Source organism: Paenibacillus ilasis, from assembly GCF_043195395.1.
Lineage (GTDB): Bacteria > Bacillota > Bacilli > Paenibacillales > Paenibacillaceae > Paenibacillus_AQ > Paenibacillus_AQ lautus.
In genome coordinates this window covers 1485234-1542904 of record NZ_JBHDJG010000001.1, presented here as the reverse complement: position 1 = coordinate 1542904, position 57671 = coordinate 1485234, and the positions used below count along the sequence as shown (strand labels likewise).

Annotated in this window: 59 protein-coding genes (2 of these 59 cut by a window edge); 19 read left to right on the top strand and 40 right to left on the bottom strand. The window is 49.4% G+C overall.

The features are described 5' to 3' along the window. Positions 1-378, top strand: partial view of a TraR/DksA C4-type zinc finger protein gene (locus ACETK5_RS07465; protein ID WP_100537963.1) — the 3' portion only. Its footprint begins 186 nt before the window's first position; only the last 378 of its 564 coding nucleotides appear in the window; its start codon lies off the left edge, out of view; it ends in the stop codon at positions 376-378. 66 nt (positions 379-444) lie between these two features. On the opposite strand, the gene ACETK5_RS07460 is transcribed toward ACETK5_RS07465, so the two are convergent. The 7 genes from ACETK5_RS07460 to hrpB all read right to left on the bottom strand — a co-directional run bounded on the left by ACETK5_RS07460 (position 445) and on the right by hrpB (position 8830). Next, the gene (locus ACETK5_RS07460) at positions 445-1005 is read right to left on the bottom strand and encodes a winged helix-turn-helix domain-containing protein (protein ID WP_100537964.1); all 561 of its coding nucleotides are present in this window, start codon (positions 1003-1005) and stop codon (positions 445-447) included. 81 nt (positions 1006-1086) lie between these two features. Further along, the gene (locus ACETK5_RS07455; protein WP_326113048.1) at positions 1087-2358 is read right to left on the bottom strand and encodes an MFS transporter; all 1272 of its coding nucleotides are present in this window, start codon (positions 2356-2358) and stop codon (positions 1087-1089) included. Positions 2359-2554: 196 nt separating this feature from the next. Continuing rightward, entirely contained in the window at positions 2555-3559 is a 1005-nt protein-coding gene (locus tag ACETK5_RS07450; RefSeq protein WP_100537966.1) for a Gfo/Idh/MocA family protein, read from the bottom strand. 42 nt (positions 3560-3601) lie between these two features. Further along, entirely contained in the window at positions 3602-3961 is a 360-nt protein-coding gene (locus tag ACETK5_RS07445) for a helix-turn-helix transcriptional regulator (RefSeq protein WP_071220214.1), read from the bottom strand. 301 nt (positions 3962-4262) lie between these two features. Next, positions 4263-5459, bottom strand: a complete 1197-nt coding sequence (locus tag ACETK5_RS07440; RefSeq protein WP_394054871.1) for an acyltransferase — start codon at positions 5457-5459, stop codon at positions 4263-4265. Between the two features lie 230 nt (positions 5460-5689). Next, complete coding sequence (locus tag ACETK5_RS07435; protein ID WP_100537968.1) at positions 5690-6241, bottom strand: general stress protein; 552 nt, start codon at positions 6239-6241, stop codon at positions 5690-5692. Positions 6242-6319: 78 nt separating this feature from the next. Then, the gene (hrpB, locus tag ACETK5_RS07430; protein WP_394054869.1) at positions 6320-8830 is read right to left on the bottom strand and encodes an ATP-dependent helicase HrpB; all 2511 of its coding nucleotides are present in this window, start codon (positions 8828-8830) and stop codon (positions 6320-6322) included. A gap of 185 nt (positions 8831-9015) precedes the next feature. Between hrpB and gluQRS the strand changes: the two genes are divergently transcribed. Beyond that, entirely contained in the window at positions 9016-9993 is a 978-nt protein-coding gene (gluQRS, locus tag ACETK5_RS07425; RefSeq protein WP_394054867.1) for a tRNA glutamyl-Q(34) synthetase GluQRS, read from the top strand. Between the two features lie 123 nt (positions 9994-10116). On the opposite strand, the gene ACETK5_RS07420 is transcribed toward gluQRS, so the two are convergent. The 10 genes from ACETK5_RS07420 to ACETK5_RS07375 form a co-directional block, all read right to left on the bottom strand. Beyond that, entirely contained in the window at positions 10117-10497 is a 381-nt protein-coding gene (locus ACETK5_RS07420) for a DnaJ family domain-containing protein (RefSeq protein WP_100537971.1), read from the bottom strand. Between the two features lie 110 nt (positions 10498-10607). Then, positions 10608-11405 (bottom strand): SDR family oxidoreductase, encoded by a 798-nt coding sequence (locus ACETK5_RS07415; protein WP_394054864.1) that lies wholly within the window; start codon positions 11403-11405, stop codon positions 10608-10610. A gap of 160 nt (positions 11406-11565) precedes the next feature. Continuing rightward, positions 11566-12408, bottom strand: coding sequence for a hypothetical protein (locus ACETK5_RS07410; protein WP_100537973.1), 843 nt, complete (start codon positions 12406-12408; stop codon positions 11566-11568). A 10-nt stretch (positions 12409-12418) separates the two neighbouring features. Continuing rightward, a complete protein-coding gene (locus ACETK5_RS07405; protein ID WP_100539444.1) occupies positions 12419-13171 on the bottom strand; it encodes a vWA domain-containing protein in 753 nt (250 codons plus the stop codon). 42 nt (positions 13172-13213) lie between these two features. Further along, positions 13214-15283 carry a hypothetical protein gene (locus tag ACETK5_RS07400; RefSeq protein WP_394054862.1) on the bottom strand — a complete coding sequence of 690 codons (2070 nt, stop codon included), beginning with the start codon at positions 15281-15283 and terminating at the stop codon, positions 13214-13216. A gap of 158 nt (positions 15284-15441) precedes the next feature. Next, positions 15442-15717: a WXG100 family type VII secretion target gene (locus ACETK5_RS07395; RefSeq protein WP_006211202.1), complete on the bottom strand. Its 276-nt coding sequence runs from the start codon at positions 15715-15717 to the stop codon at positions 15442-15444. A gap of 157 nt (positions 15718-15874) precedes the next feature. Then, positions 15875-16387, bottom strand: coding sequence for a WXG100 family type VII secretion target (locus ACETK5_RS07390; protein ID WP_100537974.1), 513 nt, complete (start codon positions 16385-16387; stop codon positions 15875-15877). A gap of 27 nt (positions 16388-16414) precedes the next feature. Continuing rightward, positions 16415-17221, bottom strand: a complete 807-nt coding sequence (locus ACETK5_RS07385) for a hypothetical protein (protein WP_100537975.1) — start codon at positions 17219-17221, stop codon at positions 16415-16417. A 16-nt stretch (positions 17222-17237) separates the two neighbouring features. Next, positions 17238-21221: a type VII secretion protein EssC gene (gene essC / locus ACETK5_RS07380; protein WP_394054859.1), complete on the bottom strand. Its 3984-nt coding sequence runs from the start codon at positions 21219-21221 to the stop codon at positions 17238-17240. 89 nt (positions 21222-21310) lie between these two features. Next, positions 21311-21622, bottom strand: a complete 312-nt coding sequence (locus tag ACETK5_RS07375; protein ID WP_100537977.1) for a hypothetical protein — start codon at positions 21620-21622, stop codon at positions 21311-21313. A 366-nt stretch (positions 21623-21988) separates the two neighbouring features. Here ACETK5_RS07375 and ACETK5_RS07370 point away from each other — a divergent pair, with 366 nt between their 5' ends. From ACETK5_RS07370 to ACETK5_RS07350, 5 genes are all read left to right on the top strand, one after another. Further along, entirely contained in the window at positions 21989-22228 is a 240-nt protein-coding gene (locus ACETK5_RS07370; protein ID WP_006211206.1) for a hypothetical protein, read from the top strand. A gap of 438 nt (positions 22229-22666) precedes the next feature. Continuing rightward, positions 22667-22996 carry a PadR family transcriptional regulator gene (locus ACETK5_RS07365; protein ID WP_100537978.1) on the top strand — a complete coding sequence of 110 codons (330 nt, stop codon included), beginning with the start codon at positions 22667-22669 and terminating at the stop codon, positions 22994-22996. After that, on the top strand, positions 22989-23549 hold the full coding sequence (locus ACETK5_RS07360) for a DUF1700 domain-containing protein (RefSeq protein ID WP_100537979.1): 561 nt from the start codon (positions 22989-22991) through the stop codon (positions 23547-23549). Before ACETK5_RS07365 ends, ACETK5_RS07360 begins: the two co-directional genes overlap by 8 nt. Then, entirely contained in the window at positions 23546-24394 is an 849-nt protein-coding gene (locus ACETK5_RS07355; protein WP_394054855.1) for a DUF4097 family beta strand repeat-containing protein, read from the top strand. Before ACETK5_RS07360 ends, ACETK5_RS07355 begins: the two co-directional genes overlap by 4 nt. Before the next feature lie 78 nt (positions 24395-24472). Continuing rightward, positions 24473-25099: an FMN-dependent NADH-azoreductase gene (locus ACETK5_RS07350; protein ID WP_394054853.1), complete on the top strand. Its 627-nt coding sequence runs from the start codon at positions 24473-24475 to the stop codon at positions 25097-25099. A 96-nt stretch (positions 25100-25195) separates the two neighbouring features. Here ACETK5_RS07350 and ACETK5_RS07345 read toward each other — a convergent pair whose 3' ends face one another. Then, entirely contained in the window at positions 25196-25504 is a 309-nt protein-coding gene (locus ACETK5_RS07345) for a DUF2087 domain-containing protein (protein WP_326113034.1), read from the bottom strand. A gap of 213 nt (positions 25505-25717) precedes the next feature. Here ACETK5_RS07345 and ACETK5_RS07340 point away from each other — a divergent pair, with 213 nt between their 5' ends. The 7 genes from ACETK5_RS07340 to ACETK5_RS07310 all read left to right on the top strand — a co-directional run bounded on the left by ACETK5_RS07340 (position 25718) and on the right by ACETK5_RS07310 (position 31048). Continuing rightward, positions 25718-26695, top strand: a complete 978-nt coding sequence (locus ACETK5_RS07340; protein ID WP_100537981.1) for a YpdA family putative bacillithiol disulfide reductase — start codon at positions 25718-25720, stop codon at positions 26693-26695. Positions 26696-26825: 130 nt separating this feature from the next. Further along, entirely contained in the window at positions 26826-27269 is a 444-nt protein-coding gene (locus ACETK5_RS07335; protein WP_015736251.1) for a DUF441 domain-containing protein, read from the top strand. Positions 27270-27487: 218 nt separating this feature from the next. Then, positions 27488-28393, top strand: a complete 906-nt coding sequence (locus ACETK5_RS07330) for a decaprenyl-phosphate phosphoribosyltransferase (protein ID WP_394054850.1) — start codon at positions 27488-27490, stop codon at positions 28391-28393. Between the two features lie 29 nt (positions 28394-28422). Then, a complete protein-coding gene (locus ACETK5_RS07325) occupies positions 28423-29055 on the top strand; it encodes an HAD family hydrolase (protein ID WP_394054848.1) in 633 nt (210 codons plus the stop codon). Beyond that, a complete protein-coding gene (locus tag ACETK5_RS07320; RefSeq protein ID WP_100537984.1) occupies positions 29043-29384 on the top strand; it encodes an EamA family transporter in 342 nt (113 codons plus the stop codon). Before ACETK5_RS07325 ends, ACETK5_RS07320 begins: the two co-directional genes overlap by 13 nt. Beyond that, on the top strand, positions 29374-29694 hold the full coding sequence (locus tag ACETK5_RS07315; protein ID WP_127592436.1) for an EamA family transporter: 321 nt from the start codon (positions 29374-29376) through the stop codon (positions 29692-29694). The genes ACETK5_RS07320 and ACETK5_RS07315 overlap by 11 nt, the downstream gene beginning before the upstream one ends. A 61-nt stretch (positions 29695-29755) precedes the next feature. Further along, positions 29756-31048, top strand: a complete 1293-nt coding sequence (locus ACETK5_RS07310) for a DUF6080 domain-containing protein (protein ID WP_326113028.1) — start codon at positions 29756-29758, stop codon at positions 31046-31048. Positions 31049-31125: 77 nt separating this feature from the next. Here the strand turns inward: ACETK5_RS07310 and ACETK5_RS07305 are convergent, their stop codons facing one another. Next, the gene (locus ACETK5_RS07305; protein ID WP_394054845.1) at positions 31126-32871 is read right to left on the bottom strand and encodes an ABC transporter ATP-binding protein; all 1746 of its coding nucleotides are present in this window, start codon (positions 32869-32871) and stop codon (positions 31126-31128) included. A gap of 133 nt (positions 32872-33004) precedes the next feature. Between ACETK5_RS07305 and ACETK5_RS07300 the strand changes: the two genes are divergently transcribed. Further along, positions 33005-33517, top strand: coding sequence for an ADP-heptose synthase (locus ACETK5_RS07300; protein ID WP_394054843.1), 513 nt, complete (start codon positions 33005-33007; stop codon positions 33515-33517). A gap of 143 nt (positions 33518-33660) precedes the next feature. Here the strand turns inward: ACETK5_RS07300 and ACETK5_RS07295 are convergent, their stop codons facing one another. After that, positions 33661-34110: an NUDIX domain-containing protein gene (locus ACETK5_RS07295; protein ID WP_100537989.1), complete on the bottom strand. Its 450-nt coding sequence runs from the start codon at positions 34108-34110 to the stop codon at positions 33661-33663. Positions 34111-34156: 46 nt separating this feature from the next. Continuing rightward, the gene (locus tag ACETK5_RS07290) at positions 34157-34462 is read right to left on the bottom strand and encodes a HesB/YadR/YfhF family protein (protein WP_100537990.1); all 306 of its coding nucleotides are present in this window, start codon (positions 34460-34462) and stop codon (positions 34157-34159) included. A 576-nt stretch (positions 34463-35038) separates the two neighbouring features. Between ACETK5_RS07290 and ACETK5_RS07285 the strand changes: the two genes are divergently transcribed. Then, the gene (locus tag ACETK5_RS07285) at positions 35039-36796 is read left to right on the top strand and encodes an ABC transporter ATP-binding protein (RefSeq protein ID WP_394054841.1); all 1758 of its coding nucleotides are present in this window, start codon (positions 35039-35041) and stop codon (positions 36794-36796) included. Next, positions 36797-38902, top strand: coding sequence for an ABC transporter ATP-binding protein (locus ACETK5_RS07280; RefSeq protein ID WP_326120162.1), 2106 nt, complete (start codon positions 36797-36799; stop codon positions 38900-38902). Positions 38903-39124: 222 nt separating this feature from the next. On the opposite strand, the gene ACETK5_RS07275 is transcribed toward ACETK5_RS07280, so the two are convergent. The 8 genes from ACETK5_RS07275 to ACETK5_RS07240 form a co-directional block, all read right to left on the bottom strand. After that, the gene (locus ACETK5_RS07275) at positions 39125-40051 is read right to left on the bottom strand and encodes an S-layer homology domain-containing protein (RefSeq protein WP_394054838.1); all 927 of its coding nucleotides are present in this window, start codon (positions 40049-40051) and stop codon (positions 39125-39127) included. A gap of 67 nt (positions 40052-40118) precedes the next feature. Then, positions 40119-40583, bottom strand: coding sequence for a hypothetical protein (locus ACETK5_RS07270; RefSeq protein ID WP_100537993.1), 465 nt, complete (start codon positions 40581-40583; stop codon positions 40119-40121). Positions 40584-40662: 79 nt separating this feature from the next. After that, positions 40663-41391 (bottom strand): hypothetical protein, encoded by a 729-nt coding sequence (locus tag ACETK5_RS07265; protein WP_243390762.1) that lies wholly within the window; start codon positions 41389-41391, stop codon positions 40663-40665. Further along, a complete protein-coding gene (locus ACETK5_RS07260; protein ID WP_394054836.1) occupies positions 41391-42281 on the bottom strand; it encodes an ABC transporter ATP-binding protein in 891 nt (296 codons plus the stop codon). Before ACETK5_RS07260 ends, ACETK5_RS07265 begins: the two co-directional genes overlap by 1 nt. Positions 42282-42463: 182 nt before the next feature. Continuing rightward, positions 42464-42715: a hypothetical protein gene (locus tag ACETK5_RS07255; RefSeq protein ID WP_394054834.1), complete on the bottom strand. Its 252-nt coding sequence runs from the start codon at positions 42713-42715 to the stop codon at positions 42464-42466. A gap of 195 nt (positions 42716-42910) precedes the next feature. Beyond that, positions 42911-44131 carry an ROK family protein gene (locus ACETK5_RS07250; RefSeq protein WP_326113016.1) on the bottom strand — a complete coding sequence of 407 codons (1221 nt, stop codon included), beginning with the start codon at positions 44129-44131 and terminating at the stop codon, positions 42911-42913. Between the two features lie 164 nt (positions 44132-44295). Further along, positions 44296-44634, bottom strand: coding sequence for a four-helix bundle copper-binding protein (locus ACETK5_RS07245; protein WP_394054832.1), 339 nt, complete (start codon positions 44632-44634; stop codon positions 44296-44298). 126 nt (positions 44635-44760) lie between these two features. Further along, positions 44761-45831 carry a CobW family GTP-binding protein gene (locus ACETK5_RS07240; RefSeq protein ID WP_394054830.1) on the bottom strand — a complete coding sequence of 357 codons (1071 nt, stop codon included), beginning with the start codon at positions 45829-45831 and terminating at the stop codon, positions 44761-44763. Between the two features lie 109 nt (positions 45832-45940). Between ACETK5_RS07240 and ACETK5_RS07235 the strand changes: the two genes are divergently transcribed. Next, positions 45941-46459: a MogA/MoaB family molybdenum cofactor biosynthesis protein gene (locus tag ACETK5_RS07235; protein ID WP_394054828.1), complete on the top strand. Its 519-nt coding sequence runs from the start codon at positions 45941-45943 to the stop codon at positions 46457-46459. Positions 46460-46519: 60 nt separating this feature from the next. Here ACETK5_RS07235 and ACETK5_RS07230 read toward each other — a convergent pair whose 3' ends face one another. Together ACETK5_RS07230 and ACETK5_RS07225 are read right to left on the bottom strand one after the other, a co-directional pair. Then, a complete protein-coding gene (locus ACETK5_RS07230; protein ID WP_100538001.1) occupies positions 46520-47047 on the bottom strand; it encodes a hypothetical protein in 528 nt (175 codons plus the stop codon). 88 nt (positions 47048-47135) lie between these two features. Then, positions 47136-48134 (bottom strand): NADPH:quinone oxidoreductase family protein, encoded by a 999-nt coding sequence (locus ACETK5_RS07225; protein WP_326120154.1) that lies wholly within the window; start codon positions 48132-48134, stop codon positions 47136-47138. Positions 48135-48349: 215 nt separating this feature from the next. Here ACETK5_RS07225 and ACETK5_RS07220 point away from each other — a divergent pair, with 215 nt between their 5' ends. Next, positions 48350-49150, top strand: coding sequence for a hypothetical protein (locus ACETK5_RS07220; RefSeq protein WP_100538003.1), 801 nt, complete (start codon positions 48350-48352; stop codon positions 49148-49150). 78 nt (positions 49151-49228) lie between these two features. On the opposite strand, the gene ACETK5_RS07215 is transcribed toward ACETK5_RS07220, so the two are convergent. The 9 genes from ACETK5_RS07215 to ACETK5_RS07175 all read right to left on the bottom strand — a co-directional run. Next, positions 49229-50683 (bottom strand): nicotinate phosphoribosyltransferase, encoded by a 1455-nt coding sequence (locus ACETK5_RS07215; RefSeq protein ID WP_100538004.1) that lies wholly within the window; start codon positions 50681-50683, stop codon positions 49229-49231. A gap of 56 nt (positions 50684-50739) precedes the next feature. Next, a complete protein-coding gene (locus tag ACETK5_RS07210; protein ID WP_100538005.1) occupies positions 50740-51297 on the bottom strand; it encodes a cysteine hydrolase family protein in 558 nt (185 codons plus the stop codon). Between the two features lie 62 nt (positions 51298-51359). Further along, positions 51360-52145 (bottom strand): NUDIX hydrolase, encoded by a 786-nt coding sequence (locus ACETK5_RS07205; RefSeq protein ID WP_100538006.1) that lies wholly within the window; start codon positions 52143-52145, stop codon positions 51360-51362. A 162-nt stretch (positions 52146-52307) separates the two neighbouring features. After that, on the bottom strand, positions 52308-52757 hold the full coding sequence (locus tag ACETK5_RS07200) for a YlbF/YmcA family competence regulator (RefSeq protein ID WP_009590459.1): 450 nt from the start codon (positions 52755-52757) through the stop codon (positions 52308-52310). A 102-nt stretch (positions 52758-52859) separates the two neighbouring features. Beyond that, positions 52860-54419, bottom strand: coding sequence for a tRNA (N6-isopentenyl adenosine(37)-C2)-methylthiotransferase MiaB (miaB, locus tag ACETK5_RS07195; RefSeq protein WP_100538007.1), 1560 nt, complete (start codon positions 54417-54419; stop codon positions 52860-52862). Between the two features lie 494 nt (positions 54420-54913). Further along, positions 54914-55486, bottom strand: coding sequence for a phosphate propanoyltransferase (gene pduL, locus ACETK5_RS07190; protein WP_100538008.1), 573 nt, complete (start codon positions 55484-55486; stop codon positions 54914-54916). A gap of 176 nt (positions 55487-55662) precedes the next feature. After that, positions 55663-56619 carry a dipeptidase gene (locus ACETK5_RS07185; protein ID WP_100538009.1) on the bottom strand — a complete coding sequence of 319 codons (957 nt, stop codon included), beginning with the start codon at positions 56617-56619 and terminating at the stop codon, positions 55663-55665. 91 nt (positions 56620-56710) lie between these two features. After that, positions 56711-56971, bottom strand: coding sequence for a stage V sporulation protein S (locus tag ACETK5_RS07180; RefSeq protein ID WP_006211249.1), 261 nt, complete (start codon positions 56969-56971; stop codon positions 56711-56713). Positions 56972-57100: 129 nt separating this feature from the next. Further along, on the bottom strand, positions 57101-57671 hold the 3' portion of the coding sequence (locus tag ACETK5_RS07175; protein ID WP_100539449.1) for a TIGR00282 family metallophosphoesterase. The gene runs 233 nt beyond the window's last position; only the last 571 of its 804 coding nucleotides appear in the window; its start codon lies off the right edge, out of view — the gene reads right to left on this strand; the stop codon is at positions 57101-57103.

The window sequence follows — 57671 nt, the reverse complement described above, 5'->3', positions numbered from 1 at the left end:
CGCGGACGGGACCTGGCCATTCAAGAAACGCTTGATCATGAATTGGAGCAGATCGTGTCTGCCTTGCAGCGAATGGACCAGGGCGAATATGGAACCTGTGCCGAGTGCGGCCTAGAAATTCCGTACGAGCGGCTGGAAGCTTTGCCTTATACGGCCTATTGTCTCGAACATACGCCTCGGAAAGATATCAACGACAACCGGCCGGTTGAAGAAGATGTCATGACCCCGCCCCCTTCCGGAGCTGGCGTCAACCGACAGGCGGCCGACGGTAAATTTGATGACGCTGGCGCGTGGGACGCCGTTGAGGATTACGGAACGTCGACTTCGCCCGGCATGTCCATTAAACCCGGACAAGACGATTATAAGAAGAATGTATGAATTGCTTTTGCAAAATAGACGGGAAAGCTGGTACCTGACCTTGAGGTACCAGCTTTCTTTGCGTGATCAAGATTCTCTATGAGTCCGAACATTGGAAGCAAAAAACTCATATTCATCGTAACCTTCCCCGCGTTTCTTTTTATAAGGGGTCAGCATTTTATCCAGCTCAACAAAAAACTCACGCGCTTCATCTTCGCTCATATACAAGGTGGTATTGGTTAACATGGACGTTGTTTCGCCATCTTGACTCATATTTTTGAAGAAACGGTCTCTATTCTGGTCAAACAGCTCGGATAATAATTTGTTCGTTTCAGATCGAATTAATTCCTTGATGACCGGCTCGTCGGAATCTGCCCCGCGTTTGATCTTTACCGTCCCGACAAAAGGCTCATAATATTTAGCAATGATACCGTTGATCTCCTTCGTGGATACGATCTTGACCAATCCGATTCGCTCCAGCTTTTTCATATGATAATGAACTTTAGCAGGCACATCCCCGATCTTGTCCGCGACTTCCTTTACCGTTGCCGGACGGTCCATCTTATTCAATACATTCAAAATCTGGAGCCGATATGGATCTGAATATATTTTGATCTCTTCCAGTGTAGTCAGTTCCTTCGTTTCCACACCGTACACCTCAGCTTCATGTTATTTTTCGCTTCTTTCCATTATAGGCCGACAATGCCGAAATTACAAAACGCGAAGGATTTAAATGGCACGGAAACTCTTCTTCCGAATGAGGAATATCACGGGTAGCATCATGATAATTCCCATGATCGAGAAGAGCAAAGGAGGGGATTGATGCTCCGCCACAAGTCCCGTTATCAAGCTCCCCACAGGAATGGCAGCCGTGCATACTACCGACATAAGGGCGCCAATTCTGCCCAGCATGTGCCTCGGCGTTACCTCCATCAGATACGTCGAGATAGGGGCACTAAGCAAAGAGACGGCAAATCCGGCAACAAACATGCAGACCGCTGCAGACTCCACGCGCCATGCCGGCAGATGCCCTGGAATCCCTAATGCAAAATATCCGATCCCGAGCATGATCGAGCCTGACATGATCAAGGTGCTTTTTTTGAAGCTCTTGCCGTAACGTCCAATCCATAGCCCGCTGCAAATCATGCCGATCAGGAGGGCCGTTCCTAATACGCTCAAACCTCCGGCTCCGGCACCCAAGGTCTCCTTGACATAGACCGGCTGCAGTACATTCAGGGGAGCCAAACAGAAATTATTGATCATGGCGAGCATCGTTGTTATGAGGAGCAGCGTATGCTGCTTCACAAATAGCAGAGCCTCTTTAATGTCGCCCAGCACCGTTTTAGTCATCTCTGTCTGTGTGGAGGCATCCTTGGCCTCAGCCTGTTCGGCTGCCTCTGGATTCGGCATAAAAGCGATAATCGTGGCGGCAATGAGAAACGTTACGGCATCCATCAGGATCGTTCCCGAAATTCCGATCAGAGCGATAAGGGCCCCGGCGATGGATAAACCGATTAATTCTGCGCTCCGACTTACGGAAGTTGAGAAAGAATTGCCTGCAAGCAGTTTGTCCTTGGGCAGCAACCGGGGGACGATGGAGGTCTCGGCGGGTCTGGAGAAGCATTCCAGGGTTGAATTTAGAAACGTGAACAGGAACAAATGCCAGACTTCAAGGGAACCCACAGCGTACAGAAAAGCTGTTATCGAAACCACAATACCGCGGCTAAGATAGGTTAAGGCAAGCACTAGTTTCTTCGGCCAGCGGTCTACATAGGCCCCGGTAAACAAACTAAAAAGTAACCCAGGCAAAAAATTAAAGGCGAACAATGTACCCATTAATAGTTCTGAACCTGTGAGCATATAGACCATCCAGCTGTAAGCGATGGAATCCAGGGAATCCCCGAATCGGGTAATGGCCTGGGCAGATAAATAAATCAGGTAGGGGCGGATTTTCAAGAGCTGACCAAATCCTTGCTTTTCTAAAACAGCGGCATTTTGCATGGTTTCCTACTCCTCTTCGTTAAATGGATAACAACATTAAACTTTTTCAACTCATTAAAATAATATTTACGTTAAAATTATTTTATCGTTAAGTTTATTTTAATGATTTCGAAGAGGAATGCAATAGGTAAAAAAAAATAAACCGCCATGTTGGCGATTTATTGGGTCTAACGGATATTTTGACCGTGTTGCTTCTTTATTTAATGACCACTCGCGATGAGGATCTGGCTGCTTGAAGACACGCTTCAATGGCTCTGACATTGCTGATGGCATCTTCCGGACCATATGGCAGCGGCGTGCCGTCCATCACGGCTGCTGCCATAGCATCCGCTTGCAGTGCAAAGTGGTTGTATATCCCTACCTTCTCCTCACGGGATCCCTTAGCCGTATGAACGCAGATCTGGGCCATGTCCTCCATCCTCTCCCATCCAAAGGCTGAAGGTAGCTCAATCCTGCCATCGGTTCCCGCGATCTCTAAAGAGCATCGGGAATATGTCCACATCCCGCACTCAAAGGTAAGCCCCAGTCCATCTTCAAATTCCACCATCCCGTGGACCATCATGTCCACTCCGTCATGCTCCTCAGAAAAAAAGGCATGGGCCGTTACAGCCTTGGGCTCCTGCCCATAAATCATTCGCGCCGCCGAGATGGGATAGCATCCCACGTCATAGATTGAGCCTCCGCCCATATCCTTGCTGTAACGAACATTGCTTTTATCCTCCGCATTGTTGAAGGTGAACGATCCGTGAATTCCGCGAAGCTGGCCGATTTCGCCGCTTTCGATAATTTCGCGTACACGTGCGTGTTTCGGATGATATCGGTACATAAAGGCTTCGGCAAACAGCACGTTGTGTGCTTTAGCAGCCTCAGCCATTTCACGGACATCCGCTTCGGTCAGGGCTGCCGGTTTTTCGCATAGGATATGCTTGCCGGCCTGTGCCGCTTTGATGGTCCAAGGCTTATGCAGGTGATTCGGCAATGGAATATATACCGCATCGATGTCGGGGTCCTCCAGAAGCTCGTCATAGGATCCATAGTATTTCCCGATATGATATCGCTCGGCAAGCTCACTAGCTTTTTCTGCATTGCGGCTAGCGACCGCCCCGACTTCACAGCGTTCCGATTTCAATATGCCTGGTATCATTGAATTTCTTGCAATCCGAGCAGTACTCATAATTCCAAAGCGCAGTTTCTTGCTCACGAGGTCATTCCTCCTTTGGCTGCATTCCATTCCGATGGTTTTTTAAAAATTATCGTTTACCGCTTTATGAAGGATCCCCAAACATCGATCCAAATCTGTTTTGACCTGTTTTTTGTAGAGTTTAGCTTTCTCGGCACCGTCATCGGTAAAATGATAAAGAACGATTTCTTGAAAATCGACCCGCGGATCATTCCCTTTCAGCTGCTTGGTACGGTATAGTACACCCTCCTGCACCAATTCATGCAGCGCCCGGTAAATTTCGCTTTGCGGCGGTGAATACCCATGGCTCTTGAATTCTTGCCGCAGTTCTTCCAGCATCTGATATCCGTATCCGCGCTGCTGCTCCACCATGGTAATGAGATATACTTTGATAAAAGCACGCTGGGCGATCATAAATGCCATCTGGACGCCTCCTCCTTCACGAGCTACTTGTCCCATAATATACCTAATTATAACCCACAGTTTCCCAGTTTGCACAATAGGAAGCATCCCCCTCTTTTTAAACCAAGAAGGCGTAGCTTGAAACGTTGTCGGGTGTTGGGTGAATAAAAGTGATGCGATGGCGTCTATGTTTTTGTTGTTGTGAATTTTTCATATGTTGAATTTATATAATATATGATTTTTCATCTGTTGCTTTTTGGGTTGTTGGCGTGGATCGAAGGGTTGGTATCACAAAAAACCCACCCTCAAGGGTGGGTTTAATTCACATCCCGGTGGATGTACCGGTTGTGGGGTGTGATTTGCCGTATGGGCGAACACCGCCATTTTTTCTTGTTCCAGCGATTCCGACAAGCCACTTCCCGAACGGCAGCTTGGCGAGCAAGCGTGTGGCCCCGTAAGCCAAGCCCACGCTGATGATCCATGAAGAGAGTATCCGAACCAGAGGGTGCATGCTGATCAGCAAAGATTCATCGACTGCATAGCTTATACGCAGTGTCAAAAGATGCATCAGGTAGGCACCATACGAATAGAGCCCAATGGAGGCAAGAAGCGCATTCGCTCCCGCCCCGGCATGACGGCATATCCAGCCGGCCACCTCGTACATGACCAATATAGAGCTAATCAGGAAAAGTGCCATCATCGGACGAAGCAGTGATAAGGAATAGAACGTGATTGTGCCATTCGCAGCGGAACGAAGTTCATTAACGGCCTGCATGAGCATCCATCCGAACAAAAATGCGAAGATGAGCCATATAGCCGGCCGTGCCTTTTGAATCCATTTTTTCCAAGAGTCATGGTATAAACCGGCTGCCGCCCCCAGTGCAAAATAGAAGAAATAATAAAGTGCGTTCCGATCTGCGTAGGTTGTGAACAGATCACTCCATACCGGGATATTCAAGCTCCCCATCCATTGGCCAATATCGCTAATCATTCCTGTCAAACCCACGTACAATAGTCCGGATAAGACCAATATCTTAAGCTGCGTCTTCCAGCCCCATCTTTCTTTGATTCCTAGTATAGCGGAGCGGAACAGCGGGTACAGCAGATAGAATTGAAACAGCATAATGATGTACCAAAAATGCGAGCTCGATTTCCCGGTTAGCCATACTTCTCCAAGATACTTCCAGTCCTCAATGACAGCAGGATGGAACCTATGATTGATCAATAAAGTAATCAAGGTCCATACAGCAAACGGAACGTAGATGTCACCAAAACGCCTCTTGATGAACCTTCCGTAATGCAGCTGACCTTTATCGTTATAAAACAGCACCATGCCGGTAATAAAAATAAAGACGGGTACAGCAAATTTCGTCGCCATCAGAAGAACTGCCATCATCAAACCATCACCTGTCGTCATTCCCGGCGCGACCGAATAATGTGCGATGGAGTGCTGTAAGACCACGGCTAGAAAAGCAATTCCCCGTAAGCGCTCGATTTCCGGTATTCTTTCTTTGGGCATACTGCTCCCCCTTCGTCTGACTTCGTGTGAACACCCCTCATTGTAAGGGAGACTGCCCTTGATCGGGTAATCCAATTATTTACTGATCCTAATGTTATAAGCAAAACGAAGGTTGATCTATATGGTTATGTATCTTAAGAAACACATCGATCGAAGTACCTTAACAGAAGACAGAACGTGGTTGATATCTATAAAAAAACCGGCTCCATTCGGAACCGGTTGATGTTTCCTTACAGCAGCGTAGTCCCTCGCGGCGGAAGCCTGTCGTCCCGATCCAGATCTACCGCTCCGGCACGGCCCTCGTTTCTGTAATCATAATCGCGGAATATATCGTAGATGCCTGTATTTTCTTGATCAGCATCAACTAATACCAGAATCCTTCCTTGCTCGATATGAGACTCGTACTCTTTCGCCTCGTCTTCCGGAATGCCAAGGCCGATAAAACCACCGACCAACCCGCCGGCTCCCGCACCGACTGCTGCGCCGGTAAGCGTCGCTGCTATAGGTCCTGCGGCAAGAATCGGGCCGATGCCGGGAATAGCCAAAGCCCCGAGTCCTGCCAGCAAACCTGCCGTACCTCCAAGAATGCCGCCTGTTGCCGCACCTGCAGCTACCCCTTCAGGCGCCATCGTCCCCGTCTGCTCGGCAATCATATCTGCTTCGCGTTGATCCTTCGCTATAATGGAAATGGCATCGTTCGGAATCCCATGCCGTTGAAGCTGCTCGATGGCTTGAGCCGCTTCCTGTTCCGAACGGAATACTCCAACAATTTTCTTCTCCATGATAAACCCTCCTTATCGGTGGTCGTTTATATTTAACATTACCCGACGGAGGGGGAAATTAAACGTGACACTGCTGTGTTAAGCCTTGGGCCGGGTCCGATGGGTTGCAGTCGCCTCCATGGGATCATCAGGCCAATAATGTTTAGGGTATCTCCCCTTTAAGTCTTTTTTCACCTCGAAATAGCCGCTGCGCCAGAAACTGGATAGATCCGAGGTCACCTGAACGGGCCTTTGGGCGGGTGACAATAAATGCAAGGTCAGCGCAACCCGACCCTCCGCAATCCGCGGCGTATCCTGGAGTCCGAACATCTCCTGCAGGCGGACAGCCAGGAACGGTTGTTCAGGGTCACTGTAGTTAACTGGGATCAAGGACCCGCTCGGCACCCTGATATGAGTCGGCGCTTCCTTCTGAAGCTGCTGCTTTTGCTCCCAGCTAAGCATATGCTCCAAGAGCGTTCCCGGAGCAAGACGTCTTATATCATTTCGATTCCGCAGCCCTTCCAAATAAGGGAGCAGCCACTCCTCCGCTTGATTCAGCAGGCCCTCGTCCGAAACATCCGGCCAATTTCCCTCGGGATCATGCCGGAACATAAAGGCCAGCCGCTCTCTCAGCTGCAGTGCTGGCTTGCTCCACTGCAACAATCCAAGGCCCTCCTGCCTGATTCCTTGCAGCAGGGCTAGCGCTATTTCCTCCCCAGTCGGATTCGAATAGGCTTGTTCCTTGATAACGAGGGCTCCAAGCATCAGCTTCTGCCTCGCCCTGATGCTGCCGGAAGCAGAATCCCATACGACCTCTTTACGCTGTTCCATCTCGTCATAATAATACTTATCAAGCCATAAATCATCCATTTCAGAAGCAAGCTGAATATTCCCGTCTGCGCCTTGATCATCAACGGCAGCGACCACAATATACTGGGCACGGCTCATAGGCTGAACCGACACCAATTTCACACCTCTGCCGCTGCGCATCAGGAACCCGCTTCCTCCCCTGTTCTTCGCAATCCGTTCCGGGTAGGCAAACGACAGTAATAGGCCGCAGAAATTCAGGTTCCCGCTTATCGTATATGCGACATTTAGCTGTGTATGCAATTTCCTGATCTCTTGTTTCATCCGCTGGAGCACGGCTTCACTTGTCATGTCTTGCTCAGCCGATTGCTGACCTTGGCGCTCAAACAACAGAAGACGCTCCACACGCGATCGCAAATCCTGATCCCGTATGGCCTCACCTCTGCTCATGATATCACGCTCCTGAAGCAGTACAGCGATTCGGATGGCCAGTGACGCCTCACCTATTTCCTGTGCCCTTATCAGCATATGAGCCAGCCTCGGATGGAGCCCAAGCAGCGCCATCTCACGGCCATGCTGGGTGATACTTCCCGAATCATCCAGAGCCGACAGCTGCCTCAACAAAGCTTGTCCTTGCGTAAGAGCTGGTCGCGGCGGCGCATCCAGCCAGGCAAGCTGCTCCGGATCACGCGTCCCCCATACCGCCAATTCCAAGGCCAGCGGCGTCAGGTCGGATTCACGGATCGCCGGAATGGTGCTTTCCGGCAGATGGCGATGCTCTTCCTCACTCCATAAGCGATAACATACACCAGCCGATACGCGCCCGGCCCTTCCCCTTCTCTGATCCGCGGATGCCCGGGATAACCGTCTCGTAATCAATTGCGGCAGTCCCGTTCTCGGCGAGAACACCTCCGTGCGCATATAACCGCTGTCAACAACGGTCTTGATTCCCTCGATCGTAATACTGCTCTCGGAAATGCTAGTAGAGAGTACAATTTTACGCCTGCCGTTCGAATCGCGTCTGATTGCTTCATCCTGCTTCTCCGCTGGAAGCGCGCTGTATAACTCCCGAATGACGACATCTTGGCTTAAACCCGTTCTTACTAATTCGTTAGCGGTTTTCCTGATTTCACGGGCGCCCGGTAAAAATACAAGGATATCGCCTTGTTGTTCGGAGAGTGCCCGCAAGATGGCATTCGCTGCACCTTTATGCAACTCGTCGAGAGAGAATGAGCGTACATAGTGAGTAGATACTGGAAAAGCACGCCCTTCGCTAACGATGACCGGTGCATCGCCAAGAAGCCTCGCGACTGGCTCAGCCTCAAGGGTAGCGGACATGACGAGCAGCCTTAAGTCTTCCCGCAGCACCGACTGGGATTCCATCGCAAAAGCCAGGCCGGTATCGGCCTGTAAATTTCGTTCATGGAATTCGTCGAATATAATCATACCGATGCCGGTCAATTCCGGATCATCCTGCAGCATGCGCGTCAGGATGCCTTCCGTCACGACTTCGATCCGAGTGTTCTGACCGATCTTGCTGTCCATTCGGACGCGATAACCGATCGTCTCACCAACTGCCTCTCCCAAAGAGGATGCCATATAACTCGCGGCCGAGCGCGCTGCAATTCTTCTGGGCTCCAGCATGATGATCCGCTTGCCTTCCAGCCAGCTTTCATTCAAAAATGCTAAGGGCACCTGGGTCGTCTTCCCTGCACCCGGTTCAGCAATCAAAACCGCATGGGTTCCAGTAGATAAAGCCATTTTCAATTGTGGAAGTATGCGGTGAATCGGTAATTCAGTCATGGATACATCTCCGTTATCCTATCAAATATCAATATAATCCCTTAATTATATAAAACAGCCGATGTACGTCAAGGGGAGCTGCTTGTGCCACGGCTGGAAAGTATCGATATAATTGCGATACAATATGAATATCATTCCCATGTAAACATAAACATCAAGATTCATGTAGTCGGAAGGTGAAATGTATGGAGTTGCATGCCACATTTCGCGGCCGCTTTGCCCCTACGCCATCAGGAAAGATGCACATCGGCAATGCGTTGACCGCTTTACTTGGATGGCTGCAAATCAGGAGTATGGACGGACAATATATACTCCGTATAGAAGATATCGATGTGCAGCGTTCTCGCCAGGAGCTTGCGGTGGAGATGATGAGAGATCTGGAATGGCTCGGCTTGGATTGGGATGAAGGTCCCGGTCTTGCCGGGGCCTACGGACCTTATCATCAGGCGGCACGCCAAGCGTTATACGAGCGGGAAATCACAAGGCTGAAGGAATCGAATAAACTGTACCCCTGCTATTGCAGTCGGGCCGACATAACGGCTGCAGCCAGCGCACCGCACGGCATTGCCTCGGAAGGCCTCCGCTACCCGGGAACCTGTAGAGATTTATCTCGGGAGGAAGCGGCGCTTAGAGCGCTTCATAAGAAGCCTTCGCTGCGGATGAAGGTACCGCAAACCATCGTTTCCTTTGTTGATGGCATCGCCGGAGAGCAGTCCTATCGGCTATCCGATGGGGGAGACTTTGTGGTTCGCAGAGCAGACGATATCATCTCCTATCAACTCGCGGTGGTCGTTGATGATGCGTTAATGGGCATAACCCATGTACTTCGAGGAGCCGATCTACTAGACTCCACCCCACGTCAGCTTCTCTTATACCAAGCGTTAGGCTACAAGCCGCCACAGTTTGCGCATACCCCATTGATGGTAGATGCGGAAGGCAGAAGGCTCGCCAAGAGAACCCGCGGACTTAGCCTCTCATTTCTTCGCGGCCAGGGCATCATGCCCGAGCGCATCATCGGCTGGCTGGCTTGGACCGTCGGTCTCCTGGAACATCCGGAATCCGTTCGCCCTGCGGATTTAATTCCTGTTTTTGACTTATCGAAAGTATCTTCTGCCCCGATAAAAATAACGGAACATGTCAAACGTCAGCTGTTTGAATCCTGATTGCGATTCATCGAAATAAGGGATTCATGAGCAATATTCAAATTACGTTCCTTCATATCCTGATAAACAATCAGCGCCAGCACTTTCATCCTCAATAAGAGAAGAAAGGCTGGCGCTGTTCTGTTATTCCTCATGGGTTAATCGTTCCCTGACCTTGGACTCATACTGCGTAAACGCGCTATTCCCGCTAAACCCCCGCTGTTCCATCAGCAATTGCAATCTAAGATGCTTTTCATTCAGCTTGCGTTGAAGCTGCTCCTGCTCACCGTCGTTCCGGGCAGCACCGAGCAAGTCATACAGCTGAACGCATTCCTTGCGAAGCGTAACTTCTTCAGGGACATAACCCGCATTTTTCATGATGCGGTAGGACATTCTCAGATCCTCCGGAATGTGCGAAAGATCGTCGATCGGAAGTTTCTTCCCGGCAAGAGGCAAATGATCGAGCTCTCCGTTGCGGATCGCTTCTTCGATCTTCTGCTCAGCCAATCTGGAAAAGATGCTCATGATTCCCCAGCCTCCTCCTTTTTTCCTTCGTCCTCCTCATCATATAGCAGCGCCTTGTATATTCCAAGGTCTAAATGCAGGGAACCCTCAGGGTGTTGCTCCTGATCCATTTACAAGAGCGATTCGGCTCCATCTATGAAGATTTGCGCCCCGGTAATGTGTCTGGATTGATCGGAAGCGAGAAACGCCACCAAATCCGCCACCTCTTCAGGTGTACCCGGACCGTCAGACAGCGGCTGACTCCCCTCGGGATATTCCACCGGAATCACGATCTCCTCCAAATCTCCCTGTTTCTTCGTGCTTTGATCAATGTTGGTGGATATCGCGCCGGGGCAGATGACATTCACCCTGATTTTGAATTTCGCCAGCTCCAGCGCGGCCATCTTCGCAAAAGCCACCTGTCCTGCTTTAGTTGTGCTGTAGGCGCTCATCCCAAAGTTGGAGAAGGTTCGGGTGCCATTGACGGAGCTGGTAATGATAATGCTGCCCTGTCCCCGTTTCTTGAGGTGCGGAATCGCATATTTGACCGTCAGAAACGTACCGTTCAAATTCACGTTCAGCGTCTTGGTCCATTCCTCCAGCTTCATTTCATCAATTGGCGTCATCACGCCGTTAATCCCTGCATTGGCGAATACGATATCGACACCGCCAAAAATCTCCACCGTTTCGAGGACTGCCTTCTCTACCCGGTCAGGATCTGTGGTATCCACGTCAAAGGCTCTGGCGGAACCATCGCGAATCAAGTTGATCTCCGATTCCGCTTTATTCGTTCGGTCATCCAACAGATCGAATAAGGCAACATTTGCGCCTTCCTTTGCCAGCTGGATGGCCGCAGCCTTCCCAATGCCTGATCCGGCTCCGGTAATGATAGCTGTTCTCCCTTGAAAACGTCCGTGTCCTTCATTCATTATTCACACGCTCCTTTTTATCGTAATCCGTTATGCATTCATCTGTCACAAGATTACCCAAAAGGAGTTGTTTTATAATCATGATTTCTAATTTTTTGCACAAAAAAGCCGGACCTTTGGGTCCGACTCAGCGTTTATTCTAAAAAACATTCTTAGAAACCTACCAAACAATCTCCAGAAAGGAAGCATCATCTTCCAGGCCGTCGGTATGGCGAGCATTCATTAATACTTGCACTTCCTCATCGGGAATCGGCTCCTTCATGGGATCTAGGTCGTTGAGCCCATCGCTGTACAGCTGAAGCCGATATTCGGTCTCCGGGTCTAATTTGCACGAAAACACATGAGGGCTGCCTCCGATCGGACCACTTCGGGAAGACCAGCGTTCCGACGTTCGGAAACGATCTCCGAATACCGAGGTGATCTCGTCTTCCTTGCGCCACAAGCGTACCCTGGAGTCACCCTGCCAGGCGAGCCACAACCTCCCTTTGCGACGAAAACCCGAAGAAAGCTCGATGCGACCACAGATGTACATGGCTTCGCTTCCCTTGCGCTGCTTCTCTTCCAGTACTTCTCGAAGCAGCTTGGGCGTTTCGGAGCTCAGGGAATGAGTCCGCATTTCACGATCAGCTTCATGCGTAAGTTCTTTCAGTTTGCGTTCAAGCGATGCGGATGTGAGTTCCTCAACCGTTTCCAGCCAGTTCATCAACCCCTGACCTAACAGACGTGAGGCCACATCGCCTCGATAACTCAATCCGACACCATCACACAATACAAAATGGCACACATTTTCATTCATCTTTAATGCAATGAAATCCTGCCCCATCTCGGAGAGCATGACAGACTCCGCCGCTCTGCCATACGCATAACGACATGTGAACAAATCTTTAATCTTCGTAATCGGTTCTTCCACGGTCTGCTTGCTCTCATAATAAAACGATGCGGCTTGAGCCTTCCGCTTACGAATTCCCAACGATTCCATGCTTCTTGCGTATGATCGCTTCATCTGTGACCTCTTACCTTACCGGCGTGGCAGCTGACATCTGAAACCCGATGGACACCAGCTCAGAGCAAGTGCCTGGGAGCATCATCAAGGCTCCCGGGCTCAGTTGATAATCTGCCTCAAGCAGCATTTCTCGATAACTTTCGGGAAGAACCGAAGACATCATTTTAAGTTTACGCGCGTGTTCATCCTCAAGCGAAGTATCAGTCAAAATCCCTTTCCAGCGGCGCGGTTCCGATATCGGCTGATTCATCAGATGATCGGAAATGAAGATATTCTCCACAAGCACGTTGCCGTCCGGAACGCTCATGTTCATGATGCGGCGGGCAATCGGTTCCGGATCCTCTCCCGTTGCCACACCATCCGTCATGTGGCACACGAGCGGCGCAGGACAATCCTGCATATTCGGAATCTCCGATTGCAGGATTTTCTCGGCCTGAAGGAACGCTTTCGCCGAATCGGAGAACCGCTTAGGGGTCAAATCCGGAAGCGAGCCGATCGCCGCAATTTCATCAATGCCCTTAATCCCGTTTAACAAATCATAGACATCATCGCTATATGCAAGGATGGCAATCCGGTACCGGGGCGTCAGGCGATTGCCTTTGGTGGAGCGAAATACCATTTGCCGAATGGCCAAGGACAATGCTTCGTAAACTACGTCGATCCGCCTGCGGTCCTCCATCAGCATATTCATGGACGCGCTGATATCAATCAGATATATAATGAGCGCTGGCGTGCGCTGTGATGCTTGAATGGTATAGTTCATCGTGAATAACATTCACCCCTGCATTTCGTCATGTTTACTTCTTTACAGTTTTGGTATCCAGTGGCTGTCGTCACTTATGAATTGCTGCAGATTGTTAAGGCGGGTGCTCATTTTACCAACCGTCTTATAATAAGCCTTATCCTTGTTATACAGCTCTATGAATTCACGTGCGGCATTCTTAGCACGGTCTTTGTTGCCGGCTACCTGCGCATTATACGCCTTATTATATAGGGCAACCAGTTCTACAACGTTTTGGGAACGCTGCTTCTGGAGCATTGCGGCTTGGGCTTCTTGGGCAGCTCTTGCTTTCGCCTGGCGCTCTGCCTCAGCTTTGGCAGCCGCTGCTTCCTGGGCCGCTCTTTTCTTCTTCTCTTCCAGCTGAGCTAAGTACGCTTCATACTTGGCTTGATTGTCATATTTCTCTTGCAATGCCTGCTTCTTTTTCTTCTCTTCAAGCGATGCCAGATAAGCTTCATACTTCGCCTGCTTCTCATACTTCGTCTGAAGCTCGGCTTTCTCCTGTTCCTTCAGAGCCTGCTCGGCTTCTTCAGCCTTCTTGGCCTCTTCTGCCTTCAAGCGCTCCTCTTCCGCTTTCTTAGCCTCTGCTTCTTTCCGGGCAGCCTCTTCCTGCTGCTTCCGCGCTTCTTCCTCTTGCTTACGCGCAGCTTCCTCTTTCTCCTGCGCTTGCTGCTCGGCTAATCGCTGGGAATCCAACTGACGGTTCTCTGCTTTCTCCGCCAAAATCTGATTCACCGTAATCGCAGAACCTGCCAAAATGACGATAGCCGCAGCGGTCGAGAGCATGAATTTACGGGATAATAACAGTGCTTTAAAGCCTTTGTTGGATGATTCTTCAGCCGGACGAAGCTGCTCCTCTAGCCCCTGTATAGCGGCGGCAAGCTCCACTTCAAGCGGACTGTCCTTCTTTACGAAATGATACGCGGAGCGGAATATTTCCAAAGCACCGGAAAGATTACCCGCATCCTCCAGATCACGCGCCTGATGAAACAAGCGTCCAACCACATTATCGTTGACCTCCCGGGTGCCTGGCTCAATTCCGAGCGATGCCATAATTTCGGCCGGCACCTCCTGGGGAGTTTCAGAACGGACTTCATCCGAATTGTCGTCATGGGCGGCGGCAGCGGTTATAACGGCTGGGACTTCCTCCACCTCTTCTTCCTCACTTAAAGATGATAATGCAATCAGCCACTCACCAAAGGTAGGGCAGCTGCTCAAATCCTGACTGTCCCAGGTTCTGCCGAACAGATCCGAAATCCGTGTACCCCAACGCTGACCCAGCGACTTTTTCAGTAAAAAATAACGCTCGCACGGGGTCTGCATTTCATGCTGATCAAAATAGCTTTCACCCCATGCCCGATTAACGATTGCCGGATCGCTCCATCCCAGCATTTCCGCAATGATAACAGCACCTGCGAAACGATCGGCATAAGAACTCCATAACCCGCTATGCACCGTTCGATGAGCCGCATACCCAGGAGAGCCAGCAAGCAAAACATCAGGTCGATCCATTTTGGGGCTGTACATCTGCTCCACATCGACAAGCTCAACGGCGGCAGCGCCTTCCGGAAGCTTCACTTCCGAAAAAAACGGAAGCATGACATTAGGCGCAGACAGGTCACAGTGGGCTAATCCGCGCTGCTCCATGCTTGAGCCGATGGCTGCCAATGCCTTGGCAAGCATCAGACTTTCAGAACGTCCCAGATTACGCTGATCGCTTATAACGTCAAACCAAGTACATCCATGAATCCATGGCATGATGACCGCGTAGAGCAAATCCGGATATTCCGCTATCAAATCTCCGTTTCTTTCGGGAGTGAGCACCTCTCGACTGCTTACCTGCAAACCCGGTATCTCGCGATAATTCCCCATATGTTCGGATTGATACACCATAGCCGGAATTCTGAACTTAGGAAAAAAGACTTTTAGTGCTTTGGCTTCATGCAGCTCCCCATCCACAGGGATCAACTGGTAGACGATTCCCTGCCTCCCAGCTTGGGCATAGGCTACGCCTGGCGCTGCGGGATGCTGCCCTACTGTATAAGCCGTTCCATTTACAACAATCCCATCGCCCGGGTTTGGCTGAAATGTCATGAACGTCATCCTCTCTTAACTCCGTTACCTAACTCTATAACTCTATTAACCAGATTGTTATATTCTAAACATCCAAAATTGCAAGAAAACCGGGTTATCTTCCACCCGGTTTATTCTGCCTATTAAACTATTATAAAGCAAAAGTCTCCGAATGGATATTAACGGGATTCGTCAGCCATACGGAATTTCTGAGCGATCGCTTTCAGCTCATTGCTGATGCTGTCAAGCGTTTGTACGAAGGAGTTCATCAAACGACTTGCTTCCTGGAATTCCTGGAAAAAGCGCTGCTTCGTCATACCATCCCATTGACCTTCCATTCCGTTGATCGATTGAGTCAGGCTGTTAACGATTTGCTGACTTTGATCACCGCTTTGTTTAAATTGGTTCGCTACTTGCTCGACTTGCTCTGGCGTAATTAAAATACGTCCTGCCATTTATGTAACCTCCTAGAAATTCGTTTTCTGGTGACACTTGACATCTTAGCCCAAGAGCCTCAGTTTATCAAAATGTCCTCAGACCTAATTTCCAGGTACCCTATACGTCCCAATTTGAAACATTTACCATCCCGATTATCCCGAAAGGAATAGGGTTTTAGTTGGCAATTCCAAACGAAGACGGATCGGTAAAGGTCCAGCCTTGCCCGGATAATGCGGCTTGTTTAGCCGAATCCCCGTTATCTCCACTGGTCATGCCCACGGCAGCGGCCACCGAGCTCGGGTTCGATATAACCGTGGTGGAGTTTCCATATTCCGGAAGTATGGACGAGCGCCCATCCATTCCGGAAGCTGCAAACAGAGCCGTCGGTGATACGGTACTTACGATTGCATGCTCCAAAATCGTATGGTACTGATGATCCGTTTCTTGAAATTGGTCGGCTTTGCTTTGAAGATGCTTGCCCAGCTGAGCAAGAAGAGCTCCCAGATGCTCTCCAAGACTCCGGGCAGACTGCCACTCATCAATAACCGCCGCTTTGAGAGACGTCTCCCAAACGAGTGATTCCATAGCTTGGTTGAGCGTTCTCGTAATCGCTAAATATTCATCGCCACTATGCTGCAGCTGACGGCTTAACGTCCGGAGAGACTCCGGCTCGACAGAAATACGCATTGGTCCTCACCTTTCATACAGGCTCTGTTACTGTTTCAGCCACATGAGTAGCATATGACGAAACTGCTCTTTGGTCGCTGGCGCTGCGGTTAGCCAGTCCTGGTCTCCCTCCAGGCTCATACGCAGCAGCCAATTCATGGACTCGTTCACTATAAATGCTGCATTTTGACTTTCCCAGCTGATTCCGTTCCATATCGACAGCTGGAGTTCCCCCGAAGACACCTTGTTTTTCATACATTTCGCTAAAGCGATGGAACCCTCCGCATCATCCGTCAACCTGGCCAAGCGATCACCGATATCATCGCTATTCTGTTCGGAAACGGAGGTGTAAATATCCCCGAACTCCTTCCGGCTAAGCAATAAAGCCGGAATATCCCCCCAGTTTTGATCGCTTAGGGCCAGATCCTGCACCAGCTGATCGCAGGTTTGTTCAATGGTACCGAGTTCGCTAAGCATGTAACACCGGTTGTCATCGCCGCTTCTGCATACTTGTATTACCCGTTCGTCAGTAACATGCAGATATCCTTCAAACGCCGAATCCTGATTTTCATATTTCAACCAGCACGCTCGTTCCGCAAGTCCGGCAATAGCCACTCGTGAGAAGACTTCGGGTGGAATCGACAATTCCCCGCCTTCCTCTTGAATCAAATATTGCTTGCTTAGGAGCGATTGTTTGGTTTTCTCCCACTCAACCGCGATTTCTTCCGTTAAATATCCTACAAAAGGATCTTCAACACCAAGTAATCGGTCCGATCCGATAATTCCAGCCAAGAAGAAAAATTCCTTGTCATTCAGCGTGATCGTTTCTTGTTTGGAAGCATGAATTGTCAACATTATGAGCCACCTCCCCTCAAACTACAACATGCCATCGGTCGCGAATTTCTGTGACCCATCTCTGGGCGTTCCATTCATCATCAAAAGGAACTGCGCCTTTTATTCTGGAAAATTTACGTTTTACGTAGTACCCCTGTCCTGGCGGAAGTATTTTTAGTCCTCCAGGACTATTAGAAGATTCGGAAAAAGGAATCCGGAAGAACGATAAATCGTTCGAATCCAATGTTCCGAATAAAAATCCGTTTTGTGCAGCCTTGATATCGGTAAACCAATCGACGCCATACGTCGGGAAATCCGCCGGCACGCCGGCAATGACCACATGTACCCTGCGGTCCCTTCCCTGTCTGACGATGGCTGACAGCTGGTCCTTCAAGGTGAAATCCGAAAGCTGCTTGCTGAGCACGTCAGCGTCATCAATCATAAGCAGGATAGCCGGATCCTCACTGTCCTTCGATCGGGTCTGAACCCGTTCATAAAGGCCTGAAATGAGCGGAGCCAGGTCTTCCTCATTCTCCGCATGCCCACGGACATGCGGAAGATGGTTCATCCGACTCAGACCGCTGCTTCCATAGCGCGTATCTACCGTATAGATTTCCAGCTCATCCGGCGATGTATGATATGCAAGTGATAACATCCAGCTTAAGAGGAATAACGTCTTACCGCCTTCCATCGGACTCGCAACGATAAAATGCGGCCCATCCTCCAGATTGATCGCAAAAGGAGTTAAATCATCCGTAGCCACACCGACAGGAACCTGATACTTCACCGTTACTGCCGCTTCATAAGGCTTTTGCACCTTAAGCAGCTGATGGAGCGGAATCTTATCCGGCAATGATTCGATCCGCGGCGCTTCTTCGCCATGCCATGATTCCCGGTATACGCGAATCATATCGCGAAGCGCGGCCGAACGGTCCCCCTCTTCCTGACCGGAAGCCGGCAAGGCCGTCTGAAATTCAAGCGGCGGCACCTGGCCTTTGACCAGTCCTCTTCCTGGCGGAAGCTGGCTCGGGGCTCTTGTAGGACGACCCACCGCATAATAATAATCGGCCGGATCGGCAAGTTCGTACGATACCGCTTGTGAGATATTGCTCCGGACCTTTTCGAACATATCCGATATCCGGTTTGCCGTAATGATAAACGTGATCCCCAGACTGCCGCCTTCTCGCAGCAAGTATTCAAGCATATCGTTCTCATCCGGATAGGAATTCCTGAAATTCAGATAACCGTCAATAACGACAACCAGCTGCGGAACCGTCTCCGTGCTGCCACGGCGGTAGGATGCGACGGTCTTCACGCCAGCCTCGGCTATCATGTCCTTGCGAACCGCAGCCGTTTTCGTAAGAAAACGGAACAGGCGCTTGATACGGTCATCTTCCTCTGCAGTCATGACCCCACCGATGTGAGGCAATCCTGCGAAGTCCCGCATCATTCGGCCCATATCCACGATGTACCCATGCCAAAAGTCCGGGGTGTACCGGCTGGCCAGCGACATCAGCATCGTTTGAATAAAGGTGGTCTTACCGAGTCCCGGCATCCCATATACGGCCCAGTGACCTTGCTCCAGATTGAGCACCAGCGGCTTCTGGCATTGGTTTGGCAAATCGTCAACCATCCCGACATAGGACACAAGTGCCGAATCGCCGAACGACACCGGCTGTTCGATGCCGGACTGTACTCCGTCCAGATCCAGACTCTCCGGAAGCGGTGGAAGCCAAGGACCCTGCAGCCGTTCGATCCCTTGCTCCTTGGCCACTTCCGCTACATGGTCAATAAACACCTGCAGCTGTTTGGGCACTTCCAGATGTGCCCCCAGGGATGGAGTGGACGCAAGCAGCGGCTCCGTCTTCCCGTTGATCCGGACCTCGCGGATCGAGATTGCGCCAGGCGTATCCTTCTCTTCAACGTAAGGAGCGCCGCTCCAAGCAAACTGCATTTCTTCAAACACTTCATCGCTGCCCACCTGGAAGTAGCCTCGTCCGGGCTTGTTAATCCAGGCTGCATTCGGAATCTTCAGCATATCACGGCTGTCGCCCTCGCTTTGTACCCGAAGACAGATCCGGAAGCGCGAGTTACTCCAAATTTTATCGTCCACGACGCCTGCCGGTTTCTGAGTCGCAAGAATCAGATGGACACCCAGCGTTCGCCCGATTGCGGCAATGCTGATCAATTCATCCATAAATTCCGGCTGGTCTTTCTTCAGCTGTGCAAATTCATCAATGATAATCACGAGATGCGGGAGCGGTTCGCCATGCCGATTGCGCAGCAGCTTGTAATACTCGTCGATGTGCTGCAGGTTTCCCGCATCGTTCAATATTTTCTGGCGGCGGACCAGCTCGGCTTTCAGCGACACCTTCGCCCGCTCGATCAGATTGTTGTCCAAATTCGTTATGGTGCCTACGACGTGGGGAAGGTTGACAAACGTATTGGACATGCCGCCGCCCTTATAGTCGATAAGCATAAATGCCAGGTCATGAGGGTGAAACTCCGAAGCCAGGGAAGCAACGATGGATTGGATAACCTCACTTTTCCCCGAACCGGTCGTTCCCGCGATCAGACCATGCGGTCCATGACCTTGACGCTCTATTTTATCATGAAGATTCAAATTAATCTTCTTTCCGCCCGCCCGGACACCCATGGGAACGGGTAATGAATCCGGATATCGGTTCTGCTGCCAGCGTTTGGATACATCCAAATCGTTGATTTTCTGAATATCCATCATCTCGAAAAGCGCCAAAACGCTAGGGATGTCAGATGCAGAGGATCGCTTCAGCCGAATCGGCGCCATATACCGAGCCAATGCTTCGATCTGTTCCCTGCTGACGTGATGGGATTGGAAGGATTGCTTGGAGACGGTGCCGTCCGGTTTCTTAATCGTGTACGCCGCCTGCTCCCGATCAACCTCAACGATAAGCTGGCAGTGCATCGGCAAGCTTTCTTTCCGGTCGGACAAGATGATGGTGACGGCATCAGCCGCATCGGCATCTTCCATCAACAGAGGCAGCAGCGGTTCTTCCTCAATTAATTGGGCAGCGGATAGGATCACGACATAAGCCGGCGTCTCAATCGATTTTTTTCCATGTTCGGAACGATTGTTTTTACGCCGGTATAAATGGGTAAATATTTCATCAGCAAGTTGATGCGCATTGCTCCGTCGATCCGCAAGATAGCGGCTGGAACGGTCATCATCCCAAGTATGGGGCAGCCAGCGCAGCCACTGCCATTCGCTCGCTTCCTTCTCCTCGTAGAAAGCGGCGATTTTCACTTCGTCAGGCGAGTGCCTTACGGCGGTTTGGGCCATCATGACGCGAAGCATATTTAATACGCGTTCTCTTCCGCCGACGATCCCTATGACCTTGGATTCGAATAACGGCAATGCAATGGACGCATCGTCGACCGTCTGGAACTCGGCTGACAGCAATTCGGCTGCTTCGATTAACGGGTCCTTATCATACCCATCCGCACGAGGCGGCTTCACATTAATGTGAAACGGCACTTCCCCCTTGCCCACGCAAATTTCCAGAAAGTCCTTATCTTCCGGGGAACGTTCCCACAAGCTGCTGCTCCGGTTCTTCACAACGTTGTAGCAGACGTCCGGATCCCCATGGATATCAAACAGAATATGGACCTGATCCTCCTGCCGCTCCTTCAGCTCTTCCCGATGCAGATCAAGCTGAGCCCGGTACTTCTGATTGCGTTCGGCCAGGTTCTTCTGATAGGTCTTCTTGTTGCTTAAATACATGAAGAATGGCAGCGTGTAGGATGTCAGCATCATAAAGATGGAGATCATCTGGAACATCATGTAATTGGAATTCCCCATCTTACCGCTCACGTTCATATAGACATAGAAACCGATCGTCACCGCCGTCATAATAATGGGGATAATGATGGCAATCATCGAAAACGACGGTTTGCTTGGCTCGGACGGCGGTCTCAGAATCTCCAAGTCTTCATTCGGTAAAGCCGGTCTAATACGCGGCGAACGTTGGTACAACACGTTCATGTGTCACTTCCTCCTAATCCAGAGCATCTGAAATGTACAATTATGTATTTTGCTGTTTCAATCAAAACCAATCGGTTATTTACCCAATCTTAGCTTTCTTGAAACAACGATCTTCTGCCGTAGACAGGAGCTTCCTCGGTTGTTGTTGAGAATGCCCGTTGTAAACGGATATAGGAGCCTTCCCTAAGTCCTGCTTCAACCAGATTAGAATGGCCCCCCACCGTAAACCACAAGCCTTCCGGGAACTTTGCTTCTAATATATATTGAATCCCTTCACCCGAGGGTTCACGAAAAAGACGTAGCCCCAGCAGCTCATTCAACCGTTCAATGGAGCACTCATCGGGTACGTCGATATCAAACCAATCCTCTTCATTTCGCCCGCTGATCACGGTGAGTATCATCTAAGTCGACCTACTTTCCCAAAAATGGTAATCCTTATGTTTATTCCATATGCGAAGTCCAATCACCTATTTCAATAGTTACAAAAAATAGTTACATTATTGTAATAATATCATTCCAAGGTTAGTTCTGTCAATTTGTGTCATATTTCCTATTTCCTATTTTTCACGCGGGTTTGTTAGTCCGGAGGGACTATTTATGTATTGATTATAGGGTAAATCCGGGTTTTTCGTCGGTAAAATATCATCGTTCACAAAAATGTCACGCTCAGAAAAATGATGCTGATTAATTCTATGAATTTAAGGTTATTTTAAGATTGGCAATTTATAATGCAAATATCATGAAAAATCTTTCGTGAGGTGATTGATATGAAAACACTAATCATGTTCCAAAATAAGCCGGTTCCCGTATACTTTACAACGGATAGCAAGCAGCCGGTACAGAAGGTACTAAAACTGCTAACCAGCGCGCTTGACCATAAAATTCAAACCGGCAAAAAGGCGCTGCAAAAATGCCTCAATTCCCTGATCAGCATTGAAATCGAGGGATCCGAGGCAATTCTTCACAGCAAAAGCGAAAACGACTCTCTTGCGCTATCTCTCTTTTAAAAGAGGGGTAGCCCTTTTTTTGTTTAACTCCATTATAACCCGTAATGACGATCCTCGGCTATCTGCGCTCTCTGAATTCGGATTTGAAACAACTTTACGAGATTTCTCCGCGTTGTGATCTCCTGGCAACTGTTCAATTTTTTTAATATAAACCGATCGATGGACATACTGTTCATCCCTCCATTCTTATCTTGGAAAAACGACCCTATGTTCTGATAACTTCTATTAACCGTGCCTTTTGAAGATTAAACGAGACTTCCTTTCGTTTAACAAAGCTTCTTATGATTCGACGATTTTCTGGCAACAACCCATTTTATAATCAGTACCTTGCATTATTCAGTACTAAATGATATCTTATTGTAGACCACTACTGAATATTAATCACTACCTCGTGATGAACAGCATGATCAAGGACTTATGAAAGGAGGTACTTGCCGTATGAATGTCAGTATTCAATTCAAAAAAGGCGTTCTCGAACTCTGCGTTCTGGTGTTAATCCATCGCAAGGACCAATATGGGTACGAGTTGGCTCAAGCGGTATCGAGGCATATTGAAGTTGCCGAAGGGGCATTGTACCCTCTCCTTCGCCGCCTCGTAAATGAAGGCTATTGTACGACGTACCTCCAGGAATCGACCGAGGGTCCGCCCCGTAAATATTATAAGCTGACGCCCAGCGGAGTAATCTATATGAAAGCCATGGTAAAGGAATGGCAAGCTTTTGTGGGCAATGTGACCAATCTGATAGAGGAAGGGAATTTGTATGACTAAAAAACAGTTTATTTCGATTTTGGAATCGCGGCTTGCCGCGCTTCCTCCCAACGAACGACAGGAATTCATTCAAGACGTGGAGTCCCATTTTATCATTGGCATGCAGAATGGACGAACCGAAGAGGAAATCGCCCGTGAGCTGGGAGATCCTTTTGAAATGGCAAAGGAAGCGTTAGGCGACCGGTATGTGGATATGGATAGGCCTGCTCCCGCAGCGATCCGAAGACCGTCTTCTTTTGGAAAATATGCGGCAGGAGTCGGTTTGTTCTTCTGTGCATTGGTGGCAGTCCCCTTCCTTGCGGCATTATGGTCCGGAGGCGTCGCTATTGCTCTCGGAGCCCTGGCAACCTTGCTGAGCCCGGTGCTCGTTCTGCTTGACTATATCGTAAACGGAACGTTTTATCCGGCCAAATTATTCTTATCCATCTCTTTGCTCGGAATCGGCATCTTTCTCGGATATGCCACACGCTCCGCCATGGTTGGATTGTTATCGTTAACCTTGAGGTACTCCAGATGGAATACGCGTTTGTTGAAGGGACGTGACGCACAGTGAACAGAAAATGGTTGTTCAGTTTAGCAATCGCACTTATATTGGTGGGAATCGTCGGCATGGCTGCGAACAAGTTTAAATTCGGTGAAGAACTTGTCAGCTATCAGAATCGATGGGATCTGCAGGATGCCGTAAAACTGAAGAAATTAAAAATCAGCAGCAACATCGATATCAGCTTTTCTTTCGAGGATAGCGGAGATTCAAGCGGGTACATCGCTTTTGACGGCAAATTAAAGCCGGAGTATGTCGATGTTCTCAAAAGTTTTAATCCATCGGGTCCTGAGGTGGGATTGGATCTGACCACACCTTCCACTTTACAGTTGATGAGTGTGGACTTTCGTTCACCGAAAGGAAAACTGACCATCGTGCTTCCATCAAGCACGCAACTGGAGGAACTCGATTTGTCGACGCTCTCCGATAACATCCAGGTAAGCGGAGCTTCCTCCAAGGTGGTTGACATCTCCGTGAAGTCAGGCAACATTAACATGAGCGGAATACAAGCCGAGCAGTTAAGCGTTGAGAACATTTCTGGAAATATTCGCGGTTCTGACATTCGGGCATCCACCCGGCTCGTCCATCATTCGGGTAATGTCGTGCTGAAAAATATGGAAGGTCCCTTGGACATCGAGGTCACCTCCGGTAACGTAAACGCAGGATTGATTGGCGTTTCATCAGTTAATATTCTGTGCAGATCCGGCAACGTGAAAGTTCAGCCGGACCCGTCATTTCGCGGTTTCTATGACCTTAAGGCACTGTCGGGATCCGTCTCGGCGCCGGAGTCACGGAAAGAAACAACCGATACCATACAAGTGGAAACGTACTCCGGTAATATCGATATCGTACATTAAGACGTTGTTGACAAACAATAAAAATGAAATATACTATACTTTATAAAGTAAACCTAACAACAAGGAGATTTTTCATACATGTCTAATGTACTATTCATCAAAGCAAACAACAGAGCCATCGAACAATCGGTAAGCGTCAAAATGTACCATGCGTTTTTGGAGTCCTTCAAAGCAAGCCATCCGGAAGACCAAATCACGGAGCTTGACCTTTTTGCAGAGAATCTTCCTTATTACGATAGCACTGCTATCAACGGTATGTTCAAAGCTGCCCAAGGATTGGAAGCTACATCGGAAGAGCAGGCGGCTGCTTCGAATGTGAGCAAATATCTTGACCAGTTTCTTGCTGCAGACAAAATCGTGCTCGCTTTCCCATTGTGGAACATGACCGTACCTGCCGTTCTTCATACCTATATCGACTACCTGAACCAAGCAGGCAAAACGTTCAAATATACGCCTCAAGGCGTTGTTGGTCTCGTGACTGGCAAAAAAGTCGTCATCCTGAATGCGCGCGGCGGTAACTATTCCGAGGGACCTATGGCTGCGGCTGAGATGGCCGTGAACTTCGTAATGGGCAATCTTCGTCAATGGGGCGTACAGGATATCGAAACCCTGATCATCGAAGGCCACAACCAATTCCCTAATGAAGCAGAAATGATCGTTCAAAACGGTCTTGAGCTTGTTAAAAAGGCTGCTGCCAGTTTCTAATCGAACTTATACGCAATAATAACACTGAACGTTATACACAAAAGCCACCTTCCACTGTCTTAGGCAGTGAAAGGTGGCTTTTTGTGATACTCCCATTTAAACCTTTTCCCATTGGGTCCATAACTCGCGCGGGTTACGACTATAGATTTCATGATCACGGCTCATATATTGATGAATGATAAATTCCCGCCGAATGGTCGCATAATCCGCATGATAACGCTTGATAAACGCATTGATATCCTTTTCCGGATACTCCTTCCCTGCTTCAAGCTGCTCTACCAGATATTCCAATATGACGAGTTTCTTCTTGTACTGGGCCGGAATGGAACGCAGCGTTCCGTCTTTCGTTATAAAATTCCGGAGAACGGATGTTTTATAGGCTTCAGTAGCAGTCGGTTCCATCATTTTTCTTCCTCCCTTCTACCATAATTTCGCAAACATCTAATTTAATATTTATCTAATTAGATGTTAATCGAATTTGAAATGTTTGTCAAACCCTTTCTGTTTTAGGTCAAGTCAGCCGGGCTCCATACCGTCAAATCTGGATTTATCCTTTTATTTGCTGTAGGATTATTATGCTGATCGATAACGCAAGGTTAATACATAAGGAGGTTCACCATGCTCGACGTCTTAATTATCGGCGCAGGCCCATGCGGTCTCTCAGCTGCCATTGAATGCCGCAACCAGGGCCTCAGCTGCGAGATCATCGATAAACACAATGTAGTTCATTCCATTTATCTCTATCCGACGCATATGCAGTTTTTCAGTACGGCTGAAATGCTTGAAATCGGAGATGTTCCGTTCGCGATATCGAATGATAAACCGTTTCGGCACGAGGCTCTGGCCTATTATCGCAGAGTTGCCAGTCACTTTAATCTGAAAATCTCTCCATACGAAGAAGCGCTCACCATAACCAAGCAGCCTGACGGCAGCTTCCAGGTAAAAACCCAGCGCCGCGGTGGTGTAGAGTCCATGCGAGAAGCCAAACACGTAGTCATTGCTACGGGTTATTTTGATCATCCGAATTATATTGGCATTCCTGGTGAAGACTTGGAGAAAGTAACCCATTATTTCCGGGAAGCCCATCCGTATGCAGGGATGAAAACCGCGATCATCGGCGGCAGTAATTCCGCTGTGGATGCTGCCATGGAGCTTATCCGTGTCGGAGCCGAGGTGACGATGGTATACCGGGGTGAGGAAGTTTCACAGAACATCAAACCTTGGGTACGTCCTCTGTTCGACAGCATGGTGCAGAAGGGACATATCCAGCTTCACCTGAACTCGCGTGTCGTCCAAATCGCGGAGTCTTCCATTACCGTTCTGTCGAATCAAGGCCAGGAAACGATCATTGAAAATGATTTTGTACTGGCATTGACCGGATTCCGTCCTGACCGCAAACTGCTCGCCTCCTCCGGCGTCGAACTGGATGAAGACATGGAGAAGCCCCTCTATCAACCGGAGACGATGGAGACCAACGTTCCGGGACTCTATGTCGCTGGCGTCATTGCATCCGGTCGGAATGCCAATGAGGTGTTCATTGAAACAGGCAGACTACACGGGCGTTTGATTGCCAAGCATCTGGTCTCGAACGCTTAACCAAAAAGTCTATCGACCTATATTCTTAGAAGACAGACTGCGTTTAGATGAGTTTTTCTTGCGATATCAGGCAGGTTTACGCTTCGACGTTTATACTTTCTGATATCTTAAACATAAGGAGTGATTCCCCATGGACGTAACTTCACTCATCCTGCTGGCGATGGCGGGACTTGGTATTATCAGCAGCAATTCTGCAGTGACGATTGCGATGCTGGCACTGCTGCTCATCCGCGTAACCGGCTTTCAGCAAGCATTCCCATGGCTGGAGAAATACGGACTGACTCTCGGCATTATCATTCTCACCATAGGTGTCATGTCACCACTGGCCAGCGGCAAAATGAGTCTGCAAACGATCGGCGAATCATTCCTGAACTGGAAATCGCTTTTGGCCATCGCCGTCGGCATGCTTGTCGCTTATCTGGGCGGTCGTGGTGCCACACTGATGGGAAGCAATCCTACCGTGGTTGCCGGTCTTCTCGTTGGCACGGTGCTTGGGGTCGCCCTGTTCCGCGGCGTACCCGTCGGGCCGCTCATTGCTGCCGGTCTATTGTCCCTGCTCATCGGCAAATCGTAAGAAACAGATGCAGCTCTTTTTTATCCATAACATAAATAGAACAATAACCTCCCTGCCGGTTCATGAACGTTTGGGGAGGTTTATTTGTTCTATATTCAAGCCTTGTATCAGACGGCTCATTACCATATATAGTCTATTTTATGGTATGATAGCTATCGTGTTTTAGCGTTTTTTCCCGTAATCCCTTATGAAATATGATGTATCAGGAGGTAACACACTTGTCTTCAACGAATACCGAATCGGTCGCTGCTCCCCTTAGGCAGCTTCCCATGCTGCTCTTCAGGCAGCTGCGGCCGAAGCAATGGACCAAAAACCTGCTCATATTTGCAGCCCCCCTCTTCTCGTTTGAAGGGGTAAATCCCGGCGTGCTCTTCGACACCTTGATCGGTTTTTTCCTGTTATCCTTCGTATCCGGCTGCGTCTATATTGTGAACGATTATGCCGATCGCGAAGCGGATCGCAACCATCCGGTGAAAAAATACCGTCCCATGGCCTCGGGTGCGCTGCCGCCTAAGCTGGCTATTGTATTCGGCGCGTTGCTGCTGATAGCTTCGCTGGCCGTATCTTATTTACTCAATCCGCTGTTTACCGTGTTATTGGTGCTCTATTTTGCCATGAACGTTGCCTACTCCTTCAGGCTGAAGCATGTTGTCATCATTGACATCATGATTATCGCGGCCGGGTTTGTGCTGCGCGCCATCGCAGGCGGACTGGTCATCCACGTCCCGTTCACGCCATGGTTCCTTCTCTGTACGATGCTGCTATCGCTCTTCCTGGCCATCGGCAAGAGACGGCATGAGCTTCATCTGCTGCAGCATGACAAGGGCTCTCACCGCAAGGTGCTCGATCAATATTCGTTCGATCTGCTGGACCAGATGAGCAGCATTGTCACCACAGCAACGATCATCAGTTATTCGCTGTTTACCTTTACCTCCGGCAGAACCGTTCACCTCATGTGGACCATACCGTTTGTCATTTACGGAATGTTCCGCTATCTTTATCTGATTCATATCGAGAAAAAAGGCGGGGCTCCGGACCGGGTGCTCCTGGAGGACACACACATCCTGGTCACCGTGATCCTCTATGTCATCAGCGTTATCGGAATTTTGGTATACTTTGAATAATACAGAATGGGTAAATTGAGGGACATGATATGAATCAGAAATTCGCAATCTTTGACATCGACAAAACGGTCATCCATACGGACTCTATGTTTCGATTTTTAAAATATGGCATACGGAAAAAACCGTCCACGGCACCCATCATTCTGAAAGTCGTGCTGCATTCCGTGCTGTACAAGCTCCGTCTTCTGGACGCTGAAAAGGCAAAGAGCGCTTATTTCCATGCGATGCACCATATGGATGATGCCGACCTGAAACATTTTTATGAAACGGAATTGAAACCTGCCATCTTCCCGGATGCGATGAAGGAAATGCAGCGAAAAAAAAGCGAGGGCTGCCATGTGCTGCTCGTAACGGCGTCCCCTGACGCTTACATGAGATACTTTGCAGAGCTTCCTTGCGTCGACACGGTGATCGCTACGAAACTTTCCGTACGGAACGGACGCTTTACGTCGATGATCGAAGGGAACAATTGTAAGGGGGAGGAAAAAGTGCACCGGATTCAGCAGTACTTGAACGAGCGGCAACTGACCATTGACTATGCTGCTTCCTGCGCTTACTCCGATTCCTTGTCCGACCTCCCGATGTTCGGGCTCGTCAAACACAAATATTTGATCAATCACAAATCCGCTCAGGGATGCGAGGGATTAACATGGAACAGATAAAAGCGCAGAGCGCCCCGCGCCACCTGGGCAAGCTGTTCATGGTCTTATCGGCTTTTTTGACGGCTACCGGCCAGCTGTTCTGGAAATGGGGCCACGCCAACTTGCTGTACATGGGAATCGGTTTTCTCTGCTACGGCCTCGGGGCCATTCTCATGATCAAATCATTTTCCCTGGAGAAGCTGTCCGTGGCCTATCCTCTGATGTGCATCAGCTATATTGTGGCTCTGTTTTATGGTGATTTTTTCCTGGATGAACCATTGACCCTGCAAAAACTGGCAGCCGTAGCCCTGCTTGGAATCGGGGTGACATTAACTTCCTATGAAAAATGACGGGTTCCTATACTTGCTCCTGCTCCTGATGACTTTGCTTGGCTCGCTGGGCAGCGTATTCTTCAAGGGGTATACCGCAAACAAACAAATCAAGCTGCTGCTGATCGGCTTTCTTAGTTACGGACTAGGAGCATTATTAAACATATACCTTCTGGGGGAGCTGCCCTACACGCTGGTTATGCCTGCCAATGCACTGACGTTCCTGTGGGCCTTGCTGTTTGCCAAATGGGTATTCAAGGAAACCATCGGGATCCGTAAAATCGCCGGCATCGCTTTTATTATATCCGGATTGCTTCTGCTGATCTGGTAAGCGAATGCAGCTAAAACCTACTCAGAGTACATATAATGGAAAGATTGGTGGAACGAAAAACATGACTTTTTTCAGTTATTTATTTCGACATAAAAAAGATAATTACACGGCGATCGGCCTAATTATCTGTCTTGCCCTATGGTATGTTTTCATGAACCTTCCGTTCGTAGCCTACATCAGGGATCATGCAGCCGAGTTAATGCCGCACAGCCCGTTTTATGGTGCGCCTTTCACATTGAATCTGTTCAACTTCGATCCTTCGATGGAATATGGACCGGAAAATATCTCAATCATCCATCCGTTCATTAATTTCCTGACCAGTCCGTTAACGACGATGATCGGGAGTTCCAACCTCCCTTATCTTCTGATTCAATCGGTCTTGAATGCCTTTAGTGCAGCGCTGGTCTATTACATCGTCCGAAGAAGCGGCGCCGGCTGGCTGTTGTCCTTCGTAACGGCGGCTTTTTTCGGTATCAGCTCTTATACGCTGTTCACGGCGTTTATACCGGATTCCTACGCTTATGCGCAGTTTATGATCATTTTATCAGCCGCTTACTTGCACTATTGCCGATTGGAGAATCGGTTTGCCGTCATGCCGAATGCCTCCCTGGCCCTGATTAATTTCGGCATCACGTCTACGAATGTTGCAACGTTCGCAGGAGCGCTGCTGATCAGCCAGTTCGATAAAAGACAGAAGGGCACGTTTAGACGGTTTATCATGATCATGCTGGTTTTTCTGGGGATGGCGGTGATTGTAACCCTGCTTCAACACTTGCTGTTCTCAGGCAAATCGTGGATCGCTAACGTGTTTTCAAGCGTGCAGAACGGTGCACTCAGCTACGTTTCTCCTTTTTCATTCGAGCACCATTCACGAGTCTTCTACATGCTGTTTGTAAGTCCCATCCTGTCGCCTGAGCTTGCCATGATCGATCCGGGAATCGCGGCATTTGTGACGAATTTGGCCAAGCCGTATCCGATTCATGTCCATATCGTCGGTATCGGGATGCTTGTCCTTGCGGTTCTATCCTTCATTAAGGGCATCCGCTCCCGCGATACCTGGGCATTTGGCATCTATATCCTGTTCGCGATTCTGCTGCACATCATCGTTGGGTTCGGATTGGCTACCTATGCTTACGATCTATACTTGTACGCAGGACATTATCTGTTTGCTCTGTTTGTGCTTGCAGCACGGTTTATTGCCAAAACGAAGAACCACCGGATTCAACAAGCTCTGACCGGCATCATGGTACTGTTCCTGCTGATCACCTTGGTCAACAATATCGTATTGCATGGACAGACGCTGGACTATATTCAGATGACCTATGACACGGTGTTCAAAAATATCGAGAAATAAGCCTTTAAACACATCAAAAGACCCGTCCCACTGAAGCATGGCTGAACACCATGCCTTGGAAGGACGGGTCTTTAATATTAATTCTCCAAATGCTGCACGTTGTATAGTCTGGCATAACTTCCATCCAGATTCATCAGCTCGCCGTGCGTGCCTTGCTCTGTAATTCTCCCATTCTCCAGCACTACGATTTGATCGGCATGCGTAATGGTTGAAAGGCGATGAGCCACGATCAAAGTGGTGCGGTTGTTGGACAAGGACTGCAGCGCCTGCTGTATCAGATGCTCGGACTCCAGGTCCAGCGCCGAAGTCGCCTCATCCAGTACCAGAATGTCCGGATCCTTGAGGAAGACACGGGCGATCGCAAGTCTCTGCTTCTGCCCACCCGAGAGCTTGACGCCACGTTCACCCACTTCCGTCTCATAGCCCTGCGGCAGCTGGGTGATGAAATCATGCGCATTGGCGGCTTTGGCAGCGGCGACGATTCTCTCTTCATCCGCTTCCGGGTTGCCAAACAGAATATTTTCACGAACGGATCCGCTAAACAGGAAGTTGTCCTGCAGTACCATGCCAATCGATCCGCGCAAGCTGTCCAGCGTCAAATCCCTGACATCGTGACCATCCACCTTCACTGCTCCCTGCTGTACATCGTAAAATCTCGGTATCAATCCGATCAGGGACGATTTGCCGCCGCCGCTCATGCCGACAAATGCGACCGTTTGCCCCTGCTTGATGGTCAGGTTAATATCTTGCAGCACCCAGCCCGCGGCATCATTGTACTTGAAGCATACGCGGTCAAACTCGATCTGTCCCGCTGTCTTGAGCGTTTTGGCATCCGGACGGTCCACGATGTCATATGGCTCGTCCATGAGCTCCTTGACCCGCTCCAGCGACGCTGAGGCCTGCGTCAGCACCGTTGATGAGTTGATCAGGCGGCGCAGGGGTGCATACAGCCTGTCGAGATAGCCAAAGAAGGCAACAAACGTACCCAAGGTCAGATCTCCCTGAATCACCCGGTATCCCCCATAACCGATAACCAGAATAGGCGCAATATCGGTGAGCGTGTTAATAATGGAGAAGGTGAGCGCATTCCAGCGGGTTTGCGCCATCGCTTTTTTCAGAAAATTACCGTTGATGCCTTCAAACTTCTTCTGATCATAACGCTCAAGGGTGAAACTCCGGATGACCGAGATCCCTTGAATTCGCTCATGCAGGTACGCTTGAATGCCGGCAAGAGCCTGCGACCGGTCCTTGGTCAGACGCTTAAGCCGCTTATACAGCAAATTCACCGCTAACCCGTAGAGAGGAAGGATCGAGATGGCAACCAGCGTCAGAACGGGATTCATGAAGAACATAACGATTAATACGAACAGCAATGTAAACATATCCAGCCAGATATTCATCATACCGACTTCTACCAGGTTCTTGGATTGTTCCACATCATTGATAAAGCGCGATATCGCCTCGCCTACCTTGGTATTCTGATAGTAACGAAGGGATAGACGCTGCAGATGGGCATATAGCCGATTACGCATATCAAATAAAATACGGCTGGTAATGAATTGGGCAAAATACTGCCGCAAATATTCCACCGGACCACGCACAACGACAAACAGCACCAGCGTCCCGGCAAGAATCCACATCAGATCCTGGATTTTCTGTTCGATGGTCATCTGCTGGTTGATCAGCAGATCGTCCACGACATATTTCATGATCATGGGCAGTAATAACGGGATTGCAAATTTGATCATGCCGATAATAAGGGTCAGAATGATCCACTTCATATAGGGCTTAACGAATGGATAATAGATTTTCCATGATTTCAAAGGTGAGCACAGCCCCTTTCTTAAGCAACTTCCACGCGGTTGTTAGGCGACGGGCAGTTGACATTTATGAACTTCAATGCTTTATTAGTTCTAAACTTATGAATTGTATCATGTCTTGCAGGAGGATTTAGTCATGACCAGAATTTTCGTGACGGAGGCCGTCATGCTGGCCATTTACGGTCAGCTGTTAGTACCACCTAAACCCGTCGAGTATATCATTCCGTACACTACCATTTTGGAATTATATGAGCTTCATACCACCGAAGAACATCTCATGAATAGCAGTGCTGATGACCAGCACGTCAAGATAAAGATCGGCGAATTGATTTCCTATTTTGAAGAGCCGCTGAACAAAAAGAAAATCGAGCGCGCCCTGCAGGTTCCCTGGTCCAAGAGCCCTACCATTCCCGTGAGTGAAAGTACCCGGGTCTCGGTCATGAACACCATGGACACCGCACCCTATGGGGAATCCTTCGATCCTGTCGAAACCGAGCTGCTGCTGGCATCCCAAAGAGCCGAGGCTCCCATACTGACTGATCAATACGAATTGATTCAGCGTATCGTCGAAAGCGCTCTTCCCGTTCAGGTATTTGATATCGACGATTTTGACTTTGCTTTGGAGGTCCCGCTGTCCGGGCAGCCATAATGAATCATAGGTTCACACCTTCGCATGGCAAAAGGAGTCCCTTCCCCCCGGTTTGAATGGGGCAGGGACTCCTCATGTTGACCGAAAAAAATTCCCCGTGCGGGGAATTTAAGGCGTATAAAACTGCCACCACTAACTTAGCCTCAGCTGTTCTTATTTATCTTGTCCAGCAGGCGGACCGTGATCGCATCCATAACGGGCAATGCTTGAAAATCAAAATATTTAAGAGACACTTCCGTATTAGGGGACAAATGAATGGCACTGTGCAGACCGGTTGCCGCGTACACACCTATCACATAATACACTTCATCTCCACCAATTTGCTTCTTCATATACTCCGGACCAGACACAAGGTCCAAGAGTCGCATATCATCCGCTGTCAGGCCGCTCTCCTCCCACAGCTCTCTGGACGCTGTGTCTTCAAGAGCTTCGCCGGGCTTCAGGTTTCCGATTGGAAGTCCCCACTCGTCCTTGTTCTGCCGCTTCAGGAGCAGGATCTCTCCATTATCGTTCAGCACAAGCACCGCCGCTTTTACGCGGACCACCGAACGTTTGCCGATGTATTGGCGAATATCACGGTGATATACGCTCATCTTGGGAACCTCCTTTCCCTAGATGGCGCTGCAGTCTCTCATCAGGTTAATTTACTGCGCCCTCTTCTTCATAAATATACGAAATGTCATCCAAGGATTCCTCATATTTCACGCGAAGCGTATACCCCTTCAAATACCATAAATCCTGTTCTTCCATAAAGAATGTTACCTCTTCGGAACGCTCCGTCAGTCCCGCTTCTCTTGGTTCTTCTACCGAAATACCGAGCGAAAAGCCGGGATGGAGGCCTCCGCCTGAGCTATATCGTGGAAAGAAGCGAACGAACGTGCCTGCCTGAAGGTCAAGTTCCTTCTTGTACCACCGTGCCGCCTGATCGCTGACTTGAATTTGCATGTGTCGTACACCCTCCTTAGACGTCATATGATGTTGACCCCTATCTGTTAGCAGACCGGAGATCTTAGGGACGGTATCCATATTTAGTTGCAATATTATCATAACGCATACGTACGTTAGGATACAAATCATTTTGATAATAAAATAGTGACATAAGGTTCTAACCTACCTTCACTATCGAATATCTTACGATGATCCTGAAAAATAAGTTTGACACATTCCAGTTCATGGTGATAAAATTCAGTAGATCGATTTGAATAAAATGTAAATTACGAAGAAAGGGTGAGTGACATGTTTAAATTGTTTGCGATGGATCAAGATCATCAGGATCATCATTTCCTACAATTAAATATGGATCGACTCCCCAATGGTGCTGTCTCATCATCATCAAGCCTCGTTCATTCATTGCCAGAATGATCAGAACGAAGCTGCTAACCGTTGCACGGAAGTCATGATCACCGTGCGTATGATAAGTTCAAAATTAATGAAGCATATCGTCCGTCGCCGGATGATGTGCTTTTTTTGGTTTTTACGGATGATATGATGCCAGAACGACCTACGAAAGGAAGGGATAATGTGTTTGCTGTACTTAAAAATTTAGGCTGGTTTTTCAAGCAAGAGAAAAAGCGTTACTTGATCGGCCTTGCGCTTCTCATCTTTTGCGGACTGGTAGAGCTACTGCCGCCGCTTCTGCTCGGAAACGCGATTGACGATATCGTCAGCAGTTCTATAACGTGGGCCTCCCTCGTCCAATATCTGCTCATGATTCTCGGTATCGTTGCTGTCGTGTACTGTGCCACTTACATATGGATGCACCGTTTATTCGGAGGAGCGAACCTCGTGGAACGCCTGCTCCGTACCCGGTACATGAACCATTTGCTGCGGATGCTTCCGCCGTTTTTTGAACGTAACCGTACCGGAGATCTTATGGCAAAAGCCACGAATGATCTTCGCTCCGTGGCAGCAACTGCCGGCTTCGGGATGCTCGTCATGACCGACTCCACCATCTACTTGATTGTCGTTCTCTTCGCTATGGGTTTCATTGTCAGCTGGAAGCTGACATTGGCGGCCATTCTGCCCATGCCGATCATCGCCATTGGCATGGTCATCTACGGAAGAGCCATTCATAAACGCTACACGCTGGCCCAGGATGCCTTCGGTGACATGAACGACCAGGTTCTGGAGTCCGTAGCCGGTGTGCGTGTCGTCCGCGCTTATGTACAAGAACGCGCCGATCAGCAGCGCTTCCAGGACATTACGGATGACGTATATCGTAAAAATCTGGCGGTAGCCAAAGTGGACGCCTTATTTGAACCAACCATCAATTTCTCCATCGGTCTCAGTTACGTCATCGGTTTAGCCTACGGTGTGTACCTGGTGTTCCAGAATCAAATCACACTCGGAGATCTCGTATCGTTCAACATGTACCTCGGGATGATGATTTGGCCGATGTTCGCCATTGGGGAATTGATTAACATTATGCAGCGCGGAAACGCTTCGCTGGATCGGGTCAACGAAACCTTAAAGACCCCGCCGGATGTTACCGACGCCGCAAATCCTGCAGACGTGAAGATACCGGATACGATTCAATTTAAGGATGTCACTTTCCGTTACCCGACCTCTACGATTGATAATTTGAAAAATATTAACTTTACGCTGCAAAAAGGCCAGACGCTCGGCGTCGTAGGACGCACGGGCAGCGGCAAATCGACGCTGCTGAAGCAGCTTCTTCATGAGTACCCTACCGGGACCGGCGATATCCTCATTTCCGATATCCCCATGGAGATGCTGGCAACCGACCAGCTCCACAGCTGGATCGGATATGTGCCGCAGGAGCAGATCTTGTTCTCCAAGACGGTACGTCAGAACATCCAATTCGGCAAAAAGGATGCCAGCGACGAACGGATTATGGAAGCCATCACCACCGCCGCCTTTGACCGCGATTTGGTTACCCTGTCCGATGGCCTTGATACCCTTGTAGGCGAAAAAGGCGTTGCGCTGTCCGGCGGGCAAAAACAAAGGGTCTCACTGGCCCGAGCTTTTATTGGCGACCCTGAAATCTTAATATTGGACGATTCCTTGTCCGCTGTGGACGCCCGGACGGAAGCCAGAATCATCGATAATATCCGGAGCAAACGCGCCGGTAAAACGACCCTGATCTCCACGCATCGACTCTCGGCCGTTCAGCATGCCGATATGATCGTGGTGCTGGAGGACGGTCGAATCACGGAGCAAGGAACCCATGATGAACTGCTGGAGCTCGGCGGCTGGTACCGTGAGCAATTCGAACGCCAGCAGGTAGAAAACAATCTGACCTCGGAGGAGGTGTCTTAATTGACTCCAAGCGATACAACCATATCGAATGAATCCGGAATTGCCAAACGGCTGTTCCGCTATGCTTTAACGGCCAAGGGCACCTTCATTACCGCCTTGATTCTGCTGGCCATCGGCGTTGCCGCAGAGCTTGCTGGCCCCTTCATCGCAAAAACGATGATCGATGAGCATATTCTGGGCATCGAGCGGCCTTATTACGAGACGACGAACGCCCAGGGCGCCGCATCCTATAACGGGACTTATTATAAACGCGAGGATCGCTTTCAAGAAGGCGAGACGCGAGGACAGGAAGTACGCCTCGTTCAGGCTGGCCGCAGCTTCTTTTTCATTGATGAGCCGGTAACCCGAACCGAAGGAAACCGTTCCTTCCAGGATGGTGTATTGACAATTTCCTATGCCTCGGAAGAACTGCAATATCCGGCCATCAAATTAACCAAAGAACAGCTGTTTGAATTTTATAAACCCGAGCTGCCCAGCATTTACAAGCTCGTCGGCCTGTTCCTGATCTGTCTGCTGATCTCCATGATTACGGTATTCGGCAGAACCTACTGGCTGCAATCGGCAGCCAATCGGGTCATTCAAAAGCTGCGTACCGATGTATATGCCCATATTCAGCGGCTGCCCGTCAACTTCTTTGATAATCTGCCGGCAGGCAAAGTCGTTTCCCGGGTAACCAATGATACCGAAGCGGTAAAGGATCTGTTTGTTGCGGTATTATCCAACTTCAGCTCCGGTGCCGTGTATATTACGGGTGTCTATGTCGCCTTGTTCCTTCTGGACGTCAGACTGGGCTTGATCAGTTTGTTTGTTATCCCGATGTTGATTGTATGGACCATCCTGTACCGCAAATTTGCAACCAAATACAATACGGTCATCCGCTCCCGGCTGAGCGAGATCAACGCCATCATTAATGAATCCATTCAGGGTATGGCCATCATCCGTGTATTCCGCCGCCAAAAAGCGACCCAAGAAGAGTTCGAAGCGCTGAATGCGGACTATATGGCTCATCAGAACAAAATGCTCAATCTGAACTCCTTCACCACGCACAACCTGGTGAATGTGCTGCGTAACGTTTCCTTTGTGGTAGTTCTCTGGTATTTCGGTTCTGCATCATTGAACGGTGCCGGCATCGTCTCGATTGGCGTCCTCTACGCCTTCGTTGATCTGCTTGGCCGCATGTTCCAGCCGATAACGGGCATGGTTAACCAGCTGGCCGCGCTCGATACCTCCATCGTCTCCGCCAAACGGGTATTTGAGCTGATGGATGAAACAGGCGAGAAAGTAACGGACGGCAGCATGCCGCGATATTTAGGAAATGTGGAGTTCCAAAACGTATCCTTCGCGTACAAGAAGGACTATGTGCTTAAAGACATTTCATTTGAAGCGAGGCAGGGCCAAACCGTGGCGCTTGTGGGTCATACCGGCTCCGGCAAAAGCTCCATCATCAATCTGCTGTTCCGCTTCTATGATCCGCAGAAAGGCACGATTACCATTGATGGGCAGCCCGTTACCGATATTCCAAAGCAATGGCTCCGCAAGCATATGGGCATCGTGCTGCAAGACCCCTACCTGTTCACTGGCACGATTGCTTCGAATGTTAGCCTGGGTGATCCGGGCATTACACGGGACCAGGTGGAGCAGGCGCTGCGCGACGTAGGGGCCGACCGGCTGCTCGCTCATCTTCCTCAAGGCTTTGATGAGCCAGTGCTAGAGAAAGGCAGCACACTGTCCGCCGGGCAGCGCCAGTTAATCTCCTTTGCCCGGGCTCTTGCGTTCAATCCGGCCATACTGATTCTCGATGAAGCCACCGCTAACATCGATACGGAGACGGAAGCCTTAATTCAGGAAGCCCTGGAGGTGCTAAAGCGAGGACGCACGACCTTTATCATCGCCCACCGCTTATCCACGATCCGCAGCGCCGATCAGATTCTGGTCCTTCACCGCGGAGAAATTGTGGAACAAGGTTCCCATGACGAGTTGATGGCCCTGGGCGGAAGATATTTTAAAATGTACCAACTTCAGCAAGGAAGCTCGGCTTCGGTTCCAGAGACGAAGGAAACGGTGCTTACCGCTTCCAACAGCAAGCTGGCCGGTGGCCACGTGTAGACCAAGTTAGGTGAAACTAACGCAGTAGTATTAGAAAAACGTCTATCGACGTGCACAGAAGACAGACCTCTGCTTGAGGTAGTTTTCCTGCGATATCAGGAAGGTCCCTGCTTCGAAGTTTATTCTTTCTGCATCTAAAAAAGGCTGTCCCCTATCGAATGTAACATTCGCTTGGGAACAGCCTTCTTTTTTACCTTGTATTCTGGCGGTACATGACAAGCATCACTTTGCCGAATCAAGGGTAATTTCAGCTTTGACCGTGATTTTGGTGTACTTGGAAGGCACGAGCACGTCATCCGAAGATTTGGAGATGACTTGCGGGTACATTTTGTCCGGATCGGGTTGAAGAACTTTGTAGTAGATCACGGCTTCGGTATCGCTAACATAGTCGACCGACGTAATTTTAATGCCGTACCCCGGATTCGGTAAGTCTTCCTTGGTTACCGTGACTTTGTTCTGCGCATCATCCACCTTAACGACGCTTGTACTCACAGACGGGTCAGATTGTCCCGGCTCCTCGGGTATCATGTTCTTCTGATGCTCCTCAATGAATCGGATGGAATTGTACGCAAGCTCTGCCGCTTCAATTCGTGTTAAACTCTTCGTTGGGTGGAACTTGGCGTTAGCGTCGAGCTCAGCAATCTTCGTTAACAGCAGGAACTGCACCGCTCCTCTGCTCTCCTCTTTCATCAGATCCTCGTCGGCCACATGCAGATACATCATGACCACGGGATAATTTCCGGTCTTCTGAATCGCTTCCGAGAGCAATGTCGCAAACCCTTCACGGGTTATCGGCTCGTTCCATTTCATGTCTGCCGATACGGACAATCCGTTCTGAGCCGCTATATTCACAGCATCAGCGAACCAGGCATCCTTCGGCACACTGTCAAACGAACGGCCCGTAAAATTCGGTTGTACCTTCAGATCGGCAACATTCACAATCATCTGCACCGCTTGGGCAGTCGTTATTGTTTTGGCCGGAGCGAATTTGTCGGCACTAACTCCTTGAATAATTCCTTTCGATTGCAGCTCCTTCACCATTTGCAATGGCTTCTCCTCTTGAATATCGCTGAATGCAGAGGCGGCGCCGGCACCGAGCAATGACGAAGTGACAAGCATTGCAGTTAACAATTTCGTAGTTTTTTTCATAATTACACCTCCTAATCTTTCTGACGCAGAGGTGCTGGAATATGTTTCATCTCAGCCCTAATTTATTTTACACGCTTTTTTCGCTGTCCAGGCCAAGCTTTACATACATTTCACGGGAATAACCCTGCAGCTTCTGCTCCAGCGCCTGAGCCTGGTCCTTAAATGCGGTCAGCTCCCGAATCATTCGGGAACGGCCAGCCGGGCTGAACGTCTCATGAATCCGCTCTTTGAAATAATCATGAACGATATAGTTACGCTGCTTCCAGACCTCTTTTAACTGAACCGTTTCTTCTTCGGAGAATGGAAAGTAATGCTGGATCTCGTGTACCAGTTGGCCCAGAGAGCTGCTTAATTTCCGCTGATATAATTGGGTGAAATCTTCTTCTGAAGGCACATTCCCTTGGGAAAGCTTAATCAGCATCAACAGATTCGCGAGCTGCTGCTCCAGCGCTTGTGAATAATACACCGCTAATCCGAAATAGGCAAACAGCTCTTTGGAGTGGTCACTGTCCATCAGTCGAGATTGTTTCATGGTATCCTCCTCTAGTATTGGCTGTCTTTACCGTTTCTATTTGTGTATATCCCTATGGTAAAGGAAGATTACTCCTACTTCAACCTACTTTTCGGATCATGCTTGCCGCATCCTTACGGCAGGCGTTCCATAGATAAACAGCCAGCAAAATGAAGCTGTATATGAACGTATATGCAATCGTCATGAATAATACGGACCGGGAACGCTCGTCAGCATGAATGAGCATATCAATCATAACAGAGACAGGCGGCAGCACATAAGGAACCATTCTCAAATAGACAATATCATCCTGAACGATGGACTGCCCGGCTAATGAAATAACGATAACGATTAACAGCAAACCTGCCGCTCTTCCCTGATTCTCCATAAAGCCAAGCTGAAAAAATACGGAAAGTGAAATGCCGAGCAAGGACAATGCAGCATGGCCCAGAAAACCCAGAGCAAACTGAGATAATGTCATCGGCTTATCAAACATTCCAAATACGATCGGATAAAAGACAGCCAATAAACTGAATAGAATCGATAGAAGACTTACGGTTAAATATTGGGCGGCATAATATCGTATGGCCTTCCCGCTATGAACGATGAGGAGCATCGTTTGACGCCCTTGATCATGATTGAGAAAGTTCAAACCAAGCCAAGCTGAGCCGACAAACAGAAATGCAGCCGTTACGGCATAACTGTCCATGATCGGGTTGGGCCGGTAGGAGTAGATAAACACCACCGATATCAATATAAAAGCAATCGGCGCAAAATATCGATAGGATCTCGTGTAGCTGGCAAGCATGTAATGAATCAATGATCCCATTATGCTCCCTCCCCTTGTATTGATTGACCGGGGGTTGAGTGCACTTGCTCTGCCCTCTCTCCGCTCCAGGGCTCCAGCCGTGTCAGCGAACCGCCTGACTGTAAAATATCCAGCAGCATTTCATCCGCGACCTGCCGTGAGACTACCATCGATGCAGGATTACCTCTCGATATCCAATAGTGAAATCCTGAACGGCGTTCCAGTTCCAGCATTTTGTCCTGGGTAACACGCGTGAATTCCAACTTCATCCGTCCCATCTCTGAACCGGTTTCCAGCATTCCGTCCCGTTCGATCAGCCCCCGGCGGAGTTGCGTTACCCGGTCGGCCAGCGAAGCAATAAGCAGCGGCTCGTGTACGGACATTACGATCGCTGTCCCTTGTCTTTTGATTTCACTTAGTATGCCAATCATCTCCATTTGGGAAGGCTCGTCCAATCCCGATAGTGGCTCATCCAGAACCAATAGATCGGGCTGACGAAGCAGGGCCTGCATGATATTGACTTTTTGCAGCATACCCTTGGAACATAATGTCATCTTCATGTCCTGCAGCTGAAACACATTCAGCATCGCATCAATTCGCTTCCCCGCTTCTTGCTTGTTCATGCCCTGAATGCTGGCCATATGACGCAAATATTCGGAAGGATGAAACCGAAGCGCAGGAAAGCGCTCCGGAACATACCCGACGCGGAGCGAGGATTCGTACTCGACCCGGGATCCTTCCGATGGGATAGCAAGCCCGGCTATTATGTGCAGCAGGGTGCTCTTTCCCGCACCATTGCTTCCCGTAATAGCGACGCATTCGGCTCGGGAAATGCTCCAATTGATGTTATGTAAGACGGCGAATTTGCCGAAACGCTTGTTTATTCCGTTCAATTCCAACAGCTCCTGCAAACATTTCAACTCCTGTTCACGTATTCTGGTGCTGTATGTATTGTAGATCTATTTTACCTGTAAACACAACATCGCAAGCTCGGTAGACAAAGGTCTCATCATGACATGACAGTAACACGACATATATGTACTTCAAGACGGCTCTATCTTCCGAAACTTGACATAAATCCAGAAGATTAGCGTTAGGTTGCCATGTTCAAAATGGCATTCGAAGCACCGATCAGGAAAGACGATAAAACATAGCGAAGACGGCCCAGAAGGCCGCCTTTTTGTTTATTCACTCTTAAGTTTAACTTGCTAGAACTCAGCTTGCCTAGAACGCGGGTCTCCGGCTGCCCCCATCCGTTTTTCTTGCCATTACCGCAGCCGACCAGTGCAGCAGACATCCAAAGCGTAGAGATTAACAGCATCATGCCAAACCTGATCCTCTTCATCATCACATTGCCCCCTGTATTTGGTAGTAGTGAACATTTTAGACTCCTACAATTGTTAAACGATATTCAATAATTAATGAGTGATAATGAACTTATCAACGCTTACACAATTAGAGGTCTATACTTTTTTATATTTTACACAAAATTCTTGAACTAGATTCAATATTGATGCGGGTGAGGGTCTCCTTTTCCCCTCTATTCACTCATTTCATTCAGGTATTTTTCAAGCACGATCGTTCCGGCCCCAATGATACCGGCATGCTCTCCCAACTCGGATGGCTGAAGCACGATTTTATTATGGAAGCTGGACAGGCTTCTGTTATAGGATGTTTCTTTTACATATTCGAAGAAATCCGGATACCGGTTAGCGAGAACCCCGCCAATGATGATGGTCTCCGGCGTCAGCAGATTAATGACATTAGCCAGCGAAATGCCAACATAGCGTGCCGATTCGTTCAGCATATTGGCGGCTAATTGATCTCCATCCAGACCGGCCGTAATCACATCGGTGACGTCCAAACCGCGGTCATTGCCATCATACGAGGATTTAAGAGAACTGGCAGCTCCGCGCCGCAGCTCCTCTCCGACTCTGCGGACAATAGCAATACCCGATGCAATCGCTTCAAGGCAGCCGTAATTGCCGCAATTGCAACGCGGACCGTCAATATCGATCGTACAGTGCCCGATCTCACCCGCTCCAAAAGGGTAACCCTGATATATTTTTTGATTGAAGATCAGTCCGCTCCCGATCCCGATATCGGCATCCACATACACCAAATTGTTGAAATGCCTGCCGTTACCGTACCATAACTCACCGAGTGCCATCACGTTAGCGTCCTTCTCGATTTGGGTTGGAAGCTCCGTATTCTCCTCGATCAGTCCCTTTAATCGTACCTGATGCAGCCCGGGAAGGTTGGGCGGTGTCAATATCCTGCCTTGTTCCGGATCGAGCGGTCCCGGAGCTCCCACGCCAATACCAATGATTTGGGACTTCAGGCCCGACTCGTCCAATACGGCTTGGATCGTGGAGATAATCATATTCACAACGCTACCGCGATTGGTATTATCTTCGAAGGAGCAGCGTTTCTCCATCATCGCTTTTCCCTGCAAATTAATGACGGCCGCCTTTACGGAGGATGCGCTGATATGTACTCCGACCGTGTAAATATCGCCGGGATTCAAGGAGATGAGTTTGGGCTTCCTGCCGCGGCTGGAATCGTCATAAAATCCGGCTTCAATAATCAATCGATCCTTCATCAGCTCTTCCACCAGATTATTAACGGCAGTAAACGTTAAATTCATCTTGGCCGCGATTTCCGCTTTCGTTAAACTGCCGTAGTCACGAAGCAGCCCGATAATGCCGATACGATTCAGGTTCCGGACATGCCGATTGTTCTTACCAACTGAATTGTTCATGTTAAAACCTCATTCTTTTACCAATAATTGTACTTGCTTTCTCACACATCTATCATAGGGGAAAATTCAGAGTTAGTAAAATCCATTCCCTCAGGCTCCAACTAAAAAGCCTGATTTCCTCTTCGGAAATCAGGCTTTGTTATATCAACCGATGGTGACTTGTCTTACATGTGATTTAGCATTTCGCGGCATGCTTCGGCACATTTCCGGCACGCCTCGGCACATTGTTTGCAATGCTCGTGATCATGCTTTCCGCACTCTTCGGCGCAAGCAAGACACGCCTTCATGCACAGCTCGCAAATTTCCTTAACGTATGGGCTTTTTCGTGACATGGCTTGAGCCGCAAACGCGCATATATCGGCACACTCTCTGTCGAGTGATATACAATCGCGAAGCTTGGCCAGTTCGTATTCTTTCAGACAGGACACATAGCATACATTGCAAGCGTTCATACATTGGAGACATGCTTCGATGCATTCATTATATTTGAGTTCATTTAACATTGGATAGATCCTCCTTGTAGTTATTACGCTATGCCTTTGTATTAAACGCTCGACTGCCCTCTGAATCAAACATTTGCCAGAAAGACCCAAGGTACAATTGCCCAATATGATCAGGAGATTGTTGACTTATGCCCGACTTGCCTTCCCCTCCAGCATTTCAAGCTGCTCCCGCAGCAGTGATTTCTGAAAATGCTCCCCGATAAACACCACCACATCCGGTACTTGGCCCTGGGGCGTTATTTTCATAAAATCGGATTCGCGGAACGCGTACTGGAACAAAAAACGGCTGTTGGTATCGCTAAAGGTGAGAATCCCTTTGGCCCGGTATACATCCCTTGGCAGCCCGGCTATCAATCGTTCAAAGTCCACGCTGTTTACCGGATGGCTGAAATAGTATGTGTACGACATGACATGATCATGAGAACCATGATCATGTGCATGGTCGTGGTTGTGGAGATGCTCATGGCTGTGGTCATGCTCATCCCTGTGGGTATGGTCATGGTGGTTGGCATGTTCGTGCTTATCTGCATGCTCTCGGGCTTCCCTGCCCTCTCGATCATGCGCGTGCGAATGCTCATCCTGGCCATGTGGACCGCTCTGCAGCAGTTCTTCAAGATTCAAGTCGCAGCGCACCGCGGGCATAATCGGAGCATGCGGATTCCACCGCTTCACCAGCTCTCGAATCGTCTCTCTGTCCCGGTCCTCGACCAGGTCCATTTTATTAAGGACGAGCGCGGAGGCTGCGCGAATCTGCTCCTGCATCAACCGGTAGGTCTTTCCCTTCTGCTCTATGTTCAAATGCAGCAGATGCGCGGCATCCACGACGGTGATTAGTTTTTTCACGTCAATCCTCATGTATAAAGCAGCTTCCGCGGCCGCGTCCAAAATTTCCATCGGATTGGCGATTCCCGTCGCTTCGATAACGATGACATCCGGCTGCTCCTGCTGGATGAGCATCGCGATTTCGGATGATAAATCGGAACGAATGGTACAACAGATGCAGCCGCTCAGCATCTCTGCCGTCGGCACCGCTTCATCGGCTGCCAGCCCTTCAATGTTAACCTCGCCGATCTCGTTCATGACAATGGCCGGCCGCAATCCCTGCTGCTTGAAGGAGGCAATGAGGCGGCTAAGCAATGTCGTTTTTCCACTGCCGAGAAAACCTGATAAAATATAAATGGGTGTTACGTGCTCCACGTTCCATACTCCTTTACGCACATTTGTTTATTATGCTAGCGAGTGTACTACATTTCATCCGTCTACCGCAAGCGTCCCGCCATTAACTGAACAGGAGTTGTCATAACGCATGAATTCGACGCAAGAACATAAACAGCAATCCCCCGCTTCCGTGAACTGTATGGTGATTACGGTTTCGGACACGCGGACGAAGGACACGGACAAGAGCGGCAAACTGATGATCGGCTTGCTCGAAGAAGCCGGACATGCCGTCGTGGCATACAGCATTGTTCCAGACGACTACGAAACGATCCGTGAAACGATTTATTCCGCGGCCAGCGCTTCGGAGATCGATATCGTGTTACTAACCGGCGGAACAGGCATCTCAAGCCGGGATACCACCTATGAAGCGGTCTCTTCACTGCTCGATAAGGAACTCCCCGGATTCGGCGAAATCTTCCGCTTCCTCAGCTTTACTGAGGATATTGGGTCTGCGGCCATTTTGAGCCGCGCGATCGGTGGCACGTTAAGCAACACCGCAGTCTTCTCGATGCCGGGTTCTACTGGAGCTGTGAAGCTTGCGATGAACCGTATTCTGCTGCCTGAGCTGCGGCACATCAAATATGAGCTGGATAAACACAGATCATAACAAAAGCCGGGCACCATGCGAAAGGCCGGATGCATACGTGCATCCGGCCTTTTCTCCACTCTAACTGCTGGCGCGTCGTTGATGTTTGGCGAGCAGGGAGGGCGCTATTTTTTTGACCTGGTCATAATAGTTATCCGTTTTGTCGCCCGTCGACGTATATACGATGGACGTTTCCTGGTCGCTCACGATCAGGTTATGCCCGCCGGCCGCATTGGCATCCCCTTCTGCAACGCCGTATATCTCCTTGATCCCTTTTTCCCTGGCCGCTTGATCCTGATAGACATACACGGTAATAAACTGGCTTGCATCATAATTGATCCGGTATTGATACGTGATATTGCCGACGTTGTCCTCCGCATAGGTTTCGTTGGTCAACGGCATGCCCACCTGGTTGAACGAGGCTTGGAGATCCTCAAGGAATTTTCCGTTCAAGCCCCGCCCCGATATGCGGGCCTCCCTGGAACCTTCCTCGTAAGCCCTCATGTTATATAGGCGCATCTCGTCCCTGGCCACCTGCCGGGAACAACCGACCGATATGACAAGAATGGAACAAAGCAATAAAGCGGTAACGATTCTGCGGTAATTCATGTTCACTCACCCTTCCTTAGGTGTCAAAGGTTGCCTTCCCTTAGGATGCCTGCGGGTGAGGAACATTATGCGAATTTCAAGCCAATTATTATAGAGCGATGACGCTTCTTCCAACCGCCCCGCCCTGCAGGATGGTGTTCAGCACTTCAGGCAGATCGGTTAGTCTGTATTCCGTAATTCCTTCTTGAAGCACGGATGCCGGCTTCCATTCACCGGCCAGCTTCGACCATACCGAGCGGCGGTAGGCCATAGGGCAGTATACCGAATCGATTCCGAGGAGATTGATGCCTCTAAGGATAAACGGAAACACCGTCGCATCAAAAGCACCGCCGCCTGTCATACCGGAAACAGCGACGCTTCCTCCATATTTTACGCTTTTCAGAAGCGAACCCAGTTGGTTGCCTCCGACCGGATCTACCACTGCTGCCCATCGCTCGGCAGAGATGGCTCCCTTGGAGGCTGCCACAGCTTCTTCCCTTGATATCACTTCATGGGCTCCCAGCTGTAAGAGCCAGTCCCTTTGACTGGATTTCCCTGTGGATGCCGTCACGCGATAGCCTAACTGACTGAGGATGGACACTGCGAAGCTGCCCACTCCCCCCGTCGCGCCCGTAACCAGGACGGGACCCTGCTCCTGCTGCAGGCCATTCCGTAACAAGGCCTCTATCGATAATGCAGCCGTAAAACCTGCGGTTCCGATGGCCATCGCATCACGCGGGGACAAACCCTGCGGCAGCGGGACGAGCCATTCTCCCTTAACCCGTGCGTACTGGCTGAACCCGCCTTCGTGAGATACCCCTAATTCATAACCGGTACAGAGGACGGAATCGCCTTCCTTGTAATTTGCATGAGTGGAATGCACAACTGTTCCTGCTAGATCAATGCCCGGAATGAACGGGTACCGGCGAACAATTTTTCCTTCCGGTATGCTGGCCAGCCCGTCTTTATAGTTAACCCCGCTGTATAACACCCGGACAATAACGTCACCTTCGGGCAGTTGCTTCAAACTCAGGTTCTCCACGCTGCCGCGAACCCCTTGCTCATCTTGACGCAGCACGTAGGCCTGAAAGTCGGTTTCGTTGTACATATGTATCACTCCTTAGGTTAGTGGTGGTATTACTGGTCTATCCATCAGGATCTGCACTATGAATGTCGAAGCGTCATCCATACACTCGGAATATGGCGACTAGTGCGCTTTCCCGAGAAATGATCCTCCACTCGGCTTAATTAGTCAAAATTATGTTATCATGGAAAAGGAATACTTTTATACAAAAATGATCAGCAGGAGTTGAAATCCACGTTATGACTCATTTTGATGATGGATCTAAACGTAGATCCTACCGCTTCTCGTACTTACTCACTTTGGTGACGTTAATTCTGTTATCGGTCGTTTATAAACCGATCAGCCAGTTTTTTGAAGCCCTTGGTATTCCTATACAATCAGGAGGCATTACCGGCTCGTTTCTCGTGTTCTTCCTGAGCTTGGGGCTCATTCTAACACTGTATCGGCTAATCTTCAGAGTATTCCCCATCATTACCCGGCCTGGTCTCAAAGTATACGTATTAATCAGTCTACTCTTCCTATTGTTTACCGGGTTCTACGAATACAGGAGCACACACCGCACAGTTGAAGCGGCCGTGTTCAATGGGAAGCATGCTTTTCTTGAGGCATCTTTCAGGGTTGATCATGCTGAAATCATACAACCAGAATCATCGCCGAACAAGGCGTATGCTCTCTTGGTTACACCTGGAACAGGATTGCATTTATCAACCTATACCAAGGGATGGTTCGGATGGAACACTTCATTTGCAACAATAGTGTACCCTCCTGCTGAAGATTCCTCTTCTCCCTCCGTATTCTCGAAGACAGACAAGTATTCATCACTCGTCCTTGGCATATATAGAAGCCTGGAACCCTTTCAGGTCCAAGTAAATGGTCAGCCGGTCCATACCATACATTATCAGCAACTCAAGCCATATGTCAGTGAAGATTTGTACATTTGGTACTACGAATACCCGCCGGGCATGCTCGAGAACATGGATAAGGTTCATCTCACTGCCCATGACGTCAATGGAATTATGGTGGATCGACTTGACTTATAGCAGGATACAAAAAGACGCTCCTTCATCTGCCAAGCGGCAAGACAGAAAAGCGTCTTTTTAATTTCTGTATTCTAAAACCTAATCCTCATGCTGTTCCATGAACTCGGCCATCATCCGCTGTTTCACTTCCCAGACCTCTTCACTCAGATTAACACGGTAAATTTCCGGATTCAGCTTCCGCAGATACTCCGGCCAGAACTGATCCAGCTGCGCATCATGATAGCTGCGAATCTCCTCGAGCTTCGGCAGCTCATACACCAGCTCGCCATTCATGAATACCGGTTCAAGCATGGACACCGCTTCAAAATTCTTCACGTTCTTGCGCATGTAAGGATGCAGCGGATTAAACAGCTTCAGCTTACCGCTTTCCGGGGGCATCTCCTCTTCCGGGAAGCAGATGTAATCGGCGATTGCTTTGCCGCTGCCCTTGGATATGATGCGGTACACTTCCTTTTTGCCTGGCGTGGATACTTTTTCAGGGTTGCCGGAGATTTTGATGGTTGGTACCATCTTGCCGTCAACCTCCCGCTCCACCAGCTTGTAGACGCCTCCGAGTGCAGGCTGGTCGGCCGCCGTAATCAACTGAGTACCGACGCCCCAAGTATCGACCTTGGCACCCTGTGCCTTCAGATCCAGAATCGTACCTTCATCCAGATCGTTGGACGCGACGATGCCGACATAGTGAAGACCGGCCTCATCCAGCATCTTCCTCGCCTGAATCGACAGGTAAGCCAAATCCCCGCTGTCGAGACGAATGGCATTCATACGCTTCCCTTGGGCCTCCAGCTTCTTCGCCGTTACAATGGCATGGGGAATCCCGCTTTTCAACGTATCAAAGGTATCCACCAGCAGCGTCACTTGATCCGGCATAACCTCGGCAAAGATATCAAATGCCTCCTGCTCGCTCCGGAAGGTCTGCACCCAGGAATGCGCATGCGTACCTTTTGTCGGGATTCCGAACTTTTCGCCTGCCAGCATATTCGATGTCGCATGGAAACCGGCCAGATACGCAGCACGCGCGCCCCAAACCGCCGCATCCGCTTCCTGTGCACGTCTTGTGCCAAACTCCAGCAAGGTATCCCCGCTGGCAACCTGACGGATACGGGATGCTTTCGTTGCGATCAAGGTTTGAAAGTTCATGAAGTTCAAGAGTGCCGTTTCAACCAGCTGTGTTTCAAAAATGGTGCCTTCCACTCGAATGAGCGGCTCATTCGGGAATACCAGCGCCCCCTCTTTCATGGAATGAATATTCCCTTGAAAACGGAACCGGCGAAGCTCCTCCAGAAATTCAGGTTTATACTTCTCTTCCTGTTTAGCCAAATACGCTATATCATCCTCCGAGAATCGCAAGGACTCAATATAATGTACAATCCGCTCAAGACCGGCAAAAACCGCGTATCCGTTGCCGAATGGCAGCTTCCGGAAATACCCCTCAAACACCGCACGCGTATGGTGAGAGCCATTAATCCAGTGAGCGTACATCATATTGATCTGGTATTTGTCCGTATGCAGTGCTAATCCTGCTGTCAGCATCACGATCATCCTCCACTGTTCCCCGGTTCAACTCTGCTTCCGGGTGTTCAAGCTGTCTATTGATTAAGAACTTCCTCACTTCGTACTACCGATGCCCCGAGACTTCCTTGAAAGTGGGATAACGCCCACTTGTGTCCTTCCGGATTGAAGCTTGCGACGGCATCTTCATAAACCGTAATCCGATATCCGTCATTATAAGCATCCACTGCAGTATGCAGCACGCAGATGTCCGTGCAAACGCCGACGAGATCGACTTCGGTAATCCCACGTTCCCGCAGCTTCTGATTCAGATCCGTACCGCAAAATGCGCTGTATCTCGTTTTATCCATCCAGTAGACGGCATCCTTGCGTTCCTCATATACCTGCTGAAGTTCACCGTATAATTCCCGCCCACGGGTTCCCCGAATGTTATGCGGAGGAAACAGTTTGGTTTCGGGATGATAAGCGTCATTGTGCTCATGCAGGTCGACGGCCATTACAACAAAATCACCACGGTCGCTGTATAGCTTAGTCAGCTGAGCGATTGTGCTTTGAATGTTGATGGCCGGTTCGCCTACGGGCAGATTGCCATCCACGAAATCATTCGTGAAATCTATCACGATCAAGGCTTTCATCTGACACACTCCTCTACAACATGATTAATGTGATCGATAAAATAACAGCGGGTGAATCCATCCTACGTATAAATGGATAGCAGTGGTGCATGATCCGTAAATCGATACAACTGGGCAGGCCGTTGGGAGTATTGATTGGAGTTTAGCGGCTTGCCGTTCTCATCCCGGGCTTCTTCCAGTATCCCCTGCCTGCTGCGGGTCGAGGTGATTTTGCGGATAAAATTGGGCTCGTTGAACTCGGGCACAACGGTCTGGATGACCTGATATAACTCACTCAGTGTAAAATGCTCCGGTAAAAACTGCCGCGCAATCGTCGTTTGCAGCATTTGCTGCTGAATCTTGCGGTATGCATCCAACATGATATCCCTGTGGTCAAAAGCAAGCTCCAGCTCCTCCAAAGCTTCCGCAACCGTAAACAGCCCCACCTCTTCGGCATCATCGGCAGCCTGGCGGTGCTCCAGCATCCATTCCTCTACAAGCGCGTAGAATGCATGGCTAATAATCCAGCCCCTTGGATCCCGTCCCGGTGCGCTGTACACGCCCAAGTACTCCAAATGGCCGCCGTCCACCCCGGTCTCTTCTTTCAGTTCCCGTTTGGCGGCATCGTAAATAGACTCACTCTCACGGCAAAACCCGCCGGGGAGTGCCCACATACCCGCACATGGCCATGATCTGCGCCTGATCAGCATCACCTTAAGCTCACGCAGGGGCAATGTCTTGGTGAAGGTTTTTCGTTCCCGCTTCGTCAAGGTAAACATGACGATATCGGCGGGCACACCATCCGGTGTTCTGTATTTCTTGGCACTGCTCTTTGGCGTCTGTTCGCGATCCGTCATTTCCATCACCATAACTATTATTTTGATAATTTCATTATGACATATTTAAAGATGATGTCAAGGATTTCCTGACATCATCCTTTTTATAAGTTTACTATGCCCTATTCATTCCCATTCTGTGCATGATGTAACAAGAATAGAAAAGGTGCGGAACCATTCCGCACCTCGTTTCATCTATCCGCAGCTGCTTGGCGGCGTATCTTTTCCTGTTTCCACATTCACTTTTTCCGAAACGGTATCATGAATCACGGATACGACCAGCTGAAGAAGATAATTAATGTCGCTTTGACTTTGCTGGAACTCCATCACGAGCGGAATACCGTCAATCTCCTCTTGCAGTTCTTCGATCTCCCGTTCGATTTTGGCGACCATATCCTTGTTCTGGAACGTTTCAAAAGCTACGATTTCTTTTTGCTTTTTCTTAATGGTTTTAATGAGGTTTTGGACACGTTCGTGATTCTGGATCTTCTCTTCCGCTTGCTTAAACATCTGAACTTCCTCGCTAGTGGATATTAAATCCGCCAGCTCGCCGGCTTTTGCCAAAATATCGTCGCGTATAATCAATTCACGTGTATTGTAAGTTGACATACCGTATGTGTTGGTACGAACATGATCATGTGCCAAGGTTCATCGCTCCAATTCTTCATCATCTATATGGGAATATGCAGCACCGACCGGATTCAATTCGCGGCCCTATGCTGCATTTGAATGCTGCCTGCTCCTCTATTATACCGCATCCGAGGCAGGAATCGTGTCCGGGATCATATCCCCCTTGATATACCAGGTCTTCGTATCCGTAATTCGGACATTCACGAAGCTGCCTACGAGGTCCGTTGAGCCTTCGAAATGCACCAGCTTGTTCGTTCGCGTGCGTCCCGACAGCATGGAGTCATTGTTCTTGCTGACTCCTTCTACCAGCACTTCCACCGTAGATCCAAGCAGCCTGTCGTTGCTCTTGCGGCTGTACTCATTAATGGCGGCATTCAAACGCTGAAGACGCTCGCTTTTGACCTCCATCGGTACGTTATCCTCCATCACCGCCGCTGGCGTTCCTTGGCGTGGAGAATATATGAACGTGTAAGCGGAGTCGTAGCCCACCTCCCGAACCAGGGACAGCGTCTCCTCAAACTGCTCATCGGTCTCACCGGGGAATCCGACAATGATGTCGGTGGTAAACGCGACATTGGGAATCGCCTTCTTAATCTTATGGGCCAGCTCCAAATATGTCTCGCGCGTATATTTGCGGCTCATTTTTTTGAGCACTTCCGAGCTTCCCGACTGCACCGGCAGATGAATATGCTCGACTAGGTTACCACCCTTCGCCAGCACCTCAATCAGATGATCATCAAAATCCCTTGGATGGGATGTCGTGAAGCGAACACGCGGGATATCGATCTTGTGAATATCATCCATCAGATCGCCGAAACGATACTTGATATCTTCAAAATCCTTGCCGTATGCGTTCACGTTCTGACCGAGCAGCGTAATTTCCTTATACCCTTGCCGGGCTAATTCGCGAACCTCAGCAATGACATCCTCCGGACGCCGGCTGCGTTCCTTGCCGCGGGTGTAAGGGACGATGCAATATGTACAGAATTTATCACAGCCGTACATAATGTTGACCCAGCCGCGGAGACCTTCTCTCTTTTTCGGAAGATTCTCAACAATGTCGCCCTCCTTGGACCACACTTCAACCACCATTTCCTTGCTGAAGAGCGCTTCCTGAATAAGGTGAGGCAGACGATGTACGTTGTGCGTACCAAAGATCAAGTCCACGAAGCCGTGCTTTTGGAGAATTCGATTCACGACCGATTCTTCCTGCGACATACAGCCGCAAACCCCAAGCAGCATATCCGGCTTCTCCGTCTTCAAATGCTTCAGGTGACCGAGTTCGCCGAACACTTTGTCCTCCGCGTTCTCACGAATGGCACATGTATTGAGCAAAATGATGTCCGCTTGCTTCCGATCCTCGGTTGCCCGGTAGCCCATCTGCTCCAGCAGTCCCTTAATCGTCTCGGAATCATGCTCATTCATCTGACATCCGTACGTATACACGATATAATGCTTGCCAGCCCCGATGGTTCGAAACGCTTCCGGCAGCTCGGTATCATACAATACTTCGACACTCTGCTTGCCGCGCTGTTTTTCCTGTCTATGATTAGGCTCCGAAAGTATGTTAATTTCCCGGCCATTGATGCGAATTCTCTTCCCGTGTTCGTCTTCCGAGAGAACTTTGGCTCCTGAAAAATCAAAATACTTGGAGTAGTCCTTACTTTCTTTGGACATGCTAGGTCACTCCTTAGATCCACAAAATCTCTGGTTTAACATGACAAAATATCATAATTAGTACGTGTTCAAAAAGTCAGGTTTTCAGCACCGAGAAGGTTGGATGAAGCTAGGGACTGAGGAGCGGAGCGTAGGCAAAACCTACGTGAGCACCGGAAGGCCCGGCTGAATTCAATATTCGATGTCGATTAAGCTTCATGTGCTGCTTCGTGATCAAAAGATGACTTTTTGAACTACCTCTAATTAGGCACTGTTTTAAATTATATCATGATCTTATTGCCTAAGCTACCACCTTGGCGTTATTGAGGCCAAACCCTAAACAGATGATCTCTTTCTTTCAAAGAGGCTCCCCGAAACATGGAACCCTTGGGACATTTCAAAAAAGAGCCTGAGGTCGAAATGAATCGACTCAGGCTCTTCCAGCTGCGAACGCTTAACAGCAGCACATGCGTGACACATACAGTATGTTCATGAAGGTTTACTGAAGCTATAGATTAATCAATAATTTCAGCAGTGTCTCCGGTTTTGGCGCCAGCAGCGTTAGCTTCATCGGTATCGATGTGCATGTCGAGCGCAAAATTGTCGGATACGCGGGCAATGACGTTCTCCAGAACAAGACCGCGTTCGCCGCCTAAGCGTACCTTCAGCAGGTCCTTGTCTTTAATCCCCCATTGATCCGCATCGGATGTATGGAAGTGAATGTGACGAGCGGCTACGATGACGCCTTCATCCACCGTTACTTCACCAGCCGGGCCTTTAATCGTGATACCCGGGGTTCCGGCGATGTTTCCGGATTCGCGCACGGGTGCTTTCACACCGATCGCAAAGGAATCCGTGCGGGAAATCTCCAGCTGGGTTGCAGGACGTGCAGGTCCCAAAATTCTTACTTTATCGAATTGTCCCTTCGTTCCAATGACCGCCACCGTTTCGTTGGCTGCGAATTGTCCTGGTTGGGACAATGGTTTGAACTCTGTAAGCTGATATCCAGGGCCGAACAATGCCTCAATATGCGCTTGGGTTAAATGAATATGGCGGGCGGATACACCCACAGGTACAGTTTTACTCATCTGTCTCACTCCTTGTTTTTCTCTATATGCTGTACATGCCATCACCTATTATACTCTCTATTACCCAAAAATAAAAAGGCAACCCGGGTGATTCAGGCCGCCTTCTTCTGTTTCTTGAGCAATCTGCAACAGGATTGTCAAAGTTATCCTCGAATCATGGTCGTTATGCGAAATTATTATGCTTGGGCTGACAATGAAGGCAAATTCTGCTCTAGAAAATGGAGGGCACCCTCCGACATCCAGCCCTTTACCATCGATTCCGGATAATGTTTAAGCAGCAGCTCTTGAAAAACCGGATACCGGCCCGGATGCTCGAGTCCGGCGACCCATTGATCAATCCCGTCGAAATCCGAACCAAACATGATGTGCTTCTCACCGCCCAGCTCACAAATTTTCTCGATGTGCGACAATACGTCCTCCGGCTTCACGCGATCTACTCCGCTGCGGATAAACCAGGGCACAAACGTGATGCCGATCATTCCGTTCAGCGCGATTAATGCCCGTATCTGTTCATCATTCAAATTCCGGGGATGCTGGCAGACGGAGAACGCATTGGAATGCGAGGCTATGATGGGGCGCTTGGTTAGCTCCGCGAGCTCCCAGAAGCCAGCTTGGGACAGATGGGACACATCCAGAATGATGCCTATCGAATGGCATAGCTCTACCAGCTGACGCCCCCGTTCCGTGAATCCCCCATTTCGCTGCTCCAATGCTCCATCTGCAGCCCAGTTCGCATAATTCCAGGTAACCCCCATAAAACGCACGCCCAGCTCAAACAAAAGCTGGACATAATACAAATTCCCCTCCAGCCCGTCAGCGCCTTCCAGCGACAGAACGCCGAACCGTCCCTGCTGCCCTTGTCTGATCTCTTGAAGTTGTTCCTGCCAGAGCAGGGGCTTAAGATGACCCGGTTTGACGATGCGGCTGCGATAAGTATCGATTTGTGCCAGCACCCGTTCAAAGGACGGTCTCCCCCAGTTCTCCGATAAAAAAACAGCAAACACCTGAAGGGCCAGATCCCCCTCCTCCATGCGCTGTTTCGTTACATCCAATTGCGGGTCATCCACAAAGGAGGCTTGTGGATCTTCCCACATTTTGCTCAAAACGTCACAGTGAAAATCAACCGTCCGCATCGCGCCGTTCATCTCCTTTCTAAACTTGCCACAGCAAAAAGCCTGTTTACACCACGGAGAGTAAACAGGCTAATACCTCAACATTCGAAATTTATCTAGGTTCTACGATCAATTTAATTGCCGTCCGGTCTTCGCCATCAATCACAATATCCGTAAAAGCAGGGATGCAAATCAAATCCACCCCGCTCGGTGCTACAAATCCCCGGGCAATCGCTACCGCTTTAATGGCCTGGTTCAGTGCTCCCGCCCCAATCGCTTGCAGTTCCGCTCCGCCCCGCTCCCTAAGAACTCCAGCGAGCGCCCCTGCAACTGAATTAGGATTGGATTTTGCTGAAACTTTTAATACTTCCATGGTAAGTACCTCCCCTGGGAATGTTGAGTGATGGTTTGCTTCCGCTTACTAGATGTTATTCGTGAGAGGGGAAAAAATTCCTGCTTTTTACCATCCGTTCCTAATTTAATTAAACGGATTCCGCCTTTTTTAATCCATCCGCCATTCGTCTTCGTACATGCGGATTTTCTGTATTTTCCGGGCTCTTCCCGTTTCCTCATCCATATCCACGCATACGGCATGGAACTGCCATTTGCCTTCGTCGACCTGGAAACGAGCAGGAAGCTGGGTTTTGAACTTATACATCACCGCATCGCGCTGCATGCCAAGGATGCCTTCCTTGGAGCCCACCATGCCGGTATCCGTAATGTATGCTGTTCCTCCCGGCAGTATGGTATCATCATTGCTTTGCACGTGGGTGTGCGTTCCGACCACCATCGAGGCGCGGCCTTCCAGATGCCATCCCATGGCAATCTTCTCCGAGGTGGCTTCGGCATGGAAGTCCACCAGAATGCACTTCGTCTTCTGGCGTAGCTCATCCACAATGTCATCGGCGGCGCGAAATGGGCAATCGATCGCTGGCAGGAATGTTCGTCCCTGTAAATTCACGATCGCCAGCTGTTTGCCGTTCGCTTTGATGATCGTGTATCCGCGGCCCGGGGTGCCGGGCGGAAAGTTTGCCGGACGAATCATGCGAGGCTCATCATCGATAAACTCAAAA

What these genes read in the sequence shown, in the direction of transcription:
- ACETK5_RS07455 (WP_326113048.1), bottom strand. Translation starts at nt 2,358, where the DNA reads ATGCAAAATGCCGCTGTTTTAGAAAAGCAAGGATTTGGTCAGCTCTTG.
- ACETK5_RS07445 (WP_071220214.1), bottom strand. Translation starts at nt 3,961, where the DNA reads ATGGCATTTATGATCGCCCAGCGTGCTTTTATCAAAGTATATCTCATT.
- ACETK5_RS07440 (WP_394054871.1), bottom strand. Translation starts at nt 5,459, where the DNA reads ATGCCCAAAGAAAGAATACCGGAAATCGAGCGCTTACGGGGAATTGCT.
- ACETK5_RS07435 (WP_100537968.1), bottom strand. Translation starts at nt 6,241, where the DNA reads ATGGAGAAGAAAATTGTTGGAGTATTCCGTTCGGAACAGGAAGCGGCT.
- hrpB (WP_394054869.1), bottom strand. Translation starts at nt 8,830, where the DNA reads ATGACTGAATTACCGATTCACCGCATACTTCCACAATTGAAAATGGCT.
- gluQRS (WP_394054867.1), top strand. Translation starts at nt 9,016, where the DNA reads ATGGAGTTGCATGCCACATTTCGCGGCCGCTTTGCCCCTACGCCATCA.
- ACETK5_RS07420 (WP_100537971.1), bottom strand. Translation starts at nt 10,497, where the DNA reads ATGAGCATCTTTTCCAGATTGGCTGAGCAGAAGATCGAAGAAGCGATC.
- ACETK5_RS07415 (WP_394054864.1), bottom strand. Translation starts at nt 11,405, where the DNA reads ATGAATGAAGGACACGGACGTTTTCAAGGGAGAACAGCTATCATTACC.
- ACETK5_RS07410 (WP_100537973.1), bottom strand. Translation starts at nt 12,408, where the DNA reads ATGAAGCGATCATACGCAAGAAGCATGGAATCGTTGGGAATTCGTAAG.
- ACETK5_RS07405 (WP_100539444.1), bottom strand. Translation starts at nt 13,171, where the DNA reads ATGAACTATACCATTCAAGCATCACAGCGCACGCCAGCGCTCATTATA.
- ACETK5_RS07400 (WP_394054862.1), bottom strand. Translation starts at nt 15,283, where the DNA reads ATGACATTTCAGCCAAACCCGGGCGATGGGATTGTTGTAAATGGAACG.
- ACETK5_RS07395 (WP_006211202.1), bottom strand. Translation starts at nt 15,717, where the DNA reads ATGGCAGGACGTATTTTAATTACGCCAGAGCAAGTCGAGCAAGTAGCG.
- ACETK5_RS07390 (WP_100537974.1), bottom strand. Translation starts at nt 16,387, where the DNA reads ATGCGTATTTCTGTCGAGCCGGAGTCTCTCCGGACGTTAAGCCGTCAG.
- ACETK5_RS07385 (WP_100537975.1), bottom strand. Translation starts at nt 17,221, where the DNA reads ATGTTGACAATTCATGCTTCCAAACAAGAAACGATCACGCTGAATGAC.
- essC (WP_394054859.1), bottom strand. Translation starts at nt 21,221, where the DNA reads ATGAACGTGTTGTACCAACGTTCGCCGCGTATTAGACCGGCTTTACCG.
- ACETK5_RS07375 (WP_100537977.1), bottom strand. Translation starts at nt 21,622, where the DNA reads ATGATACTCACCGTGATCAGCGGGCGAAATGAAGAGGATTGGTTTGAT.
- ACETK5_RS07370 (WP_006211206.1), top strand. Translation starts at nt 21,989, where the DNA reads ATGAAAACACTAATCATGTTCCAAAATAAGCCGGTTCCCGTATACTTT.
- ACETK5_RS07365 (WP_100537978.1), top strand. Translation starts at nt 22,667, where the DNA reads ATGAATGTCAGTATTCAATTCAAAAAAGGCGTTCTCGAACTCTGCGTT.
- ACETK5_RS07360 (WP_100537979.1), top strand. Translation starts at nt 22,989, where the DNA reads ATGACTAAAAAACAGTTTATTTCGATTTTGGAATCGCGGCTTGCCGCG.
- ACETK5_RS07350 (WP_394054853.1), top strand. Translation starts at nt 24,473, where the DNA reads ATGTCTAATGTACTATTCATCAAAGCAAACAACAGAGCCATCGAACAA.
- ACETK5_RS07345 (WP_326113034.1), bottom strand. Translation starts at nt 25,504, where the DNA reads ATGATGGAACCGACTGCTACTGAAGCCTATAAAACATCCGTTCTCCGG.
- ACETK5_RS07340 (WP_100537981.1), top strand. Translation starts at nt 25,718, where the DNA reads ATGCTCGACGTCTTAATTATCGGCGCAGGCCCATGCGGTCTCTCAGCT.
- ACETK5_RS07335 (WP_015736251.1), top strand. Translation starts at nt 26,826, where the DNA reads ATGGACGTAACTTCACTCATCCTGCTGGCGATGGCGGGACTTGGTATT.
- ACETK5_RS07325 (WP_394054848.1), top strand. Translation starts at nt 28,423, where the DNA reads ATGAATCAGAAATTCGCAATCTTTGACATCGACAAAACGGTCATCCAT.
- ACETK5_RS07320 (WP_100537984.1), top strand. Translation starts at nt 29,043, where the DNA reads ATGGAACAGATAAAAGCGCAGAGCGCCCCGCGCCACCTGGGCAAGCTG.
- ACETK5_RS07315 (WP_127592436.1), top strand. Translation starts at nt 29,374, where the DNA reads ATGAAAAATGACGGGTTCCTATACTTGCTCCTGCTCCTGATGACTTTG.
- ACETK5_RS07310 (WP_326113028.1), top strand. Translation starts at nt 29,756, where the DNA reads ATGACTTTTTTCAGTTATTTATTTCGACATAAAAAAGATAATTACACG.
- ACETK5_RS07300 (WP_394054843.1), top strand. Translation starts at nt 33,005, where the DNA reads ATGACCAGAATTTTCGTGACGGAGGCCGTCATGCTGGCCATTTACGGT.
- ACETK5_RS07295 (WP_100537989.1), bottom strand. Translation starts at nt 34,110, where the DNA reads ATGAGCGTATATCACCGTGATATTCGCCAATACATCGGCAAACGTTCG.
- ACETK5_RS07290 (WP_100537990.1), bottom strand. Translation starts at nt 34,462, where the DNA reads ATGCAAATTCAAGTCAGCGATCAGGCGGCACGGTGGTACAAGAAGGAA.
- ACETK5_RS07275 (WP_394054838.1), bottom strand. Translation starts at nt 40,051, where the DNA reads ATGAAAAAAACTACGAAATTGTTAACTGCAATGCTTGTCACTTCGTCA.
- ACETK5_RS07270 (WP_100537993.1), bottom strand. Translation starts at nt 40,583, where the DNA reads ATGAAACAATCTCGACTGATGGACAGTGACCACTCCAAAGAGCTGTTT.
- ACETK5_RS07265 (WP_243390762.1), bottom strand. Translation starts at nt 41,391, where the DNA reads ATGGGATCATTGATTCATTACATGCTTGCCAGCTACACGAGATCCTAT.
- ACETK5_RS07255 (WP_394054834.1), bottom strand. Translation starts at nt 42,715, where the DNA reads ATGAAGAGGATCAGGTTTGGCATGATGCTGTTAATCTCTACGCTTTGG.
- ACETK5_RS07250 (WP_326113016.1), bottom strand. Translation starts at nt 44,131, where the DNA reads ATGAACAATTCAGTTGGTAAGAACAATCGGCATGTCCGGAACCTGAAT.
- ACETK5_RS07245 (WP_394054832.1), bottom strand. Translation starts at nt 44,634, where the DNA reads ATGTTAAATGAACTCAAATATAATGAATGCATCGAAGCATGTCTCCAA.
- ACETK5_RS07235 (WP_394054828.1), top strand. Translation starts at nt 45,941, where the DNA reads ATGAATTCGACGCAAGAACATAAACAGCAATCCCCCGCTTCCGTGAAC.
- ACETK5_RS07230 (WP_100538001.1), bottom strand. Translation starts at nt 47,047, where the DNA reads ATGAATTACCGCAGAATCGTTACCGCTTTATTGCTTTGTTCCATTCTT.
- ACETK5_RS07225 (WP_326120154.1), bottom strand. Translation starts at nt 48,134, where the DNA reads ATGTACAACGAAACCGACTTTCAGGCCTACGTGCTGCGTCAAGATGAG.
- ACETK5_RS07220 (WP_100538003.1), top strand. Translation starts at nt 48,350, where the DNA reads ATGACTCATTTTGATGATGGATCTAAACGTAGATCCTACCGCTTCTCG.
- ACETK5_RS07215 (WP_100538004.1), bottom strand. Translation starts at nt 50,683, where the DNA reads ATGCTGACAGCAGGATTAGCACTGCATACGGACAAATACCAGATCAAT.
- ACETK5_RS07210 (WP_100538005.1), bottom strand. Translation starts at nt 51,297, where the DNA reads ATGAAAGCCTTGATCGTGATAGATTTCACGAATGATTTCGTGGATGGC.
- ACETK5_RS07205 (WP_100538006.1), bottom strand. Translation starts at nt 52,145, where the DNA reads ATGGTGATGGAAATGACGGATCGCGAACAGACGCCAAAGAGCAGTGCC.
- miaB (WP_100538007.1), bottom strand. Translation starts at nt 54,419, where the DNA reads ATGTCCAAAGAAAGTAAGGACTACTCCAAGTATTTTGATTTTTCAGGA.
- pduL (WP_100538008.1), bottom strand. Translation starts at nt 55,486, where the DNA reads ATGAGTAAAACTGTACCTGTGGGTGTATCCGCCCGCCATATTCATTTA.
- ACETK5_RS07185 (WP_100538009.1), bottom strand. Translation starts at nt 56,619, where the DNA reads ATGCGGACGGTTGATTTTCACTGTGACGTTTTGAGCAAAATGTGGGAA.
- ACETK5_RS07180 (WP_006211249.1), bottom strand. Translation starts at nt 56,971, where the DNA reads ATGGAAGTATTAAAAGTTTCAGCAAAATCCAATCCTAATTCAGTTGCA.